Raw genomic sequence first — 57,671 nt, 5'->3', positions numbered from 1 at the left:
GCCCGCGCCCAAGCCCGCCGCCGCGCCTGCCCCCGCTCCGGCGGCGGCCAGCGCGCCCAGCGGCAATGCGTCGGCTCCCTCGGGTGGCGCGCCGCGCTCCATGCCGTCTGGCCAGCCGACTCCGCGCAACGCGCCGCCCAGCCGTCCGCAGCAGCGTGACCGCAAGGGTGACGAGCGTCGCGGCGGCAAGCTGACCGTCAACCGTGCCTTGAACGAGGACGGCGCTCGCGCCCGCTCGCTCGCCGCGCTGAAGCGTGCCCGCGAGAAGGAAAAGCGTGGCTTTGGCGGCCCGCGTGAGCCGCAGGTCAAGCAGGTCCGCGACGTGCAGGTGCCGGAGGCGATTACCGTCCAGGAACTGGCCAACCGTATGGCCGAGAAGGGCGCGGATCTGGTCAAGGCGCTGTTCAAGATGGGCATGCCCGTCACGATGACGCAGACCATCGACCAGGACACGGCCGAGTTGCTGGTGACCGAATTCGGCCACAACATCGTCCGTGTCTCCGACAGTGACATTGATCTGGCGCTCGACACCAGCGAGGATGCGGCCGAGAGCCTGCAGCCGCGCCCGCCGGTCGTGACGATCATGGGTCACGTTGACCACGGCAAGACCTCGCTGCTCGACGCGCTGCGCGGCACCGACGTGGTACGCGGCGAGGCCGGTGGCATCACCCAGCATATCGGCGCCTATCAGGTCACGCTGAAGGACAAGTCGAAGATCACCTTCCTCGACACGCCGGGCCACGAGGCCTTCACCCAGATGCGCGCCCGCGGTGCCGACGTCACGGATATCGTGGTGCTGGTGGTCGCGGCCGATGACGGGCTGATGCCGCAGACGATCGAGGCGATCAACCACACCAAGGCGGCGGGCAAGCCGATGATCGTGGCGATCAACAAGATCGACAAGCACGACGCCAACGCCCAGCGCGTCCGCGAGCGTCTGCTCGAGCATGACGTGCAGGTCGAGGAAATGGGTGGTGAAACCCAGGACGTTGAAGTGTCGGCGCTCAAGAAGATCGGTCTGGATCAGTTGATCGAGAAGATCCAGCTTCAGGCCGAACTGCTCGAACTGTCGGCCAACCCCGATCGCGCCGCCGAGGGCAGCGTGGTCGAGGCCAAGCTCGACAAGGGCCGTGGTCCGGTCGCGACCGTGCTCGTCACGCGCGGCACGCTGAAGGTCGGCGACGTGTTCGTGGTCGGCGCGGAAAGCGGCAAGGTCCGGGCGCTGGTCGACGACAAGGGCCGCCAGGTGAAGGAAGCAGGGCCTGCGATGCCAGTCGAGGTGCTCGGTCTGTCGGGCGTGCCCCAGGCGGGCGACCTGCTCCAGGTCGTCGAGAACGAGGCGCGCGCCCGCGAGGTCGCCGAATACCGCCAAAGCGTGCTGCTCCAGAAGCGCACCACCTCGGCCCCGGCCAGCCTGGAGTCGATGTTCTCGGCGCTGAAGGCGAACCAGGCCAAGGAATATCCGCTGGTCGTCAAGGCGGATACGCAAGGGACGGTCGAGGCGATCGTGGCGTCGATCAATAAGATCGCGTCCGACCTCATCAAGGCGCGCATCCTGCATTCGGGCGTCGGTGGTATCACCGAGTCTGACGTGACGCTGGCGGCCGCCAGCGGTGCGCCGATCATCGGCTTCAACGTCCGTGCCAATGCCAAGGCGCGCGAGATCGCCGAGCGGAACAAGGTGGCGTTGAAATATTACGACGTCATCTACGACCTGATCGACGAGATCCGCGCGGGCATGGCCGGCGAGCTGGGCCCCGAGGCGTTCGAAACGGTCGTTGGCCGCGCCGAAATCCGCGAGGTCTTCTCGGCGGGCAAGATCGGCAAGGCCGCTGGTCTGCTGGTCACCGAGGGTGTCATCCGCAAGGCGCTCAAGGCGCGTATCACCCGCAACGACGTCATCATCTACCAGGGCGAGATCAACTCGCTCCGCCGGTTTAAGGACGATGTCGCCGAGGTTCGCGCTGGCCTGGAGTGCGGTGTGACGTTCACGCAGAACTTCACCGACATCAAGCCGGGCGACTATCTCGAAACCTTCGAGGTCGAACTGCGCGAGCGTTCGCTCTGATGCGGGCAGGGTGGTGGGATCACTCCTGCCTCCCGCCTCTGCCGGACATGATCGCGGTCGCCCGTCGGGCGGCCGCGATTTCCGTTTGAAGAAGAACTGACATGGTCCAAGCCAAAAACCCCGCCGAACCCTCGGTCCGCCTGCTGCGCGTCGGCGAGCAGGTGCGTCATATCCTGTCCGAAATCCTTGCGCGCGGCGACGTGCATGACGAGACGCTGGCCAAGCACATGGTCAGCGTCACCGAAGTGCGCATGTCGCCCGACCTGCGCCACGCGACGGTCTTCGTGAAGCCGCTGCTGGGCAAGGACGAGGAGGTGGTGATCAAGGCGCTGCGCACCAACACCGCGTATCTCCAGCGTGAGGTCGCGCACCGGGTGAAGATGAAATACGCCGCCAAGCTGAAGTTCCTGGCGGACGAGAGTTTCGATGAGGGCAGCCATATCGACTCGCTCCTCCGCTCGCCCAAGGTGTCGCAGGACCTGGAGGAGGGAGAGTCGTCCAAGGACTGACACCCAACCTCCGTTCAGCCTGAGCGACGTCAAAGGCCACGGGATTCAGGTTCGCGCAAAGGCGCGGAGGACGCGGAGAAGAAGACCCCGCATTCAATAGGGCACTCCACCCCGGCCTCCGCCGGGGGCCAGCATCCAGGGCGTTGATGGTGCGTCTTGCCAAGGCGGGGGAGGCCAATGTCTCGCGCCATCGCGCATCCGCTGCACCGGGACCCCGGCCTTCGCCGGGGTGGAGTGGTGGGGGGATTGCGCAGAACCCCTCTGCGTCCTCCGCATCTCTGCGCGAAGCAAGACGATATGGCTTCCCTTGGCCTTCGACTTCGCTCAGGCTGAACGGGTGGCGGACACTTACCCCCCGACCGGCAGCAAATCCGCGTCGATCGCGATCGTCACCTGCCGCCCGACGATCAACGGATAGGCCGTCATCCCGAAATCCCGCCGGTCGATCCGCGTCGTGGCGGCGATATGCACTGGCTCGCGGCCGGTCATCGCGGTGAAGTCGCGCGAGAAATCCACCGCCAGCGCCGCCGGCCGAGCCACCCCGCGCGCGGTGATCGTCCCTGTCACCTGCGCGCTATGCGGTCCGGTGCGGGTCATGGTCGAACCATGGAAGGTCACGCGGGGGTAGCGCTCGACATCGAAGAAGTCGGGCCCGCGCAGCCGCGACCGGGTGAGCGAATCCCCCGCCTCCAGGGCTTGCGCATCGATCCGCACGTCCAGCGTCACCGCTTTGGCATCCCGGTCGGACAGCGCGACGCGGCCCTCCAGCCGGGGAAAGTGCGCCGTCTTGCTGCCCAGCCCGAAAAAGCCGACCTTCGCCTGCACGCGCGCCTGGGCGGGATCGATGCTATAGGCGAACGAGCCGGGGGTGGCCGTCGATCCGGCGCTGCCCATCAGCAGGGCCATCATTGCCATGGCCCTTCGCGTGCCAACCCACATGCCCGTTTCGCTCCGATGCTCGATATGGCGGCTCCCTTCCGATAAGGGCGGGATATGGCCAAGCTCTATTTTTACTATGCCAGTATGAATGCAGGGAAATCGACCATGCTGCTGCAGGCCGATTTCAACTATCGCGAGCGGGGGATGAACACGATGCTGTTCACCGCCGCGATCGACGACCGCTTCGCCTATGGCACCATCGCCTCGCGCATCGGCCTGTCGCAGCCCGCGACGCCGTTCCAGGCGACGACCGATCTGGAGGCCTGTGCGCTGGAGCGGCACGGAAAGACTCCGCTCGCCTGTATCCTGGTCGATGAGGCGCAGTTCCTGACGCCGGATCAGGTGGACCAGCTGGCGCGGCTGGCCGACCGGCATCGGATTCCGGTCCTGTGCTATGGTCTCAGGACCGACTTCAAGGGCCAGCTCTTTCCCGGCTCGGCCCGGCTGCTGGCGCTGGCCGATGCGCTCAGCGAGATTAAATCGGTGTGTGTCTGCGGGGCCAAGGCGACGATGAACCTGCGCGTCGATGCACAAGGCCACGCGATCGCCGAGGGCGCACAGACCGAGATCGGTGGCAATGACCGCTATATCGCGCTGTGCCGCCGCCATTTCGGCGAGGCGCTGGCGGGCGCGGCGGTGCTTGAGGGCGGGACCAAGCCCGACTAACGCCTGCGCGATGCATGGATGGATCATACTCGACAAGCCGCTGGGGCTCGGCTCGACCCAAGGGGTGAGCGCGGTCAAGCGCGTGCTGCGCCAGGGCGGCTATGGCAAGGGGATCAAGGTCGGCCATGGCGGCACGCTCGATCCGCTGGCGACCGGCGTACTGCCGATCGCGGTGGGCGAGGCGACCAAGCTGGCCGGGCGGATGCTCGACAGCGACAAGGTGTATGACTTCACCATCCGTTTCGGCGTGCAGACTTCGACGCTGGACGCCGAGGGAGAGGTGGTGGCGGAGAGCAATGTGCGCCCGACCCGCGAGGCGCTGGAGGCGGTGCTGCCGCGTTTCACCGGGCCGATCGACCAGGTGCCGCCCGCCTATTCCGCGCTGAAGATCGACGGCGAGCGCGCCTATGACCTGGCGCGCGCTGGCGAAGAGGTGGTTCTCGCGAGTCGCCGTGTGACGATTCATTCGCTCATCTCCTCCCCGGAACGGGGAGGGGGACCGTTCGCGTCAGCGAATGGTGGAGGGGGAGGGCCACTGGGCGAGTCCCTTGCCGAAGCCCCCCTCCACCCCCAGCCTGCGGCTGGCGGTCCCCCTCCCCGTGCCGGGGAGGAACTTCAGGACATCACCCTCACCGCCCATGTCTCGAAGGGCACCTATATCCGCTCGCTCGCCCGCGACATCGCGCTGGCGCTCGGCACCGTGGGGCACGTCACCATGCTCCGTCGCATCAAGGCGGGGCCCTTCACCCTGGCCCCGGCGATATCGCTGGACAAATTGAACGAAATGGGGCAGGCGCGCACTCTTGAACAGATACTCCTGCCGCTGAGGGCGGGGCTGGACGACATCCCGGCTCTTGCTCTCGACCCCGACCAGGCAGGGGCGCTCCGTCAGGGGCGTGTGCTGGCCGGGATTGCCGTGGACGATGGCCAATATTTCGCGATGCTGGGGGATACTCCGGTGGCGCTGGTGGAGGCGCTGGACGCACAGGTCCGGGTCGTTCGCGGTTTCAACCTCGATTAAGAAAGGACCACGATGTCGATCACCGCTGAACGCCGCCAGGAAATCATCAAGGATCACGCCCGCGCCGAAGGCGACACGGGTTCGCCCGAAGTCCAGGTCGCGATCCTGACCCAGCGTATTCAGAACCTGACCGAGCACTTCAAGACGCACGCGAAGGACAACCATTCGCGTCGCGGTCTGCTGATGCTGGTCAACAAGCGCCGCTCGCTGCTCGACTATCTGCGTCACAAGGATGGCGACCGCTATCTGGCGCTGATCGCCAAGCTCGGCCTCCGCAAGTAAGAGCGGGACGCTAAGCCACAAAAAGGGCACTCCCATCAGGGGGTGCCCTTTTTTTATCGGCTGGTGTATGAAGCACCGGGCCGACCGGATGCCGCAAGGGCGCATCCTCAAAGCCTCAATGTCATCAAACCCGGTACAAAGCCCGGGTAGAGCAATCGGAAGGGCGGCAATTCGGCCGACCTCCAGAGCCAATTTTGGCTCAACCCATAGGCCCCGGCGGGATAGGCCCGTCGGAGTGAAGGATATTCCATGTTCAATACCAAGAAAGTGGCCATCGAGTGGGGCGGCAAGACGCTGACCCTCGAAACCGGCAAGGTGGCCCGTCAGGCCGACGGCGCGGTGATCGCGACGCTGGGCGAGACGGTGGTGCTGTGCGCCGTGACGGCCGCCAAGAATGTGAAGGAAGGGCAGGATTTCTTCCCGCTCACCGTTCACTATCAGGAAAAATTCTCGTCGGCGGGCCGCATCCCCGGCGGTTTCTTCAAGCGCGAACGCGGCGCAACCGAGCGTGAGACACTGATCAGCCGCCTGATCGACCGTCCGATCCGCCCGCTGTTCCCCGAAGGTTTCTACAACGAGATCAACTGCATCGCGCAGGTTCTCTCCTATGATGGCGAGAATGAGCCCGACATCCTGGCGATGATCGCGGCCTCGGCGGCGCTGACCATCTCGGGCGTCCCCTTCATGGGCCCGATCGGCGCCGCGCGCGTCGGTTACAAGAATGGCGAGTATCAGCTCAACCCGTCGGACAGCGAAGTGCTCGAGGGCGAACTCGACCTGGTCGTCGCCGCCACGCATGACGCGGTGATGATGGTCGAATCGGAAGCCAAGGAGCTGTCCGAAGAGGTGATGCTGGGCGCGGTGATGTTCGCGCACAAGGCGAGCGGGCAGGTGATCGAGGCGATCATCGACCTCGCCGAGCAGGCCGCCAAGGATCCGTGGGAACTGAACGTCGGCGACGACCAGAAGGCCGTGAAGGCCGAGCTGAAGAAGCTGGTCGGCAAGGACATCACGGCGGCCTACAAGCTGACCGACAAGCAGGCGCGCCAGACCGCGCTGGGCGAGGCCCGCGCCAAGGCGAAGGCCGCCATGGCCGACCGCACCCCGCAGGAGCAGCTGGCCGCCGCCAAGCTCGTCAAGAAGCTGGAAGCCGAGATCGTCCGTACCGCGATCCTGAAGGACGGTCGCCGTATCGACGGCCGTTCGACCACGCAGATCCGCCCGATCGAGTCGGAAGTCCACTTCCTGCCGCGCGCGCACGGCTCGGCGCTGTTCACCCGTGGCGAGACCCAGACGATCGCGACCACGACGCTGGGCACCAAGGATGCCGAGCAGATGATCGACGGTCTGAACGGCCTGTCGTATCAACACTTCATGCTGCACTATAACTTCCCGCCCTATTCGGTCGGCGAAGTGGGCCGCTTCGGCGCGCCGGGCCGTCGCGAGATTGGCCATGGCAAGCTGGCATGGCGTGCGCTGCACCCCGTGCTGCCGTCGAAGGAGGAATTCCCCTACACCATCCGCGTGACCAGCGACATCACCGAGTCGAACGGCTCGTCGTCGATGGCCACCGTCTGCGGCGGCTCGCTGTCGCTGATGGATGCGGGCGTTCCGCTGAAGCGCCCCGTTTCGGGCATCGCCATGGGCCTGATCCTGGAGGGCAAGGATTATGCGATCCTGTCCGACATCCTGGGTGACGAGGATCATCTGGGCGACATGGACTTCAAGGTGGCGGGCACGTCCGAAGGCATCACCACGATGCAGATGGACATCAAGATCGCCGGCATCACCAAGGAGATCTTCGAAGCCGCGCTGGCGCAGGCCAAGGACGGCCGTGCGCACATCCTGGGCGAGATGAACAAGGCGCTGGGCGAGACCCGCACCGAGCTGTCGGCCCATGCCCCGCGCATCGAGACGATGACGATCGACAAGTCGAAGATTCGCGACGTGATCGGCACCGGCGGCAAGGTGATCCGCGAGATCGTCGCCACCACCGGCGCCAAGGTCGACATCGACGACGAGGGCGTGATCAAGATCAGCTCGTCCGACTCCGCGCAGATCGAAGCCGCGATGAACTGGATCAAGGGCATCGTCGAAGAGGCCGAGGTCGGCAAGATCTACAACGGCAAGGTCGTCAACCTGGTCGATTTCGGGGCGTTCGTGAACTTCATGGGCGGCAAGGACGGTCTGGTTCACGTCTCGGAGATCAAGAACGAGCGCGTCGAGAAGGTCTCGGACGTTCTGAGCGAAGGCCAGGAAGTCAAGGTCAAGGTCCTCGAGATCGATCCGCGCGGCAAGGTCCGCCTGTCGATGCGCGTCGTCGACCAGGAAACCGGTGCCGAGCTGGAGGACAATCGTCCGGCGCGCGAACCGCGTGAGCCGCGCGGTGACCGTGGCCCGCGTGGCGACCGCGAGGGCGGTCGTGGTCCGCGCCGCGATGGCGGCGATCGTGGTGGCGAAGGCCGTGGCGGTCCCCGCCGCGACCGGGGCGACCGTCCCCGTCGCGAAGGCAGCGAACAGGGCAGCGCGCCGGAGTTCGCGCCGGCCTTCCTGACCGGTGATCGCGACTGATCCCGATCGGCTAGACCGGAAAAAGGGAGGCCCGGAGCGATCCGGGCCTCTTTTTTTGCCACTGCCTCCTCAGCATCACACGGGCCGCCAAAAATTTCTGGCGCGATAAATGATTGATAACGGGGTGATTGTGCTTTGGGGCGTCCAGCCCGCTTTCGGCCCCACAACGACTCGTTAAAGCTCTCTGCCTAGCGTTCCGGTCGACCTTTGCGCCGAGTTAGGATGAGTGAATGCTGGGAGTCAGAAACAAGCTGGAATGGTTGGCGACGCTTTCCAACTATTCGGGGGTCGGCTTGTGGGACGCCGTGATCCATAACGGGGACGCGGCCCATGCGAAATCACGCTGGACCTGGTCGTCCGAATTTCGCCGTCTGTGCGGCTATAGCTCGGAGGCGGATTTTCCCAATCTGATGACCTCCTGGTCGGATCTGCTCCACCCCGATGACGTCGCGCCGACCTTCACCGCGTTCGGCAAGACGGTGGAGACGGGCATTCCCTATAATGTGATCTACCGGCTGAAGGTGAAGAGCGGCGCCTATCGCTGGTTTCAGGCGACCGGTGGCGTCGTCAAGGACCGCAGGGGCAAGGTGCGCCGCGCCAGCGGCTCGCTGGTCGACATCCATGATTCCAAGGCGCTCGAATTGGAACAGCGGCAGGCGGTGACGGTGCTGCTCGACCGGATTCGCGGCCTGGCCGCCGGGCAGTTGACCGGCCGTATCACCGAGGATTTCCCGGACCGCTTCGCCGAGCTGCGGACCGATTTCAACGCCGCGATGGACTCGCTGTGCACCACCATCGGCGGCGTCTCGCAGACCTCGGGCGTCATTCGCAGCGGCACGGACGAGATTCGCTCGGCCGCCGACGATCTGTCGCGTCGGACCGAGCAACAGGCCGCCTCGCTGGAGGAAAGCGCCGCGGCGATCACCGCCAGCTCCGAACAGGTCGGCACCGGCAGCAAGCTGGTCGTCGAAACCGGGCAGGCGTTGCAGCGGATCAGCGGCCGGATCAACGAGATCAGCGGCCTGATGACGGGCATGGCCAGCACCGCCAAGCAACAGGCCTCCTCGCTCGAACAGATCAATATCGCGATCGGCGAGATGGATGGCGGATCAGCGCGGTCGCGCGTCGGCCCCTTCATGCGCGCTATAGCCCAGCCGGGCATGGCCCTGCACGGGGCCGGCGACATCGGCGACCAGATAGAGCGGTCGCCGCTTCGCCTCGATATAGAGGCGTCCCAGATATTCGCCGATCATGCCCAGCACGAACATCTGCACCGCGCCCAAGATGACGGTGACGAGCATGGTCGAGGTCCAGCCCTGCACCGCCGATCCGGTCAGCCAGCCGATCGCGATATAGACCAGCAGCAACAGCGACGCCGCCGTCAGCGCAAGGCCGATATGGCTGGCCCAGCGCAGGGGGGCGGTCGAGAAGCCGGTCACCGCGTCGAAGGCGAGCGCGATCATCTTGCCCAGCGGATAATGGGTCTCTCCCGCATGACGCTCGGCGCGGTCATAGGGGAAGGGGACCTGGCGGAAGCCGACCCAGGCGACCATGCCCCGGATGAAGCGCGCTTGTTCGGGGAGCGATTGCAGCGCATTGAGGGCGCGGCGGCTCATCAGTCGGAAATCGCCGGTGTCGAGTGGGATCGGCGTATCGGTCAGCCGGTCGAGCATCCGGTAGAAAATGGCCGCCGTCGCCTTTTTGAACAGCGTCTCGCCGGCACGCTTGCGGCGCACGGCATAGACCACGTCCGCCTCCTGTGCCGCCATGGTCGCGCGCATCTCGGTGAGGAGTTCGGGCGGGTCCTGAAGATCGGCATCGATGATCAGGATCTGCTCGCCCGCGCACAGGTCCAGCCCGGCGGTCAATGCGAGCTGGTGCCCGTGGTTGCGCGACAGGTTGATCGCGACCAGATGCGGGTCGGCGGCGGCGAGCCGCTGCATCACCGGCCAGCTATCGTCGCGCGAGCCGTCGTTGATCAGGACGATCTCATAATCCTCACCCACCGCCGCGCGCGCCGCGCCCGAAATGCGGGCGTGGAGCACGTCCAGACAGGCGGCTTCGTTATAGCAGGGGACGACGACGGACAGGGCAGGGCGCTTCATGACGCCGCTGGTTTAGCGGCGTCAGACGCGTCCGTCACCCGCCTACGACGAGCTTCACCAGGCGGCCCGGCGTCAGCGGTTGATTGGGGTCGAGGCCGTTGAGCGTCACGAACCGCTCACGCTTGTAATCGGGATAGGCCATGCGCGCCGCCAGGCTGTCGATCGTGTCGCCCTGACGGACCGTCACGATGCTGATCTTCTTGCCCCGAATGGCGTTCGCCTCGGCGGTCGAGAGCGGCGCGACCGAAGCGAGCAGCGGCTGGAACGGCCCGATGCCGGAGCCGGCGGGCGTGACCAGGGTGAAGGTATAGATCGCCGAGGGGAAGCGATAGGCGACCACGGTGGCGTCCACCGCGCGCCGGTTGGCGGCGGCGCGTGTGGTGATATAGGCGAAGGGGATGCCGTTGGCGGTGCCGTTCTGAAGCTGGCCGGTGGGCGTGCCGGTGCCGAGTTGACCGAACCGCTGGGTGATCGCCTGTCCCAGGTCGCTGCCTTGCGCCAGCCGCATTTCGGCTTGGCCGCCCTGTCCGACGATGCTCACCGCATCGCTGGCATTGGCGATGCGATAGCCGCTGGGCGCGGTGAATTTCAGCTTGAGGCCCGGATGGCGGAAGGTCTGGCCATCGACGATGCCTTCCTTGGGATCATCGTCATAGGGCATGCCATCGAGCATCCGCAGGAAAGCGGTGTCCTGCGCCGGCGTCGTCTCCGGACGGCCGGTCGCTTGCGCCAGCGCGGCGGCGCGGCGCACACGGTCCGCGCTGTTGGGATGGGTCGAGGCCCAAGTGGGCACGGCATTGGCATCACGCCCGGCGGTCCGCGCGGCGAGGTTGCTCGACGCGGCCAGCGAGGCGAGCATGTCGGCCGAGGCGTAGGGGTCATAGCCGGCGGCGGTCATGTAGCGGATGCCCAGACCATCGGCCTGATATTCCTGATCGCGGCCATATTTCAGCGTGTAGAGTTGCGCACCGGTGCCGACCAACTGGGTCGCCAGATTGCTGCCGGTCAGCAACCCCGCGCCCGCCGCCAGGATAGAGCCGATGGTGGAGCGGGTGTTGCGGCTCTGCGAATGGCGCGCGGCGACATGGCCGACTTCATGCCCCAGCACCGAGGCAAGCTCCGCCTCCGAATTCATCAGCGCGAGCAGTTGTCGGGTGACATAGATATAGCCGCCGGGAATGGCGAAGGCGTTCTCCACCGGCGAGTTGAGCGTCGTCACGGTGAAATCGCCCTGTGCGTTGGACAGGCCCGACTGGACCGCCACGCGCTTGCCGACGCGCTCGACAAAGGCCGCCTGCGGGCCGGAATAGCGGCCGCCATATTGCGCCACGAGCTGCGGATTGGCCTGCGCGCCTTGCGCCTTGTCGGAGGCCGAGATCGACCGCGCCTGCTGCGCGATGGCCGGGGTGGCGACGGGCGCGACGAGCGCAAGCATGGCGGCGGCAGTGATGAAACGCATCGGTGACGGGCTCCCTGTTTGCGCTTTTCAAAGCGCGTGGGCCTTGCGGGTTCCAGTATTTTGTTACGCTGGCGTCATCCGGATGTCAGGATATCGCAACTGCCCTTGTGCTCCGGCGAAGGCCAGGGCCCAGTTTCTTCGCCGCTGATGGTGCGCCATGCGATGCGGGGGAGGCATCTGCAACGCGCCTCGGATTGCGTGTTACGGTTGGACCCGGCCGTCGACGGTCTCAAAGAAGAGTTTGTTCGCGTCTCCGCGCGAACTTCAGACCCGCTCGACCGAACTCACCACATCGGCGGCGCGCAAGGCCGCGATCAGGCGCATCAGGTGCTGGACGTCGTGCACCTCGACATCGATCAGGTTGGTATGGAAGCGCGTGTCGCGTGTATCCAGCCGGACGTTGATGATATTGGCCTTATGCTGGCCGATGATCGTCGCCAGGATGCCGAGCGCGCCGGGCTCGTTCTTGACCATGACCGAGATGCGCGCGGTCGCGCCCTCGCTGTCGTCGCCCCAGGAGACATCGACCCAGTCGGTCTCCTCTTCCGACCGGTCGGCAAGGTCGGTCAGCACCGGGCACTGGATCGCATGGACCTCGATCCCCGCATCCGGGCGGCGCAGACCGACGATGCGATCCCCCGGAACGGGGTGACAGCATTGCGCGAGGTCATAGGCGACGCCCGGCGTCAGCCCCTTGATCGAAATCGCGCTCGACTGCGGCGGCAGCGCGGCGACGTCGGCGCCCGCCGAACCCGGCATCAGCGCCTCCATCACGGCGGCGTCCGACACGGTTCGCCTGGCGATCGCGATCATCAGATGCGCCTCGTCGGGCATCTTCAGACGCTGCAGTGCATGAGTCAGCGCGTCGGGGCCGATCTGCGCGGGCAAGCGCCGGACGATATCGTCATAGAGCTTGGCCCCCAGCGTCACCTGCTCGGCGCGTTCGGCATGGCGCAAGTGGCGGCGAATGGCGGCCAGCGCCTTGCCGGTGATGGCGAGGTTCAGCCAATTGGCCTGCGGCGTCTGTCCGGCCGAGCGCAAAATCTGCACCTGGTCGCCGTTCGAGATGACCGTCGACAGCGGCACGACGCGACCGTTCAGCTTGGCCCCCACCGCCTGGTCGCCCAGATCGGTATGCACGGCATAGGCGAAGTCGATCGGCGTGGCGCCCTTGGGCAACTGGATCAGCTCGCCCTTCGGCGTGAAGGCGAAGATGCGATCCTGATACATCGCCATCTTCGTATGTTCGATCAGCTCTTCCGGGCTGCCCGCCGTATCGAGGATTTCGACGAGGTCACGAATCCAGCTCACCTGTGCGTCGTGGCGCGTCGCCTGCTTGTAGGTCCAGTGCGCCGCCAGGCCGAAATCGGCCTCGGCATGCATTTCGGCGGTGCGAATCTGGATCTCGATCCGCGCATTGTCGGCATGGATCACGCTGGTGTGCAGCGAGCGGTATCCGTTGCGCTTGGGCGTCGAGATATAATCCTTGAACCGCCCCGGCACCATCGGCCAGCGACGATGGATCAGGCCCAGCGCGCGGTAGCAATCCTCTTCCGTGGGCACGATCGCGCGGAAGGCCATGACGTCGGACAACTGCTCGAAGCTGATGTGCCGCTCGTTCATCTTGCGGAAGATCGAGAAGGCGGACTTCTCGCGCCCCGTGACCTGTGCCTCTACACCGCCGCGCGACATCAGGAGTTTCAAGCCCGAGGCGATCCGCGTGATCCGATCGCCGCCGCCTTCCTTCATCTGGGCGAGGCGGAGCGTGATCGATTCATACGCCTCGGGTTCGAGTTGCTGGAAGGCGAGCATCTGCATCTCCTTCATGAACTCGTACATGCCGATCCGCTCGGCGAGCGGGGCATAGATGTCCATCGTCTCCTTCGCGATGCGGCGGCGCTTTTCCGGCTTCGCGATGTGATGGAGAGTCCGCATATTGTGGAGGCGATCCGCCAGCTTCACCAGCAGGACGCGGATATCGTCCGACATGGCGAGCAGAAATTTGCGCAGATTCTCGGCGGCGCGCTCGCTTTCGGTCTGCGCCTCGATCTTGGACAGCTTGGTGACGCCATCGACCAGCCGCGCGACATTGGGACCGAACAGCCGCTCGATCTCGTCATAGGTGGCGACCGTATCCTCGATCGTGTCGTGCAGGATGGCGGTGGCGATCGTCTCGTCATCCAGATGCAGGTCGGTCAGGATGCCGGCCACCTCGATCGGATGGCTGAAATAGGGATCGCCCGAGGCACGCTTCTGGCTGCCATGCGCCTTCATCGAGAAGACATAGGCGCGGTTCAGCAGCGCCTCATCGGCCTGGGGGTCATAGTCGAGCACGCGGTCGACGAGTTCATATTGGCGGAGCACGAAATCAGATTTGCGGGGTAGGGATAGGCAATGCAACATTTTTGATGCGATCAGGGTGATTGGATGACTTGTTTGAAGGTGGGGCGGGGGTTGATGAGAGGGCGTAGCGTGGCCTCACTCTCCCATAGCCTCCGCCGCCAAGGCCTCCGCCTCGATCAACAGATCGTCGTCCGCACTCCCGGTCGCCACCTTCTCCCGCCCGATCAGCACCAGCACCGGCACGGCGAGCGGGCTAACCCGCTCCAGATCGACGTGCAGCATCGTGCCGCCCGCCCGGTCGAGCAGATTGGCCAGCCGCCCCACATCGGTCATCCGCGCCCGGGCATCGTCCCACGCCGCCTGGAGCAGCAGATGGCCCGGCTCATATTTGCGCAGCACGTCGTAGATCAGGTCGGTCGAAAAGATCACCTGCCGCCCGGTCTTGCGCTTGCCGGGATGTTGGCGGTCGACCAGCCCGCCGATCACCGCGACCTCGCGAAAGGCGCGCTTGAGGAGGTGCGATTGCTGAACCCAATCGACGAACTCGTTTTCGAGGATGTCGGGCGAGAAGAGGCTGGCCGGATCGGTGACCTTCTCCAGCCCGTAACAGGCGAGCGCATAGTCGCTGGCGACGAAGCCAAGCGGCTTCAGCCCCTGCGCCTCCATCCGCCGGGTGATCAGCATCCCCAGCGACTGGTGGGCATTCCACCCCTCGAAGCTATAGGCGACCATGTAATGCCGCCCCTCGCGCGGGAAGGTCTCGACCAAGAGCTGGCCGCGCCGAGGGAGGACCGAGCGGCGGTCCTGCATCTCCAGCCAGTCGTGCACGTCCGGGGGAAAACGATCCCATTCGCGCCGGTCCGCGAGAAATTCGCGCACCCGGTCGGCGAGGCTGGTCGATAGCGGCATCCGGCTGCCGCCATAGGTGGGGATGCGCGCGGGGCGACTGGTCGCGCGGACGATCAGATCCTCGCCGTCGATCGATTCTACCTCCAGGCTGAGACCGGCGAAGAAGAAGGTGTCGCCGGGCGCCAGCGTCGCGGCGAAGCCTTCCTCAACCCGGCCAAGCTGGCGGCCGTTGCGGAAGCGGACCTTGAGCATCGTCGCCTCGACGATGATCCCGGCGTTGAGGCGATGCTGTGCGACGAACTGCGGATGGGTGACGCGCCACAGGCCGTCCGGCTGCTGCACCAGCCGCTTGAACCGGTCATAGGCCTTGAGCGCATAGCCGCCGTCCGCGATGAAGCGCAGCACCCGCTCGAACGTTTCGTCGTCCAGCGCTGAATAGGGCATGGCCGAGCGGATCTCGTCGAGCAATGCGCCCTGCTCGAACGGCGCGGCGCACGCGCAGGCCATGACATGCTGCGCCAGCACGTCGAGCGCGCCTGGGCGGAACAGGTCGGGGTCGAGTTCGCCCGCCTCCACCGCATCGAGTGCGGCGCGCGCCTCCAGATATTCGAAGCGATTGCCGGGGACCAGGATCGCGCGGCTCGATTCGTCCAGCCGGTGATTGGCGCGGCCGATCCGTTGGAGCAGCCGCGACGACCCCTTGGGTGCGCCCATCTGAATCACGCAATCGACATCGCCCCAGTCGACGCCGAGGTCCAGGCTGGCGGTGGCGACCAGTGCGCGGAGCTGGCCGTCCGCCATCGCGGCTTCCACCTTTTGCCGCGCTTCCAGCGACAGCGAGCCGTGATGGACACCGATCGGCAGGCTCTTGTCGTTCGCTTTCCACAAATCCTGGAAGATGAGTTCGGCGAGGCTGCGGGTGTTGCAGAAGACGATGGTGGTCCGGTTCGCCTCGATCACCCGCATCACCTGCGCGGCGGCGTAGCGGCCCGAATGGCCCGCCCAGGGGATACGATCCTTCGGCAGCAGGATCGAGATGTCCGACGGTGCGCCGGGTTCGCCGTTGACCAGGCCGACCGCATCGATGTCGCCGTCGGGCGCGAGCCAGGCGCGATAGCCATCCGGGTCCGCCACCGTTGCCGACAGCGCGACCCGGCGAAGATCGGGGGACAGGTGCTGCAACCGCGCCATGCACAAGGACAGCAGGTCGCCGCGCTTGCCGGTGGCGAAGGCGTGGACTTCATCGACCACGATCGTCTTCAACCCCGCGAACATGGTCGCGGCATCGGGATAGCTGAGCAGCAGCGACAGCGATTCCGGCGTGGTCAGCAGGATGTGCGGCGGCTTCACCCGCTGCCGCGCCTTCTTGTCCGACGACGTGTCGCCGGTCCGCGTCTCGACCCTTATGTCGAGGCCCATTTCTTCGATCGGCGTGACGAGGTTGCGGCGGATATCGACCGCCAATGCTTTCAACGGCGAGACGTACAGGGTGTGCAGCCCTTCGCTCGGCTCTTCGATCAATTCGGTCAGCGTCGGCAGGAACCCCGCCAGCGTCTTGCCCGCGCCGGTGGTGGCGACCAGCAGCGCGTGACGCCCGGCGCGCGCTTCCTCCAGCATCGCCAACTGGTGCGTGCGCGGTTGCCAGCCCTTGGCGGCGAACCAGTCGGTCAGGGCGGAGGGAAGGGAACCGGGGAGCATCCCGAAGGATATAGGTATCATGGTCAAGCTCGGCGACTGGATACAGCCCCATAAACGCGGGATTTACGTGGCTCCCGCCGATGTGTGGGTCGATCCGTCCGAACCGGAAGCCAAGGCGCTGGTGACCCACGGCCATGCCGACCATGCGCGCGGCGGGCACGGTACGGTGTGGGCGACGCCGGAAACGCTGGCGATCATGGAAGCCCGCTACGGCCCGCAGACCGGGGTTTCGGTCGGCTATGGCGAGACGATCCGGCTGGGCGAGGTGGATGTCAGCTTCGTGCCCGCCGGACATGTGCTGGGATCGGCGCAGATCGTGCTCGATTATCGGGATGAGCGGGTGGTCGTGTCGGGCGATTACAAGCGCCGCGCGGACCCGACCTGTGCGCCGTTCGAGCCGGTGAAGTGCGACGTGTTCGTCACCGAGGCGACCTTCGCGCTGCCCGTCTTTCGCCATCCCGAGACGGGGGACGAGATCGACAAGCTGATCGCGCGGCTCCACGCCAATCCGACCCGCTGCGTGCTGGTCGGGGCCTATGCGCTGGGCAAGGCGCAGCGGGTGATCGCCGAGCTGCGCGTGCGCGGGCATGAGGCACCCATCTATCTCCATGGCGCATTGGCGCGGCTATGCACGCTGTATCAGGAGCATGGCGTCGATCTGGGCGAACTGCGCATGGTCGCCGATACGCCCAAGGCAGAGATGGCGGGGCATGTCGTGATGTGCCCACCGGGTGCGCTCAACGATCGCTGGTCGCGGCGGCTGCCCGATCCGATCACCGCGATGGCCAGCGGCTGGATGCGGGTGCGTCAGCGCGCGCGGCAGAAGAATGTCGAGCTGCCGCTGATCCTGTCCGACCATGCCGATTGGGATGAACTGACCCAGACGCTGACCGAGATCGCACCGCGTGAGGTGTGGGTGACGCATGGGCGCGAGGAGGCGTTGGTCCACTGGTGCGAGACGCGGCAGATGAAGGCGCGGGCGCTGGCGTTGGTGGGGTTTGAGGATGAGGATGATTGAGGGGGTGTAGCGTGGGCTTCGACTTCGCTCAGACTGAACGGGGGTTGGTGTCCAGATGGGAGTGTCAGGAATTTCGTGTGCGGGCGGGCATAATGGGAAAGAAGGAGCCCCGAAATGTCCCGACGCAAAGAGCCTGCGATACCGAACGATCTGCTGGATCAGCTGCTGGCTGGCGCTGATGCTGGTACCGCGCTGGCGCAGGGCGGCCTGCTGGATGCGCTGAAGAAGGCGCTGACGGAGCGCGCTTTGAACGCGGAGATGGATTATCATCTGGCCGGAGACGACGGCACCGGCAACTCGCGCAACGGCTACGGCCGGAAGACGATCACGACCGATACCGGCAAGCTGGCGATCGACGTACCACGTGACCGGCAGAGCAGTTTCGACCCGCAGCTGATCGCCAAATACCAGCGGCGCTTTCCGGGCTTCGACGAGAAGATCGTGTCGATGTACGCGCGCGGCATGAGTACCCGCGAGATCACAGGACACCTGCACGATCTGTACGGCATCGACGTATCGCCGGACCTGATCTCGAGCGTGACCGACGCGGTGCTCGACGAGGTGGCGATCTGGCAGCAGCGGCCGCTCGACCCGGTCTACCCGCTCGTATTTTTCGACGCCTTGCGGGTGAAGATCCGTGACGAAGGCATGGTGCGCAACAAGGCGATCCACATCGCGCTCGGCGTCCGCGCCGACGGCGCCAAGGAGGTGCTGGGCCTGTGGCTGGAGCAGAACGAAGGGGCCAAATTCTGGCTCAGGGTCATGAACGAGCTGAGGAACCGCGGCACCGAGGACATCCTGCTCGCCGTGGTCGATGGCCTGAAGGGCTTTCCGGAAGCGATCACGGCCGTGTTCCCCGACGCCGTGGTTCAGACATGCATCGTCCATCTGCTGCGCAATTCCATGGACTTTGTGTCCTGGAAGGACCGCAAGGGCCTGGCGACTGCGTTGAAGGAGATCTACCGCGCGCCCAGTGCCGAGGCGGCCGAGCAGGCCCTGACTGCGTTCGAGGCGGGTCCTTGGGGAACCCGCTATCCCGCCATTGCCCAGAGCTGGCGGCGCGCCTGGGCCGAGGTCATCCCGTTCTTCGCCTTTCCCGACGAGGTTCGGCGGATCATCTACACCACCAACGCCATCGAGGCGCTGAACTCGAAACTGCGCCGGGCCGTCCGTGCACGCGGCCATTTCCCCAGCGACGAGGCCGCCACCAAGCTGCTCTACCTGATCTTGAACCGGTCGGAAAAAGAGTGGAGGATGCCACCACGTGAGTGGACCATGGCCAAGGCACAGTTCGCCGTCATCTTCGGCGAACGCTTCATCAGGGCCATGGCGGCGTAATGTTCAGCCGCCCGCCCGCACACGAAATTCCTGACACTCCCTGTCCAGATCCATTCCCTCGCTCCCTTCAGGCTGAGCGAAGTCGAAGCCCACGCCCGTCCCTCACGCCAACGCCAAGGGTCGAACCGGCTCCGCCACCCTAGACCCCGGCACCGCGAACACGCCCTTCTTCGCCAATCGCTCGCCCGGCCGAACCTTGGCGGTCTCCATCGCCAGCCATGGCGCCAGCAGCAATCCCAGCGTCACCGGCGACAGCCACGCCCCCAGCATCGGGTTCAGGAACGACACGACCACCAACGCGGCCCCCACCCCCAGATGCCAGTAATAACGCGGCATCGCGTCCGCCGCCGCCAAGCCATTGCGCACCCGGCTCTGCGGGCTCCAGCCCGACGGCTTGCCGCGCACGATGTTGATCAGATCGATCGTCTGGGTCAGCGCGATCACCGGCGCGGTCAGGATCGACAGCGGTACGTCGAGCGCGACCGAGGCCAGGATTGCTCTCGCCCCGCCATAGCTCGCCCGTCGCTCACGGTCCGCCATCGCCCAGATGATGCTGAGGATCTTCGGACCGAACAGCAGGACCAAAGTCACCACCAGCACCTGGGTCGAGGTCACCTCCCGCACCGTGGCGGCATCGTCGGACAGGCTCTGCGCGATCGAGGTGGCGATCAGGATCAGCCAGGCGGGCGACATCAGATAGGCCGAGGCGCCGATCAATAGCTGCAACCGGCTGATCCAGTGGAAACCGCTCGCGCCGAGCAGTTTCAGATGCTGGATATTGCCCTGCGCCCAGCGCCGGTCGCGCACCGCCTGGTCGATCAGGGTGGGTGGGAATTCCTCAAAACTGTCCTCGACCATCAGCATGTGCAGCCGCCAGCCGCGCCGCCGGAGCAGCGCCGCCTCGACCATGTCATGGCTCATGATCGTGCCGCCGAAGGGCGGGCGTCCGGGCAGGTCGGGCAGGCCGCAGCTTTCCGCAAAGGCGCGGATGCGGATCAGCGCATTATGGCCCCAGAAGGTAGACTCGGACCCCGACCACCAGACGAGGCCAGCGGTCGAGATCGGCCCGTAGAAGCGGCTCGCGAACTGCATCCAGCGCTGGAAGAAGGTCGTCGCGCCGATGATCATGGGCACGGTCTGAAGGAGGGCAATGGAGGGGCGCTGCTCCATGATCTGCGCCATGCCGATGATGGTGTCGCCGCCCATCAGGCTGTCGGCGTCGAGCATCAGCATGAAGTCGTACGCGCCGCCATGGTGGCGCACCCAGTCGGCGACGTTGCCGGGCTTGCGCCCGACATTCTCGGTCCGGCGGCGATAATGGAGCGGCACGCGCAGGAGCGGCGCGAGGCGTTCCCAGGCGGCGACTTCCTCGGCTTCCGCCGCTTCGCCCGAATCGGACAAGACGAAGAAGGCGAAACGGTCGGCGGAGCCGGCGCGCTCGATCATCGTCGCCATGCGCGCGATCCGGTCGAACACCGCATCGACATCCTCATTATGCACGGGCACCAGCACGGCCGTCCGCGCGGTCGGCGGCGCGGCCTCTCGCGGGGCCGAGGTGATGCCCGGATGCGCGCGCGAGATGAGCAGGATGAAGCCGATCGCCGCCGTCACGAAGCCGAACGAAATCCAGGCAAAGAGCGGGAAGAAGAGCAGCAGCAACAGACCGTCGAGCAGGCTGAATCCGTCGCTGAGCAACGCCTCCTTCACCGAGGCCGAGGCGGCGGTGGCGAGCAGGCCGGTCAGCAGCACCAGCAACAGGCGGCGCGTCAATATGTCGTCGGGGGATAGGTTGATGCCGGGCCGGGGCTCGGGCGCATTGTGCGGCGGCGGCGGGCCATCGAACCGCTGGACCGGCATTTCCAGCGGCGCCGGCTCGGGCATCATGGCATGGGGTCGGCTCATGGCAGGAAGACCGGCGCCAGCACCGTCTCGGTCAGCGCCTTGGTCCCGCGCTTCAGGAACAGTCGCACATCGGCGGGGCCCTGACCCTCGGGCGCGATATCGGCGGTGACACGCCAGCGATTGCTCTGCCCGACCACCGGATAGGCAGCCTGGGTCAGCAGCTTGCCGCGCGTGACGGAGATATCGGCGGTGACGCCGCTCTGCCGATCGAGCCCGGCCAGCGCCGGACCGACGAAATCCACGACCAGCTTGCGCGCGCCGGGCGTTGGCTCGGCACCGGGGCGTCCGGCGGCTCCGGTCCACTGGTCGACCGCGTGCGCGACCGCTGGCACCACGGTCGGGTCGGTCGAGCCCCAGCTCAACCGGTAGTCGAACTGGCGCTTCTGCCCGGCCTTGGGCGCGTCGGCGGGGTTCCAGAAGGCGACGATATTGTCGACCGTCTCCGACGCGGTGGGAAAGGCATAGAGCATCACCTGGCCCCGGCCCCAATTTCCTTCCGGCTGGACCCACAGATTGGCGCGGCGGTCGTAAAATGCGCCGTCATCCTGATAATGGTCGAACGCTCGGTCGCGCTGGAGCAGCCCGAAGCCGCGCGGATTGGTGTCGGCGAAGCTGTCGAGCGTCGGGCGCGGCGGATTGACCAAGGGCCGCCACAACCGCTCGCCAGCCCCGGTCAGCAGCGCGAGGCCGTCCGAATCGTGAATCTCGGGCCGCCAGTCGCTGCCCGCCGCGCGATTGCCCTCGCCATACCAGAACATGCTGGTCGCGGGCGCGATGCCCAGGCGTTCGACATCGCGGCGGAAGAAGAGGATGGCGGATACGCGCTGTTCGACGCCGTTCGCGCCCTTGGCCGACTCGATCCGATAGGCCCCGGTGACGCTCGGCCCGTCGAGCAGCGCATAGACGGTATAGGCCTGCGCCCCCGTCCGCTCGATCCAGAAGTCGGTGAAGGCGGGGAACTCCTCGCGCCCGTCGATGCCGGTGTCGATCGCGATCCCCCGCGCCGACAGGCCGTACTGGTCCTGCGCGCCCGCGGTGCGGAAATAGGAGGCGCCCTGAAAGGCCAGCCAGTCGCTTTTGCCGTCCGCCGTCATCGCGCGGAAGCCGGCGATGCCGAGCGGCGGCGCATGCCCCGCCTCGGCGGTGAACAGCGAGGGTGAGAAGGGGACGCTGCGCGCCTCGCCGTTCTCGACGATGTGGATGCCGACCGGGTTGGGCGCAGAGCGGCCCAGCGGGAACAGGCGGATGCCGCCGGCCAGCGTCTGGTCATCGCGATAGCGGATGGTGCCAACCGCATCATAGTCGATTGCGGCCGCCGCCTCGACCTTGGCCTGGGGTTTATAAGGCTGGCGCGCCAGTTGCTCGGCGCGGGTCTGGAGTGCCGTCCAGGAAAAGGGCTGTGCCGAGCCCAGGGCGGCCCGGGTCTGCGCGGCAAGCCGGGTGGCCATGGCCGGGGACAGTCCCAGAATGGTGAAGGCGGCGATCAGTTCGCGGCGATTGGCCTGCATCATCGGCTCCCTGAAGCTCCATCTGCGTCACGCTCGATAGTTCGCTGGGCGCAACGATCCTTTGGTGCAACGCAACATGCGATGATCGGTTGCCTGGCGCTGACCGCCCGATCATCCTCCCCAAAATGGCATTCTAAATACGGTATAATATATTTGACATGAGCGTATTCTTAGGCCAGCCTTCCAATGAATAAGACCAAAGAGGGGGTCATTCGTGACTAAAAATTACAAGAAACTGGCCTGCTCGGCCGGTGCGATTGCGATTGCGCTGCTTTCCGTGTCGGCGGCACACGCTCAGGAACAGATAGCTACGTCGGACGCTGCGAAGGCCTCAAACGATGCTTCGGCACCCCAGGATGGCGAGGCGATCGTCGTCACCGGCACCCGCCTGCAACGCCCCAACCTGACCAGCAACAGCCCGCTGACTGTCGTCGATGCGACCGAAATCCGCTATCAGGGCGCGGTTCAGGTCGAGAATGTGCTCAACCGCCTGCCGCAGGTGACGCCGGACGCGAACGAGAACAGCTCCAACGGGTCGGACGGCACCGCGCGCGTCAACCTGCGCAACTTGGGCAGCAACCGCAACCTAGTGCTGATCAACGGCCAGCGCATGCTGCCGGTGCAGGCCAACGACCTGAACTTCGTGCCGACCGCGCTGATCAAGCGCGTCGACGTGGTGACCGGCGGCGCCTCGGCAGTTTATGGTTCGGACGCGATTTCGGGCGTGGTCAATTTCATCTTGCGCGACGATCTGAACGGCGTGCGCGCCGATGTGCAATATGGCTTTGCCCAGCACCAGAACGACAACAGCTTCGCACGCGGCATCCAGCGCGAGGCCAATTACCGCCTCGCTCAGCCTATGATCCTCGATGGGCAGAAGCTGGACGTCAACCTCACCTTCGGCACCAACTTCCCCGATGGCCGCGGCAATGTGACCGCCTATTTCGGCTATCGTGACACCAAGCCGGTGCTGCAGGCCGACCGCGACGTCTCGTCCTGCGCCTTCGATCCGGCGGGCGCGGGCAATTCCACCCTGACCTGCGGCGGGTCGAGCAACAACCAATATGGCCTGTTCGATCCTATCACCGGCCCCAGCGCCGATCTGGGCCGGTTCAACAACACGCGTGACGGCAACCGGACCTGGGTCCCCTATGATGCCAGCTTCCGCTACAATTATGCGCCGCTCAACTATTTCCAGCGCAACGACACGCGCTACACCGCCGGTGCCTTCGCCAAGTACGAGATCACGCCCGCGATCGAGGCCTATGGCAGCGTCATGTTCATGGACGATCACACCAATTCGCAGGTCGCCCCCTCCGCACTGTTCCAGGGCTTCACCTACACGGTCAATTGCGACAATCCGTTCCTGAGCGCGCAGCAGGGACAGATCCTGTGCGGCAACGCCTATGGCACCAACGCCTCGCAACAGGCCTATATCGGCTATCGCCCGGTCGCGGGGAATGCACGGCCGCGTCGCGACGATCTGCGCCATACCGATTACCGCTTCTCGGGCGGCGTGCGCGGCCAGATCGCCGAGGGCATCCGCTATGACGCCAACGCGCTGTTCTCGACGGTGTTGTTCAACGAGACCTATTCGAACGATATCGACCCGAGCCGCGCCAACCGTGCGATCCAGGTCGTCAACCGCAACGGCACGCCGACCTGCAAGTCGGTGATCGACGGCACCGATCCGAATTGCGTGCCGCTCGACATCTTCCGCTACAACGGCATTTCGGACGCGGCGTTCAGCTATATCTACGCGCCGACCTCGACCCGCGGTGTCGATAAGGAAACCGTGCTCAGCGGCAATATCAGCGCGGACCTGGGAACCTATGGCGTGAAGTCGCCCTGGTCGGACGATGGCATTGGCGTCGTCCTGGGCGTCGAGCATCGTTACGAAAGCCTGGAGTTCAAGGCCGACGCGCTCGCCCTGCAAAAGGGGACCAAGGAGACCGAGGGCCGGTTCGACGTGAACGAGGTCTTCGCCGAAATCGAAGTGCCGCTGATCCAGAACAAGCCGTTCTTCAAGGACCTGTCGCTCAACGCCGGCTATCGCGGATCGGATTACAGCAACCTGTCCAAGATCGTCTCGACCTACAAGGCCGAGTTGTCTTGGGCGCCGAGCAGCGACATCCGCCTGCGCGGCAGCTACAACCGCGCGATCCGCGCCGCCAACGTGTCCGAACTGTTCGGGCCGCAGTTCAACGGCAATGTCAGCGCGCAGGATCCCTGCGCCACCGCGACGCCGACCGCGACCTTCGCCCAGTGCGCGCGTACCGGTGTGACCCAGGCGCAATATGGCCGCATCACCGACTGCCCTGCGGAAACTTGCACCGCGCAGTTCGGCGGCAACCCGGCACTGAAGCCCGAAACCGCCGACACCTATACGGCGGGCATCGTCTTCACGCCCAGCTTCCTGCGCCGCCTGACCTTCTCGGTCGACTATTACGACATCCGGGTGCGCGACTATATCGGCTCGATTTCGGTCAACCAGACGATCAGCCAGTGCATCCAGACGGGCAATCCGTTCTTCTGCAAGCTGTTCAACCGCGATCCGCGCGGCGGCATCATCTTCGGCGACCAGGGCTATATCGTCTCGACGACGCAGAATACGGGCTCGCTGCACACCTCGGGCATCGATTTCGGCCTCAACTATCTCCAGCCGCTGGGCGGCGCCGGATCGCTGGGCGTCGATTTCCAGGGCAACTGGAACCGCAAGTTCGTCAACGAGCCGGTGCCGGGGCTCGGTTCCTATGACTGCGTCGGCTTCTTCGGTCCCGTCTGCGGCCAGCCGACGCCCGAATGGCGGCACCAGGCGCGCTTCACCTGGACCGATGCGGCCAAGGTCGGCACGCTGTCGCTCAACTGGCGCTATATCGGGGCGACGAACCTGACCAGCAACTCGTCCGACCCGAACCTGGCCGGCACGCCGTCCGCGTTCAACAGCCGGATCAAGGCGTACAACTATTTCGACCTCGCCGGCACCGCCAAGGTGCAGGACGGCATCGTCTTCCGCGCCGGCGTGAACAACGTCTTCGACAAGGACCCGCCGATCATCGCCCAGGGCCTGCTGACCTCGTTCGGCAACGGCAACACCTATCCGGGCCTGTACGATGCGGTCGGCCGGACCGTGTTCATCGGCCTGACCGCTGAATTCTGATGTCGGGTCGGGGCGGCGATCCGTCGCCCCCATCGACCAGCGGGCTTGCGCATCTTACCCCAGACTACCCCGTCCGGCGTCATGCCGGGCGGGGTTCTTTTTTATCCGGATGCATCTCCACCTCGCCCCATTCCTCCGTCCGCGCTGAGCGAAGTCGAAGGGTACGGGAAGCACTTGGCGATTGCGGCGTGGGCTTCGACTTCGGCGCTATGCGCCGAAGTTTATCCTGAGCGGCTGGCTTGCCAGCCAGCCGAAGGGCTCAGCCTGAACGGGGGAGGGGGCTTAAACCATAGGTCAAGGCAGCGGCCTGTCCCCTAAACCTCGGCTAGCAGCTTTTGCGCCTCGGCGCCGGCCCAGTCGAAGCCGCCGGTCACGCGCCAGATTTCCTTGCCGGTCGCGTCATAGAGAATCGTGGTCGGCAGATTGGCACGGTAATGGGTGCTCAGCCCCAGCTTGGGGTCGAGATAGACGGGCAATGCGTCGAGCTTGCGGCCGGCCAGGAACGGCGTGACCTTGGCCGCACCGTCCAGGTCCTGGCTGACCGCGATCACCGCGACCTTGCCCTTCAGCCGCTCGGCGGTGGTGGCCAGCGTCGGCATTTCCGCCACGCATGGTCCGCACCAGGTCGCCCAGAGATTGACCAGCACCGGCTTGCCACGGAAATCGGCCAGCGTCGTCGGCTTGCCGTCGAGGGTGGTGAAGCCCAGCGCGGGCGCCGCCTCGCCCTTGTGGGCACGGTCGACCGCGCCGGCGGGCTTGGGTGCTTCGGGTGCGGGGGCGGCGGTCACTTCGCCGCTCGAAACTTCTCCGCTGGAGGTGTTGCCGGCTTGCTCCGGGGCGGGGCTTTGCTTATCGCACCCGGCGACCATCAGCCCCAGGAGACAGGCGATCACGGTACGCGACGACATGGGCGGCTCCAACGCAATGTGGGGCGGGCGCTTCGCAGAAGGTCCCGCCGCGGTGATGCGCGAGATAAACGCGTCCATCCCCTTCGACAAGCGATTGTGGAAACAGGACATCGCCGGGTCGAAAGCGCATGTCGCCATGCTGGGCAAACAGGGCATCGTCTCGGCCGAGGACGCCGCGACGATCGCCGCCGGGCTGGATAAGGTCGCCGAGGATTATGCCGCCAATGGCGTGGCCGAGGACCTGACCCTCGAAGACATCCATATGCAGACCGAGGCGAAGCTGGCCCAGTTGATCGGGCCGGTGGCGGGACGCCTGCACACCGCGCGGTCGCGCAACGACCAGGTGGCGACCGACTTCCGTCTGTGGGTGCGCGATGCGATCGACGAGACGCTGACGGCGCTGGGGGCTTTGCGGGAAGCGCTGCTGATCCGTGCCGAGGAACATGCCGACAGCGTGATGCCGGGCTTCACCCATCTGCAATCCGCGCAGCCGGTGACGCTGGGTCATCACCTGATGGCCTATCACGAGATGATCGTGCGCGACGCCAGCCGCTTTGCGGACGCGCGCGCGCGGATGAACCAGTGCCCGCTGGGCTCGGCGGCGCTGGCGGGGACGGGTTTCCCGATCGACCGCCACATGACGGCTGAGGCGCTGGGGTTCGACGCGCCGACGCGCAACTCGCTGGACGCGGTCAGCGACCGCGACTTCGCGATCGACTATCTGCAGGCTGCGACCAACTGCTCGCTCCACCTGTCGCGCCTGGCCGAGGAGTTCGTGCTCTGGGCGTCGCAGCCCTTCGGCTTCGTGGCGCTGTCCGACCAATGGTCGACCGGCAGCTCGATCATGCCGCAGAAGCGCAACCCCGACGCGGCCGAATTGGTGCGCGGCCATGCCGGGCGCATCATGGGCTGCATGACCAGCCTGATGGTCACGATGAAGGGCCTGCCGCTCGCCTATTCCAAGGACATGCAGGACGACAAGCCGCCGGTGTTCGAGGCGCACGACCTGCTGGCGCTGTCGATCGCGGCGATGACCGGCATGGTCGAGAGCGCGACCTTCCGGACGCCGCGGATGCGCGCCGTGGCGGAAGCGGGCTTCTCGACCGCGACCGATCTGGCCGACTGGCTGGTCCGCGTTGGCGGCATTCCCTTCCGCGAGGCGCATCATATCACCGGCCGCGCCGTGAAGCTTGCCGAGGAGAAGGGCGTGATGCTGCACGAGCTGTCGATCGACGATCTGACCGCGATTGACGCGCGGATCAATGACGGCATCTATGACGTGCTGTCGGTCGATGCTTCGGTTGCCAGCCGGGTCAGCTTCGGCGGTACCGCGCCCGCCAATGTGCGCGCCGCCATCGCCACCGCGCGGGGGGTGCGGCCTTGAAGCGGGCGCTCGTCCTGCTGATCGCGTTCGGCCTTTCGGCCTGTGGCGCGGCCAACCGGCTGCAACCGCCCAAGGGCGAGCCGCTGCCGGTCGCGCCGCGCGGTGCGACCACCCGTCCCACGGCGCAGCAATTGCTGACGCCGACCCCCCAACAACGCCCGCAGCGGTCCGACGAACTGATGACTCAGTCGCAGGAACGCCGCTCGGACGAATTTGATTTGCCCCCCCGCTGATGGACCATTTTCACTTTTCGAACGGCGAACTCCATGTCGAGGACGTCCCCGTCGCCCGGATCGCGGCCGAAGTCGGCACGCCGGTCTATATCTATTCCGCCTCGACCTTCCGCCGCCATGCGCAGGTGTTCCGCGAAGGCCTGAGCGCGTTGCCGCGCGTGCATCTGGCCTATGCGATCAAGGCGAACCCGAACCTCGCCGTGCTGCGCGTGCTGGCCGATGAAGGATACGGCGCGGACGTCGTGTCGGTCGGCGAGATGCGCCGCGCGCTGGCAGCGGGGATGAAGGCGGAGGACATCGTGTTCTCCGGCGTCGGCAAGACGCGCGCCGAACTGATCGCCGCGCTGGAAGCCGGAATCGGCCAGTTCAACCTGGAGCTGGAGGAAGAAGGCGCGGTGCTTGCCGAGCTGGCGCATGAGCGCGGCCTCGTCGCGCCCGCCACGCTGCGCGTGAACCCGGACGTCGATGCCGGCACCCACGCCAAGATCTCGACCGGCCGCAAGGAAAACAAGTTCGGTGTGCCGATTGATCAGGCACTCGGCATGTTCGACCGTTTGGCCGGGCTGCCGGGCATCGACCTGAAGGGTGTTGCCTGTCACATTGGCAGCCAGTTGGGCGATCTTGCCCCGCTCGAGGCCGCCTATAAGCGCGTCGGCGAACTCGTTGCCGAACTGCGCGGCGCGGGGCATCGCGTCACCCGCGTCGATCTGGGCGGTGGTCTGGGTGTTCCTTACAAGCCCGGCGATGTGATGCCCGCGCCAGCCGCTTATGGCGAGATGGTGGCACGCGTGACCAAGGACTGGGACGTCGAGCTGATGTTCGAGCCCGGTCGGGTGATCGCGGGCAATGCCGGTGTGCTGGCGACCGAAGTCGTCTGGGTGAAGCCCGGCGTCGCCAACCCCTATGTCATCGTTGATGCGGCGATGAACGACCTCGCGCGACCGGCGCTCTATGACGCCTATCACGACTTCGTCGCGGTGAAGCCGACCGGCGAGACGATGATGGCCAACATCGCCGGGCCGGTGTGCGAGACCGGCGACACCTTCGCGATGAACCGCGAGATCGATGTGGTGAAGTCGGGCGACCTCGCCGTGTTCCGCACCGCAGGCGCTTACGGCGCGACCATGGCGTCGACCTATAACAGCCGCCCGCTGGTCCCCGAGGTGATGGTCGAGGGCGATCGCTTCGCCGTCGTCGCCGATCGCATCGCCGCCGAGACGATCATCGCCGCCGAGCGCGTGCCGGAGTGGCTGAAGAAGTGACGGCGCGACCTGCGGCCTTCCTCCCCTGGAAGGGGAGGTGGCAGGCCGCAGGCCTGACGGAGGGGGGGCACCGGTCGCGAGGAATCGCTTCCTCTCCAGCGGTGACACCCCTCTACCAGCTTCGCTGGTTCCCCTCCCTTTACAGGGGAGGAATGGCGAAGTGAGTCTCGCCAGTCTGCCTTTGTTCGTCCGGCTGGGGGGCCGCCCGGTGATCCTGCTCGGCGAGGGCGAGCCGGCCGAAGCTAAGCGCCGCCTGCTCGACCGTGCCGGGGCACTCGTCGTGGGGGAGGACGCCCCCGCCACCCTCGCCATCGTCGCGATCGAGGATGAAGACGCGGCGCAAGCCGCCATCGCCCGGCTGAAGGCGCGCGGCATACTGGTCAACGCGGTGGACCGGCCAGCCGTCTGCGACTTCACCCTGCCCGCCATCGTCGAGCGCGGGCCGGTGATCATCGCGATCGGGACGGGCGGCGTGTCGGCGGGCCTGGCGGCGGCGCTTCGCCAGCGGCTGGAGACATTGCTGCCCGCCGGCCTCGGTGCGCTGGCCGAGGGGCTGTATGCCGCCCGCACCGCTTTGCGTGCGCGCTTCCCCGATGGGGCGGAGCGGCGGCGGGCGATCGGGGCGGCACTGTCGCCGGGCGGTGCGCTCGATCCGTTGGCGGAGGAGCATGACGTCGATGCCTGGCTGGCGAGCGCCGATCGCCCGGGCGCGCGCGTCGAGGCTTTCGTGCTGACCTCGACCGATCCTGACGATCTCACCCTGCGCCAGGCACGAGCACTGGCCGCCGCCGACCGCGTCTATCACCGCGGCGATGTGCCGTCCGCCATTCTCGACCGTGCACGCGCCGACGCGGTGCGCATCGCCAGCGACAGCCTTCCCGCCGAGGTCGGCGAGGGGCAGGTGGTCGATCTGTCGATGGCGGGCCCGGCATGACCGGCTTTGCCTATCGCCTGGACAAGGGCCAGGCCGAGGCGATCGGGGTGCGCGAGGCGGTGTCGGTCGACGCGCGGCTCGTCTGGGTGCATCTGGAGACCAACGACGCGGTCGCCCAGCGCTGGTTGCACGATTCCGCGCATCTGCCCGACTATGTCGTGGATGCGCTGACCGCGACCGAGACTCGCCCACGGTGCGAGGCGGTAGGCGAGGGGGCGTTCCTGAACCTGCGCGGGCGCAGCAGCGAACCGCTCGACGGGTCGGACATGCTCGCCTCAGTGCGCATCTGGGCGGTCAAGGGCCGGGTCTATTCGGTGACGCGCCGCCCGCTGCTCGCGGTGGATGAGGTGCGCCAATGCGTCGAGCGTGGTGAAGTGGTCGACCCGGGCGACCTCATCACCGCCTTCGCGACCGCCATCACCAGCGACCTCGACCCCGATGTGGCGAGCCTGGGCGACGATCTGGATGATTGCGAGGAGCAGTTGGACGAGCACCGCGTCTTTCAGTTGCGCCGCACGGTCAGCCGGGCGCGCGTTGCCGCGATCGGCTATCGCCGCTTCCTCAATCCGCAGCGCGCGGCGCTCGAAAAGCTGGCGGCCTTGCCCGGCGACTGGCTGGCCGATGACGATCGGCTCCATCTGTCCGCCGCCGCCGATCGTGCGGCGCGCATGGCCGAGGAACTGGAATCGATCCGCGAGCGTGCCGCGCTGATCCACGAAACGCTGACCGATTTGCGGGCGGAGCAGATCGACAATCGCGCGCTGCTCATTTCGATCGTGGCGATGGTGTTCCTGCCGCTGACCTTCATCACCGGACTCTACGGAATGAACGTCAAGAACCTGCCCTATGCCGAGCAGCCCTGGGCGTTCGACGCGATCCTGGGCGCCTGCGCGCTGATCGCGGCGGGGATCGTCATCTATTTCGTCCAGCGCCACTGGTTCCGGCGGTGAGCCTTACCTCCCGCCGTTCACGCTGAGCACTGTCGAAGCGCATGGTCCGCGTTCGATGGCGAAGGAATTCCCATGGCCTTCGACTTCGCTCAGGCTGAACGGGGCCTGGGGTTCAGTTCTTGGTGTTGCCCGCATTCATCTTGCGCACCGTTTCCCAGGCCTCGGCGATCTCGACCATATTGGCGGCGACCGCGCGGAAGACATTGGCGTCCTGGCCCAGCGAGCCATCGACGATCTGCTTGCGTGCACCCGCATAGAGCTTGGCGAAGGTGATCGACATTTCGCCGCCATTGTCGAAGTCGAGCCCCGCTTCCAGCGCGAACAGGATGGCGGTGGCGCGCGTCACCCGCTCGCTCTTGCGTGCGAGCTGGCCATGCTCGGTCGCCCAGGCGGCGGAGCGCAACGCGGCGATCAGTTCCTCGTAGAGCAGCTGCACCAGCGCGGGGCCGTCGGCCATCGCGGTGCGGCCGACCACGTCGATTTGGCGATAGACGGCGGCGGGATCGGTCAGGAAAGCGGACGCATAGGTCATGTCAGTTGCTCTTGGTCCACATCTTGACCTGTTGATCCATGAAGTTCTGCACCGATTTATAGGCGGAGACGCGGCTGTTCATCGACGCGAAGCGTGCGGTCATCGTGTCGGTGGCGGTTTTGCGACTGTCTTCCAGCTTGGCCTGGGCGTCGGAATTGTCCGACTGCTGCTGCGTCAGGTTGTTGTACGACGCGGTCAGGCCATAGACGCTGCTGGTCGTCGACATCTGGACGGTATTCATCCGCGCCGACAAGCCGATGATATTATCGCCACTGGCCTGGAACATCTTTTCGACGGCGTCGGGATATTTGCTCAGCGCCTGCGACAGGACCGTCGAGTCGACCGTCAGCGTGCCGTCCTTTTCGGTCCGCACGCCCAGATCGGCCAGCGTCTGGGGGCCGGCGTCACTGCCCGGAACGAGCTTGGTGGTCGTCAGCCCGCGCAGGCTCTGAGCCAGCGACCGCGCGGCGGGGTCGCTGCGCAGATCGCCGGTGATCGGATCGATCGCCTTGTTCAGCGCGGTCATGTTGTCGTTGAAGGTCGACACGAAGTTCGACACCACGGTGCTGAGCGCCGAGGTCGGCGTCGATCCGGTCAATGAGACCGCCTTGCTCGTCACCGCCGACAGGGTCATCGTCACCCCGTCGACCAGATCGTTCACCGTGTTCGACGCGCGCTCCACGGTCACGCCGTCCATCGTGATGCTGGCATTGGCGGCGGTCGAGCTGGTGGTCGTGCCGGTCGCGTCGTTGCCGACGTTCAGCCGCGACAGACCGGCGGTATCACCTTCGGTCGCGGTGATGGTGAAGCTGTTGTCCTTGCCGCTGGCACCCGTGAAGGAGAGATAGGCATTGCCGCTGGAGTCGGTGATGACCGAGGCTTTGACGCCGGCATTGGCGGCGTTGATCTTGGCGGCGAGCGCGGCGGGCGTCGAATCGCCGCTGGCAATATCGATCGACACGGCATCCTTGGAGCCGACCTTGATCGACAGGCTGCCGGTGCCGAGCGAGTCGGTGCTGGAATAGGCCGATTTGGTCGACGACACCTGGGCACTGGCCAGCGCATTGATGCTGATCGACTTGGACAGGCCCGACAGCTTGGCCCCTGCAGAGGTGGTGACGCCCAGGCTGGCGGTGTCCGAACTCACCGCCTGGGTTGCCAGCGTTCCGCCCTTGGCCAGCGACGCCAGCGCCGAGGCGAAATCGGTGATCGAGCTCTTGATCGACGACACGTCCGAAATCTGCGCGGTCAGCGTGTCGGCCTTGGCCTTCAGCGCGGCGGTCTTGGCGGAGAATTGCGCCTCGATCAGCGAGGGCACCAGCGTCGACAGATCGATGCCCGAGCCTGTCTGCAACGAGTTGAACAGTGCCTGCGCGGCATTCTTGGTCGCGGCCTGAGAAGTACTGCTCGACGAGGTCGACGACGTGCTGGTCGTCGAGGCGGTGGAGGACGATGTGCTCGAGGAAACAGTGGTCATCGACGATACTCCGGCGCGCGCTTGCCATGCTTAACGGCCGCGATCCGCCGGGCTTTAGGGCGATGCGACGAACCGACGGCGATCATCGTCGCGAATATCACGGTTGCGCCACGCCGTTTTCGTCAAAGCGCGCGGTCGTCGGGACCTCGACCGGCGGCTGCGCGGTGCCGCCCGCGCCTGCATTGATGCCGAAGACGAAAGCGAGGACGACGGCGATCGCCTGATACAGGTCGGCGCGCACTTCCTGGCCTTCGCGGCTGGTATAATAGACCGCGCGGGCGAGCTGCGGATATTCCAGCACCGGCGTAGCCAGTTCGGCGGCCAGTTCGCGAATGGCGAGCGCGGTCGCCCCGCGGCCCTTGGCGACGACCACCGGCACCTCGTCCTTGCCGCGTTCGTAGCGCAGCGCGACCGCGAAATGGGTCGGGTTGGTCAGGATGACATGCGCTTCCTGCACCGCCGCGCGGACCGCGCGGTGCGACATCTCGCGCTGCTTGGCGCGGATATGCGCCTTGGCTTCCGGATTGCCTTCGCTCTCCTTATGCTCGTCCTTGATCTCCTGCTTGGTCATCTTGAGCTTGGACAGCAGCTGGAAGATCTGGATCGGCACGTCGAAACCGGCGATCAACACCAAACCGAAGCCCATGACCAGCAGGATGGTGATGAAGGTGCCGCCCAGCGACCCGATCGCGCTGTTCAGGTCCGACTGCGCCAGCCCCAGCGTCGCGCGCGACGACGTCCACAGCATATAGCCGCCGAGCGCGCCGAGCAGCACGATCTTGAGCAGCGATTTGCCCAGCTCGGTCCAGCCCTGCATGCCGAAGATGCGCTTCAGGCCCGAGGCGGGGTTGAGCTTGGACGGCTTGGGCGTCAGCGCCTTGGGATTGAATTGTAGCGAACCCAGTCCCGCCTGCGAGGCGATCGTCGCGACGATGGTGACCGCGAACAGCGAGGCGAGCGAGGGAAGGAGCTTCCAACCCGCCTCCATCAGCGGGCGGAAGGGCTCGAAATCCTCGACATCGGCATGGCTGAACTGAAAGCTCGCCGCCATCACCGCCTTGCACGCGCCGAGCAGTGTGGGGCCCGCGAACATCAGCCAGGCGATACCCGCCATCATCACCAAGGCGGCCGCCAGGTCGCGGCTGCGCAGGATCTGCCCATCCTCGCGCGCCTTTTGGCGGCGCTTTTGGGTTGGGGCTTCTGTTTTCTCGCCGCCCTCCGACATCAGCCCATCACCAGATTTTCGGTGGCGGACAGCGCCTCGCGGATGATCACGAGCATGTAATCGCCCATGGCGGGAAAGGCGACGGCGATGGCGATGACGCCGACGCCGAGCGCGGCGGGCAGGCCCACCGAGAAGAGGTTGAGCGAGGGCGCGGCACGGCTCATCATCCCGACCACCAGGTTGAGGCAGAGCAGCAGGAACCCGACCGGCAGCGCGAGCAGCAGGCCGGCGAGAAAGGCATAGCCCCCGAACAGCGCGATCGCGCGGAACTGCGCCGGGGCCATCCAGGCGCGGCCGGGGGGCAGCGCGTCATAGCTTTTGACGATCATGTCGACCAGGACAAGGTGCCCATCGACCGACAGGAACAGCAAGGTCAGCATGACGGTGAAGAACTGGCCCAGCGCCTGGGTCGAGCGGCCATTGAGCGGATCGATGGTCGCGGCGAAGTTGATCCCCATCGACCCGCCGATCAGTTCGCTGGCGACGAGCGGTGCGGTGAAGGCGACCTGCAGGATCAGGCCCAGCGCCAGGCCGACGATCGCCTCGGCCGCGACCGACATGATGGTGGGCAGCGAGAAGATGACCGGCGGCGGCACGACCGGATGGACCGAGTTGACGAGGAAGGCGATGGCCCCGGCCAGGCTGACCCGCACGGGCAGGGGGATCGACACCGCGCCGAACACGGGCGCGGTGATGAACGCCGCCCCGATCCGGATCATGAGGAACAGGATCGCCCAAGCCTGCGGCTCGATCGAGAGGCCGAAGCCGAGCATGTTATTCTACCCGGACCTTCACTTTACCAGGTCCGGGATGCGCTCGAACATGCTGACGGTGAAGTCGCTGAGCAGCCCCATGATCATGCTACCGAAGATCAGGATGGAGATGGCGACGACGATCAGCTTGGGGACGAAGGACAGGGTCTGTTCGTTGATCGAGGTCGCCGCCTGGATCATGCCGATCACCAGGCCCGAGACGAGCACGGGCAGCAGGATCGGCGCGGCGGCGAGCGCCAGCACCCACATGGTCTGGTTGGCCAGCGTCAGGAAATATTGGGCGTCCATGATGCTCGTGTGCTTCCCGGGGAGAGGGTTTCCCTTGGCCTTCGACTTCGCTCAGGCTGAACGGGGTTATGGTCAATATTGGTTAATGAAGGCCTGCCCCTACAGCCGTTCAGGCTGAGCCCTTCGGCTGGCTGGCAAGTCAGCCGCCCAGGATAAACTTCGGTGCATAGCGCCGAAGTCGAAGCCCAAGGGACTCAGGTGGCGAAACTGTTCGCCAGACTGCCCATGGTCAGCGCCCATCCGTCGACCAGTACGAACAGCAGCAGCTTGAACGGTAGCGAGATGATCGAGGGCGAGAGCATCATCATGCCCAACGCCATCAGCACTGTGGCGACGACCAGATCGATGACGATGAAGGGCAGGAAGATCAGGAAGCCGATCTGGAACGCGGTCTTCAATTCCGAGGTGACGAAGGCCGGCAGCAGCACCGCATAGGGAATGTCGTTGGGGCTGGCATAGGGGCCCGACTTCGCCATCTGCGCGAACATCGTCACGTCCTTCACCCGCGTCTGCTTGGCCATGAAGGCGTGGAGCGGCGCGCCAGCGGCCTTGATCATCTCGGTGCCGGGCAGGCGACCCTCGGCATAGGGCTGGATCGCGTTGGCGTTCATCTGGCTGATCGTCGGCGCCATGATGAACAGCGACAGGAACATGGCCAGTCCGATCAGCACCTGATTGGGCGGCGTCTGTTGCAGGCCCAGCGCCTGACGCAGGATGGCGAGCACGATGACGATCCGGGTAAAGCTGGTCATCATCAGGATGATGCCCGGCAGGATCGTCAGGAGGCCCATGATGATCAGGACCTGGAGCGACAGGCTCAGCGAGCCGGTGCTGCCATTGCCGCCACCGCCTAGCTGGCCGATCGCGCGGTCGACCGCGTCGCCGACGCCCGGGGCGGGCGCGGCTGCCGGTGCGGCGGCGGGAGCGGCCTGCGCAAAGGCCGGCATCGCGATGATGAAGGCGAGCAGCAGGGCGAGGAGGATCCAGAGCGGCTTCAGGCTGCGCTTCGGCGCGGCGTCCTGACGCGGGCGGATCAGCGCGGGGCCGGTGCCCCGGCGGGTGACGGAGATGCTCACAGGTCGGTCTGCGTCGGCTTGGGCGCGAAGCGCGAGACGAAATCGGTACGACGCGGCGGCACCGGGGGGGGCGGCGCGGCGGGGGCGGGCGTGCCGCCCTTGCCCTCGACCTTGTCGACCAGCTGCACGCCGCCACGCCCGACCGAGACGAGCAGGTTGCGCCCCTCGAACTCGATGACCGCCAGGCGCAGGCCGGGCGAGATCATCATCGTCTCGCGCACATGGATCAGCCGGGTGGCGGGGCGGCCCGGCATCCGGGTTTCCAGCCGCCGCCAGAGATACAGGCAGCCGATCATCAGGCCGCAGATCAGCGGCAGCAGGATGACGAGCTTGAGGACATAGGACCAGAGCATGGCGTGGATCAGCCGCGCTTGTCGGGATTGACCAGCTCGGTCATGCGCACGCCGAAGCGGTCGCCGACCGTCACCACCTCGCCGCGCCCGATCAGCGTGCCGTTGACCAGCACGTCGAGCAGCTCGTTGGCCTGACGGTCCAGTTCGATCACGCTCGATTCGGACAGCGCCAGCAGCTCGCGCAGCGACAGCTGGGTCGAACCGATCTCGACGGTCAGCTTGACGTCGACATCCTGGAGCAGCCGGAAATTGGCCGCGACCGAAGTGTCGACCGGGAATCCGCCGGCCATGTCGTTCATTCTGCGTGTCCTTCGTGGAAATTCTGCGCCAGACCTTCGGCGGACCGGGCAAGCGAGGTGAGCTGGACGGCGGCGCGGCCATTGGCGGTGCCGACCGTGCCCATGCCGAGCAGATCGCCACCGACCATCACCGGCACTTCGGGGCCGAAGCTGATCGGAATCACGTCGCCGGTCTTCAACTCCATCAGGCGGCTGAGCGAGACGACGGGTTCGGCCAGCACCGAGCGGACCGGAAAGCGCACCGTCATCACCGCGCGGGTCAGGTCGCCGCGCCAGGTGGGATCGGCCTCGGCCTGCTTGTCGACGACCTTGCCGGTCAGCGCCGAGCCATGTGGCTTCAAGGCGGCGACCGGATAGAGGATGTCGAGCATGGTCGGCCGGCGATCCTGCCCGGCGATGCCGAAGCGGGTGACGATCATCGCGTCCTCGCCATCCATCTTGGCAAGCATCGCGGGCGAGCTTTCGGGCGCGCCGGGGTGGAACTCGATCCGCGCCAGCGATTCCCAGGCCTGGCGCATCGGCGTGGCCATCATGTCGCCCAGATGGGCGATCATGGCATCGACGGCGGGCGAGAATTCGGTGGGCAAAGTATCGGGCGCGCGGCCGGCGCCGCCGAAGAACAGGTCGATCAGCGACAGCATGAAGCCGCCCTCGACGACGCACAGCGCCTTGGCATCGGCCTGGATCGCCGGGCCGCCGATCGACGTCATCGTCATCGGCAGCCACGCGCTCAGGCCATCGCCGCGCTCGGCCCGGTAATCGGCAAAGCGCTGGACCACCAAAGGTTCGGCCCAGCAGCGCAGTTCCTCACGAAGAAGCGATTCGAACAGCCCCCGCAACGACCGCGCGAGACGCGCGGACAGATGCTGCATCGTGTGCAGATCGCCGAACGGATTGAGCTTGGTCGTCCCCAATACGCCGTGATCGGCGCTTTGGGGACGAAGACGCTCGCGTTCGTCTATCTGGGCGGTGGCGTTAACCATGCCTCACTGAACAACGAAATTGGTAAAGTAGACGTTAGCGATACCCCCGAATCCTTCTTTTTGCCGCAGAATCTCGTTGATCGAATTCACCAGCTTGCGCTGCAGATCGCGCTTGCCCTCGCTGCTGAACACCTGCTCCTCATTGGCGTCGCCCAGAGTCATCAGGATCGCCGAGCGCACCGCCAGGTCGTTGGTCTTCAGATTGTTGATGACCGTGTCGTCATAGGGGGTCGAAATCGCGAGCCCGACCTGGATGACATGCACCGAGTCGCGCAGGTTCGAGGTGAAGTCCTTGGGCATCTCATAATAGTTGGAGGCATAGCGTTCGCCGCCATCGCCGATGGGGGTGGGCATGCCGACATTCTTCTTGGCCTCGCCGCCCTCTTCGCCGTGACCGCCGCCTTCGCCGCCGCCGCCATGGCCGCCTTCACCCTCACCGCCCTCGCCGGCGCGCTTCTGCTCCGACTTGGGGACCAGCTTGGGGCCGGGATGATTGGCGTCGGCTTCGGCCTCGGCGTCATGCCCCTTGCCATGGCCGCCGCCGATCAACCCCGAATTGGCGGCATAGAGTCCCGCGCCGACGCCCCCGCCCAGCAGGACGAGCACGCCGACCACCATCACCAGGATCTTGCCCAGCTTGCCCTTTTTCTTGGGCGCCTTTTCTTCCTTCTCGTCGCTCATCTCTCAATCCTCACGCAATTCGGGTGGTGGCCATGTCCGGCGAGTCGCCGGCATCGCCGATAGGCACCGCGCCGGCGAAGGCGGGGCGGGCCGGAATGACGGGTTCGGGCTGGCGCTGCGGCGCCTGGCGCTCGCCGCCGCCCGAATGGCCGAGATCGACCGCGGTCTGGCCCAGGCGCATCCCCTTGTCCTCGGCCAGGCGCACGAGGGTCGGCTGCGCATCGGCGAGAAGGGTGGCGGTCTGGGCCTGTTCGGCGGTGAAGTGGATATGCGTCGCCCCGTCCTCACGCCGGATCGCGACCGCGATGCCGCCCAGCGCGTCGGGCGAGAGCTGAATGCGCGAATCGGCGGTGGCGGCGTCTTCACGCATCCGGTCGATGCGATCGATCATGGCCTGGGGCCAATGATGCTGGGTCATGTCGAGCGGCGCCTGATCGGCGCCGGTCGTGGCGGCGACGGGGGTCAGCAAGGGGGTAGCGCCCAGACTCGCGGGATCGATCATCGCGGGACCGGTGGGCTTCGCGCGCTCGCGCAAGGGATCGGCCTCGTCCTGCGGCACGGCGCGCATGACTCTCGCGAACATCTGCATCGCAGGGGCGGTCTGGCCCGGCTGGATGGCGAGGGCGGGGGCCTCGACAGGGAGTGGGGTGGCCGTCTGCGCCGTGGTCGCGGCAAAACGAGCCGGCATTTCGGGACGGGCTGCCATGTTTCCTGCGGATCGCCATAGCGGCGTGCCGGTAAAACGAGCCGGCATTTCAAGACTGGTGGCCATGGGTAGCGGAGGGAGGTCGGCCTGGCGGGGCTGGCCGTTGGCCTCGACCATGTCGGTGAGCGGCGCGATCGTCGGTGCCGAGGCAAAACGTACGCTTGGATCCATGGCACGCGCCTGCGGTGTCGTTCCGATGGGGGCCGGTTGATCGCTAGCGCTTTCGGCCGGGGCCTCGCCATGGCGAGCGGCCAGGACGTTCGCCGCCAGCCTCGATTGGTCGGTGGTCGGGCTGGCCGGCGCGATCGGGTCCGGGCTGACCTGGGCCGACATCTCGCTCCGCGACCGGACAGGTACCTCGCTCTGCGACTGGACGGGCACCTCGACCAGCGGTTGAGCGGTGGTCGGTTGAACGGGGACGGGTGCCGTCCGCATGGTGACGACCTGGCCTTCGTCCATCGGCGGCGCGGCAAGATCGGACACGGGAAGGGCGTCCGGCGCCTCGACCGGTTCCATGCCGGCTGGAAGGCGGATGGCGGCGACCGGTGAGGCCTTGGCCGCCACCGGTGTCGGAGCCTCGGTCGCGGGGGCCGGGCCGGCTAAGCTTGCTGTCGGCGTATCGCCAGTGGCGACCGGGGACAGGGTAGGCATCGCGGCGAGCAGGCTGGCGATCGGGGCGGCGGAAGCGGTGCTGGCGCGAACGGGTGTCGCGGCCTCGGCCGGGGCATCGGCGACCGGCGGCAGTGCGAACGGAAGCGTTGGCGCGATCGGCAAGAGAATGGCGTCGGGCGGCAAGTCCTTGCCGTCCTTCTCGGCCTTGCTGCCGTCCTGCGGGGCGGCGCTGTCGTCCTTGGCCTTGCCATCGCCGACGACGGGCGGTGCGTCCTCGGCCATGCCGGGCATCAGCGCGAAGAGCATCGCAAAGGCCGATGTCATCGCATTGCCGCCGCCGGCCAGGGCCGGCGAACCGGGGGCCGCGGCGGTGCCGGGTGCGATGATCGAAGAGAGCGAAGTGATCATGACAGGTCTGTCAGCAAGGATCGTGCCGATTACGGCGACCGCCGCTGGCCGGCATATCCTCCAGCGCGCGCATCTCGGCACGGATCGCGGCGACGCGCGCGCGGTCGATCAGCTTTTCAACGGCGGTCTGGTCGCGCTTGGCGGCCTTGGTCTGTTCGCCGGCATGGGCGGCGCGCTGTTCGGCGACTTCGACACGGCGCGTGGCGGCATCGGCCGACTCGATCAGCCGGTGGCGGAAATGCGCGCTCGCCATCAGCGACGCGGCCGAGGCCGACGGCGTCGGGGTGGGGGACACCGCCTGGATCAACTGGCCGATGCGGTGGGACAATTGCTGTTCGGTCGCGACGCGCTCTTGCGCGCGCGCCTCCTCCGCCATCGTCAGGTTGAGTTGCAGGGTGCGGACCCGGTGGAGCCGGGTCAGCATCGTCTGTTGCCGGGATGCCATGAATGTCCCCCCCTTTGAGATGAATTAGCCGGCGGGCTGGCCGAACACGCCCACCAGTTCCTCGACCGCATGGTCGAGCGGCACGACCTCGTCGGCGTCCTGCCGGATATACTCCATCACCGCCGGGTGGCAGGCGATGGCGGCGTCGATCGCCGGGTCGGCGCCGGAGCGGTACGCGCCCATCAGCACCAGGTCGCGATTCTCCTCGTACGTCGCCAGATGCCGGCGCAGCGTCCGCGCGGCCTGGGCATGGGGCTTGGCGACGATGTCGGTCATCACGCGGCTGACCGAAGGGCCGATATCGATCGCCGGATAGACGCCGCGCTCGGCCAGATGGCGATTGAGGACGATATGCCCGTCGAGGATCGAACGTGCCGAGTCGACCACAGGGTCGTTGCCGTCGTCGCCATCCGCCAGCACGGTGTAGATGGCGGTGATCGAGCCGGTCCCGTGCGCATCCGCACCCGCCCGCTCGATCAGATTGGGCAGCATCGCGATGGCGGATGGCGGATAGCCGCGTGCCGAGGCCGGCTCACCCAGCGCCAACCCGATCTCGCGACCGGCATGGGCGACGCGGGTCAGCGAATCCATGATCAGTAGGACCTTCTTGCCCTCGGCGCGGAACGCCTCGGCAATGGCGGTGGCACGCAGGGCGCCGCGAATACGCAGCACCGGCGAATGATTGGCGGGCACCGCGACCACGACCGAGCGCGCGCGTGCCTCGCCTGCGACCTTGGTTTCGAGGAAGTCGGCGACTTCGCGGCTGCGCTCGCCGATCAGGCCGATGACGATGACGTCGGCCTTGGCCGCGCGGACCATCATGCCGAGCAGCACCGACTTGCCGACGCCCGATCCCGCCATGATGCCGACACGCTGGCCCTGACCGATGGTCAGCAGGCCATTGATCGCGCGCACCCCCACATCGAGCGGCTCCAGAACACGACCGCGATCGAGCGGCGACTGCATCTTGCCCGCCAGTGGCCAGCGACCGGCACCGCGAATGGGGCCCAGGCCGTCGATCGGCTTGCCCGATCCGTCGACCACGCGGCCGAGCATCGCCGCGCCGACTTCCGCCTCGCCCGGAGGACCGAGCGGGCGCACCGGTGCGCGCGGGAGCAGGGGGGCGGGGCCGCCCAGATTCATCATCAGCGTGCGGCCGTTGCGGAACCCGATCACCTCGGCCTCGACGCGTTCCTCGGCCTTGTCGCCGATCGCACAGACGGTACCGACCGGCAGCGAGAGGCCGACCGCCTCCATCAGCAACCCGTCATAGGAGGCCAGCCGCCCCGCCACGGTGGCGCGCGGCGCGAAATCCGCCTGGGCCAGCGTTTCCAGATAATCGGCCGTGAAACGGTTCAACATTGCGGAACGGGTACCTTGTCGATCGCGGCCGCCAGTTGGTCCAGCCACATGGACGGGCCGTCCTCGACGACGGTCGAGGCGCTTTCCAGGACGAAGCTGCCGCGTTCCAAGGCGGCGTCGCCGACGGGGAAGATGCTCTGCGGCAGACGACCTTCGAGCAATGCGACATCGTCCGGATGAACACGCAGCAGCGCGGCTTCCTGCGCGTCCGCCATCAGGTCGATCGCCGCCTCGATCCGGCCGGCCAGCCGCTCGCCATCGACACCGATTTCGCCGACCAGCTTGGTGACCAGGACCAGCACGGTCTGGCGCAACTGCTCGGCCACGGCCTGGCGGTCGACACGCGAGGAAATGGCCTGGGCGATCGCGTCGATCAACTGGCCGTCGCGGGCCTCGGCTTCGGCGCGGGCCTGGAATTGCTGCGCGGCGACGGCCATCCCCTCGGCATAGCCTTCGGCATGGCCGGCCGCGTGCGCCGCGCCGATCGGATCGTGCATCGTCTCGCCGGGCGCGTCGTTGCACGCGCCGAACGGGTCCCAGCCCTCGGTCGGGTCATGATCGCGATTGGCGGGATGGAAATGGCGCGGCTGACCGGCACCATGTGCGTCCGACGCCGATGCGCCATCGCCCATCGGCGCGCGGGCGCGGAAGGACACGGGACCGCCATCGCCGCTGAGGCCGATGCCCGGCATGCCCGAGGGCGCGAAACCACCCGGCGGCATGAAGGCGCGTTGCAGCGCGGCCGCCGCATCGTGACGCGCGGAGAAACCAGCGACGAAATCAGACATAATCGTCCTCGCCTCCGCCCATCATGATCGTGCCTTCCTTGGCCAAGTTGCGCGCGACGGTGATCATCGCCTTCTGCGCCTCCAGCACCTCGGACAGCTTCATCGGCCCGCGCGACTCGATCTCGTCGCGGATACCGGCCGCCGCACGTGCCGACATGCAGCCCAGGAAGCGTTCGCGCGCCGCCTCGTCCGCGCCCTTGAGCGCGCGGGTGAGGATCTCGCCATCGACGTTGCGGATGAGCGTGCCCAAATTCTTGTCGTCCATGTCGAGCAGATTCTCGAAGATGAACAGCGCTTCCTCGATCTGCTTGGCGACGTCGCGGTCGATCTTGAACAGCTTGGGCATGACCCGCTGTTCGGTCGCCTTGCGCGCGCTCGACAGGATCTTGGCCGCCTCGCGCGAACCGCCCAGCGCCAGACCCTGGCCGCCGCTACCGCCCTCGCTCCAGCGCTGGAGCACCGCGTTCAGCGTCTCGATCGCCTGCGGCGTCACCGGACCCAGCCGGGCGACACGGTGAAGGATATCGGGCTGCATGGCATCGGGCAGCAGTTCCAGGACCTTGCCGGCGACCACGGGGTCGCAATTGGCGATCAGGACCGCGCCGATCTGGGGATGCTCCTTCTCGACGATCTTGGCGATGTCGACCGGATCGAGCCAGCCGAGCATCTCGATCTCGCACTGCGCCTTGGGCGGCATGATACGCGACAGCACACTGCCGGCACGTTCGGGACCGAGCGCGCGGTTCATCAGGCTTTCGACCATCGGCTTGGGCTGGAAGGCGATCGAGGCGCGGGCCCGGGCACAGCCGACGAAATCGTCGAGCACGAAGCCGACATCCTGCTCGCTGACATCGGCGATCGAATACATCGCCTTGCCCAGTTCGCGGACCTCGTCGGGCTCCAGCTTCTGCAGGATGGCCGAGGCTTCCTCCTCGCCGACCAGCATCATCAGCACCGCAGCGCGTTCGACGCCCGAATAGACGCGGCCTCCTTCGGATGCGGTCACCGTCACGACTGCGCCTCCGATCGGATCATGTCACGTATGGCGAGCGCGGCGCGCGCCGGATTGTCGCGGGTGAAGCCACGCACCTTGACGATGCGATCGTCGAAATTGTTCGTCTCTTCGATCTCGTCGAGCGTGACGGCGGGCTGGATCGCGATCTGCTCGGGCAGCGGCTGGCCATCGGCGTCGACGCGAGGAGCCCCACCTTGAGCCGCTGTGGCCGTGCCATCGGCGGCACCCATGGGCAGCGCCTTGGCGGCCTCGGCCTCATCCTTCTTCTTCGTCATCGCCTTGACCAGCGGGCGCACGCCCAGCAGCAGGACGAGGAGCGCGATGACCAGCGCGGTGGCGTTGCGCGCCACGATCGGCAGCCAGCTATTGTCGTACCAGGCGCGCTTGTCCTCGACGCCTGCGTCGGCGAACTTGCGGCTGATCACGGTGACATTGTCGTTGCGCTGCTGATCGAAGCCGACCGCCGACTTCACCAGATCGGAAATCTGGGTGATCTCCATCTGGCTGCGCTTGCCCGTGGCGGGGTCGCGCAGCAGGACGGCAACGGTCAGCCGCTTGATCGAACCCGGCGCGGCGCGGGTCACCGAAACCTGCTTGTTCAGGTCATAGGCACGCTGGAAGGCATCGGACTGCTTTTCCGGGTTCAGGCCCGGACCACCCGCGACCGGCTTGCCATCGGCGGGCGGTGCCCCATTCGCGCCATTGGCGGCCTGCGGTTGTTGCAGGGTGCTGGCGGGCGGCGGCGTGTTGGACAGGGCGCCCGGAATGCCACCCGGCGGGGTCGGATCCTTCTGATTGCCGGTCCAGTTGCCGGTTTCGGCGCGCAGCGCACCGTCCTTGTCATAGCGTTCGCTGGTCGCGCTGGTTTCGTCGAGATTGACATCCGCCTGCACCTCGGCGGTGAAATTGCCCGCGCCGACCAGCGGGGTCAGCAGCTGGATCAGCTGGGTACGGTATTTCTCTTCCAGGCGGCGCTGGAAATCGATGCGGCGATCGTCACCGCTCGCGCCGTCCGCGCCCTTCTTGGAGAGAAGGCCGCCCATCTGGTCGACGACGGTGACGTCCTCGGGCTTCATCCCTGGCACCGACGAGGCGACGAGATTGATGATCGACTGGACCTGCGCCTCGGACAGCGCGCGCCCGGCATTGAGCTTGAGCACCACCGACGCCGACGGCGACGCCTTGTCGCGGACGAAGACCGACGCCTCGGGCATGGCGAGATGCACGCGCGCCTCGGCGACCGCATCGATCTCCTCGATCGAGCGGGCCAGTTCGCTCTCGCGCGCCTGGCGAAGGCGTTCGCCCTCGACCGCGCGGCTGACGCCCATCGGCAACTGGTCGAGGATCGCATAGCCACCGGGCGCCTGTTTCGGCAGGCCCTGACCCGCCAGCAGCATCCGCGCCTTCGAGTAATCCTCCTCGTTCACGGTCAGCGCGCCGGTGCCGTCGTTGATCTTGCTCTTGATGTTCGCGGCCGACAGCGCGGTGGTCACCGCCTGCTTGTCCGCGTCCGAGAGATTTTCGAACAGCGTCTTCTGCGGCGGGCTCGACAGCGCCATCCAGGCGAGTGCGGCGGCGGCGACCAGACCGATCAGCAGCGCCATCGGCGCCGAGCGGCGGACGGCGGGCTGCGCCATCACCGATTTGATCTGGCGAAGCGGGTTGGCGAATTTTTCCGGCAAAGGCGGCAGCGCGGTTGCGGAATTGGTCGATGCGGGGGTGAGGGCAGTGCTCATCTTACACCGGCATGCTCATGATGTCCTTATAGGCGGACAGGAGTTTGTTACGGACTTGCAGCGTCGCCTCGAACCCGACCGAGGCCTGCTGGCGGGCCATCATCACCTTGGCGATGTCGACGGTTTCGCCGCGTTCGTAGGATTCGGACAGGCGGGCGGCCTGCTGCTGGCCTTCGTTCACGCCCTTCAGCGCGGATTCCAGCGTATCGGCAAAGCTGGTCGGCGGGGCGACCGGCTGAGTCTGGGCGGCCTGTGCCGCTTGGTTGGCACCGGCCTGGCTTGCCGCCTTGAGCGCTTGATTGCGTTCCAGGATCTGCGCCCGAAGCGCCATCACCCGGTCGACGCTCATCGCGCCGCCGACACCGCCGACGCTCATGCCATCATGGCCCGGCTAGACGGGCGGATGATCTCCTCGCCCTGCTCGCGCGCCTTGGCGAGGCGGTAGCGCAGCGTGCGCTCCGAGATGCCGAGGCGCTTGGCCGTTTCCAAACGATTGCCGCCGCAGGCAGCCAGCATCTCGCGGATTGCGGCGAACTCGCTCATCTGCACGACCTTGCCCAGCGTGGCTTCCGCGGTCGTCACGGTCAGCGGGGTCTCGTCGGTGTCGTTGGCAACCATCGGGCGGTCGAACACGATATGCTCGGGCTCGATCGTCGCCCCGCCGGCGAACAGGAGGGCGCGCTGGATGACGTTTTCCAGCTCGCGGACATTGCCGGGCCAGTTGTGCATCGCCAGCTTCTCGATCGCGGCGACGCTGGGCCAGGGCATGACGGCGCGGCTGGCGGCGTGGCGCAAGATCATCGTCGCGGCGAGCGCGGGAATGTCCATGCGACGCTCGTTCAGCGACTTGGTCGTCAGCGGGAAGACCGACAGGCGATAGTACAAGTCGGCGCGGAACCGGCCGGCGGCCACTTCGGCCTGCAGGTCACGGTTGGCGCAGGCGATGACGCGGACGTCGACGGACTGCGGCATCGACGCGCCGAGCGGGATCACCTCGCGCTCCTGCAGCACGCGCAGCAGCTTGGCCTGGAGCTGGAGCGGCATCTCGGCGATCTCGTCGAGCAGCAGCGTGCCGCCATCGGCCGCACGGAAGAAACCTTCGCCCGCCTGTGCCGCGCCGGTGAACGCACCCTTCTGGTGACCGAAGAGCAGCGCTTCGAGCATCGATTCCGGCAAAGCGGCACAGTTGATCGCGACGAAGGGCTTGCCGGCACGGGGCGACTGGGCATGGATGGCGCGGGCCACCACTTCCTTGCCGGTGCCGGTGGGGCCGTTGATCAGGACGGTGATGTCGGCCTGCGCCACCCGCTCGGCCAAGGTGAAGAGGGCCAGGCTCTCCGGGTCGGCGGCGGTCGGCATCTCCGGCCCGGCGACGAGCGCGCGGACGAAGCTGTTGCCGACGCCGGCTTCGCTCGCCGGATAGGTCACCATGGCGGGGCGGCCGCCCTGTGCCGGGGTGAGGGCGGGGACGGGGCCGTCATTGACGATGACGGTGCGTGCCGGATGCGCGATCGCATCGCCCTCGGTCACCAGGGCGGTATCGCCCGGCAAGAAAGCGGCACCGGGTTCGGCAATCGCCAGGCCCTGCGCACGCAGCGCGGAGATCAGCGCGTATTTCTGCTTAACCAGCGCAGCGGAGGGGTGAATCGACGACATCAGGCATCAGTCCTTTCGTGACTCGCTAATGCCCTCTCCTTGGTAAAGCCGTGGTTAATCCCCGCCGCTTGCCGGCAAGTTTTTTCCGGGCGCGACGCGCGCCCGTATGTGTGCTCGCGACGCGCCACCGCGCGCGCGACGGGGCCGGCAAAACCGGCAAGGCGACCGGCAAAAATTTGCATGGGACCGGCTAAAGCCTGCCGGAAAGCGGCCGTTACTCCACTTGGCGGCTCGGTGGTCCAGAGGGGACACAGACGGATCGCCGAGCAGATATGGAGACAAGACATGACCGTTATTGCCAGCAATGTCAGTGCTTTGCGTGCAACTTCCGCATCGACCTCGGCGCAGAATGCGCTCAGCGTCTCGATGCAGCGCCTGTCGACCGGCAGCCGCATCAACTCGGCGAAGGACGATGCCGCCGGTCTGGCGATCAGCAACTCGATGACCGCGCAGATCAAGGGCATGGCGCAGGGCATCCGCAACTCGAACGACGGCATTTCGATGGCGCAGACGGCGGAAGGCGCGCTGAACGAAGTGAGCAACATGCTGCAGCGCATGCGTGAGCTGAAGGTTCAGTCCTCGAACGGCACCTATTCGAACGACGACAAGGCGAACATCACCAACGAGCAGACCTCGCTGGCCGCGCAGATCAAGTCGGTGGTTCAGAACACCAAGTTCAACGGCAAGACGTTGTTCGACGCGACGGCCGCCACCGCAGCGGTGAAGATCCAGACCGGCGCGACCACCGCCGACTCGGTCGACATCAACCTGCGCGACCTGACCGCGACCTATGCCGCCGGCACGGGTGGCGCGGCCGACACCGGCTCGCAGCTGAGCGCTGTCGTCGACTTCGACGCCGCCGCCACGACCCCGCTGAAGTCGGACACGCTGGCGAACTATGACAACGCCATCGCCGACGTGTCGAAGATCCGGGCTGGCCTGGGCGCGGTGCAGAACCGGCTCCAGTCGGCGGTCAACAGCGCGACCTCGAACATGATCAACCTGACCGAAGCGCGCAGCCGCATCCAGGACACCGACTTCTCGGAAGAAACCACCGCGCTCGCCAAGGCGCAGATCCTGAGCCAGGCGTCGACCGCGATGCTGAGCCAGGCCAACCAGTCGCAGCAGGGCGTGCTGAAGCTCCTCGGCTAATCGCCCTGGGCGAATGCCGACCGCGGTTATCCCCTCGGTCGCGGAAGGTGGACCCCCCGGTACCTTATAATAGGGTGCCGGGGGGCTCCGCCCGAAAAAATGCGCCCATTTCACTTTTTCTCTAAAGCACGGTTCCAAGCGGTCGTTACCCGTCTTGGCAGCTCGACCTTCGCCTTGGGGGCGGCGGAGAGCTCCGGCTTTGGAGAACGACCATGACGGTTATCGCCAGTAATATTTCGGCGTTACGCGCATCGAGCGCCAACGGCGCCGCGACGGAAGCGCTGAACGTGTCGATGCAGCGCCTGTCCACCGGCAAGCGAATCAATTCCGCAAAGGACGATGCCGCCGGCCTCGCCATCGCCGCCTCGATGACCTCGCAGGTGCGCGGCATGAACCAGGCCATCCGCAATTCGAACGACGGCATCTCGATGGCGCAGACCGCCGAAGGCGCGCTGGACGAGGTGAGCAACATGCTCCAGCGGATGCGCGAACTGGCGGTGCAGAAGGCCAACGGCATCTATTCCACCAATGACAAGGCGAACATCACCGCCGAGCAGAATGCGCTGGCGTCGCAGGTGTCGAATATTCTGTTCAATACCCAGTTCAATGGCCAGAAGCTGCTCGACGGTTCGGCAGGTGCGTCCGGGGTCGTGGCCATCCAGGCTGGCGCGAACACCAGCGATGCCATCAACATGACCTTCAGCAACCTCACCATCGACGCTGACATCACTGGGGCCATCGATGTCGTCGATCCGGCCACCGGACCCAGCACCATCGCCGCCGCTGCGACGCTGGAGAAGTTCGACTCCGCCATCGGTAAGGTCGCCAACATCCGCGCAGGGCTAGGCGCCACGCAGAACCGGCTTCAGTCGGCGGTCAACAACCTGACTTCGAACGTCACCAACCTGACCGACGCGCGCAGCCGCATCGAGGACACCGATTTCTCGGCCGAAACCACCGCGCTCGCCAAGGCTCAGATTCTGAGCCAGGCGTCGACCGCGATGCTGAGCCAGGCCAACCAGTCGCAGCAGGGCGTGCTCAAGCTGCTCGGTCAGTAACAACCGGTTCCTGAGCGCCCCGGCACCGCGCCCCCACTCGGGTGGCGGGGCCGACCGGCCACGAGTCTCTCGCAGGTCGGTTCGCAGGACAAACCCCGGCGGCAGTCATGCCGCCGGGGTTTACTTGCAATTGGGAAAGCCGCACCTCAATCGGCGCGCAGCACGATCGCCGGCGATGTCCGCCCCGCTCGCCAGGCGGGATAAAGGCTGGCCAAGATGGCGCCGGCCATCACGCTGAAGGCGATGACGGCCAGCTCGCGCGCCGAAATGCCGATCGGCAAAGACAGAAACACGTCCCATTCCGCCTGCCGCGCCGGCGACAGATGACGCACGCCCGCGACGATCGCGCCGCGCTGCGTCAGCAGGGCGGCGGCAAGCGTCAGGCCGATCCCTGCCCCGATCAGCGCGATGATGCTGCCTACGGTGGCAAAGATCCGCATGATGCTGGCGGCCGATACCCCCATGGTGCGCAGGATGGCGATCTCGCGCCGCTTGGCCCGCGCGAGCAAGGTCATCGACGACAGGATGTTGAACAGCGCGACCAGTGTCACCAGCCCGACCGCGATCGTCATCCCGATCTTTTCGGTGACGAGCGCCGCCAGCAGCGCCCGATTCGCCTGCCGCCAACTGGTGATCGGATAGCCGGGGCCAAGTCGCCGCTGGATGGCTGCCCTCACCGCCGCTTCCCGGTCGGCGCCGGTCAGCACCACGGCGACGCGGCGGGTCACCACCGCATCGTCCTTCAGGACAGGCAGCGAGTCGAGCGGAGCGAACAGCGTCACCTGCTCGCCGCCCTGATCGTCATCGGGATAGAAGGCCGCGATCCGCGCCGGGGTCAGATCGAGCGACAGGGTGCGCTCGGGGCCGACATTCACCCGGCCGATCGCGACCGGATCGCCCGGGAACAGCCCTAGTTGCAGCGCGGCATTCTGACCGATTGCCACGGCACCCGCCGGGTCGGGGCTATGCGCTAGCGCCGAGCGCATCGTCGGCACGAGTCTATAGAGTGTGCGCGGGTCGCGGCCCTGTACTTTCACAGGCGTGATACGGCCGTCGATCGACAGCCCGGCGGTGACCTCGCGAATCGGCTCGGTACGCGCGACGCCGGGCAGGCGGGCGATCATCGCGGCGACCTGCCCCATGGTTCGCCTGGCGTCGGGTGGCACCCCAATGCTGAGATGCCCGTCGACGGGCGCGACGCTGTCGGCCAATTTGGTCTGCGCGCCGTTCATGACCGCGATGACCAGAACCAGCGCGGCGACACCGATCATCACACCGGTACAGCCGATCGCGGCAACGAGCAGGACGAGCCGCCCGCCGGCCCCTGGCCAGAGATAGCGCGCGATCAGATGGCGTTCATGGCGCGCAAGCACCGTCTTCCCCCAAACATGGGGGAAGTGCTTAGGCGCAGAGGCGCGGCTCGCCTAACCAATTTATGGGGGCGGCCCTTGCCGCCCCCGAAAAGCCGGATCTTAACGCTGTGCGGACAGCGCCTTTTTCAACCGGGCATGCGCCGCGCTCTTGATCTGGCAGACGCGCGCCGCGCCGACGCCCAGCACCTGGCCGATTTCCTCCAGATTGAGTTCCTCGACATAATAAAGCTGGATCACCATCGCCTCGCGCTCGGGCAGCGACGCGATCGCGGCGATCAGCGCGTCGCGCAGGTCGCTTTCGGCGAGTTGCTCGAAGGCGTCGGGGGTGTCGTCGGCGAACCAGGGGAGGTCGTCGGCATAGACGTCGTCGATCGGCTCCATCCGCACGGCCTCGGCCGTCTTATAGTCGGTGCGCAGCTTTTCGGTCGTGACGCCCAGCTTCTCGGCCACCGCCTCGTCGGTCGGGACCTGGCCCGCGACCTGCGACAGCGCGGTCACCGCCTCGTGATACTGGCGGCGGCGGCGCATCGCGCCGCGCGTCGTCGTCGCCTGGCGGCGCAGTTCGTCGATCATCGCGCCGCGCAGACGCGCCTTCAGATAATGGCCGAACTCGACCCCGCGCTCCTCGAACGAGGCGGCGGCCTCGACCAGCGCGACCAGGCCGACCTGGACCAGATCCTCGACCTCGATCAGGCTCGACATCGATCCATGCACATGCCACGCGATCCGGCGGACCAGCGGCAGGTGTTGACGGATGATCGCATCCGCCTCGATCCCGCCACGCCGACGCGGTGCCGGGCGATAGGTGATCGGCTGGTCGGCGACCGTGGGGTTGGCGAGTGCCGGGTCGAAATTGACCGGGTTGATCGCCTGGGCGTTCAGGAACGCGCCGCTCAAGGGGTGCGCGCTCATGCCGCCAGCGCCTGCGGTGCGCCGATCACGGCGACGACCTCGACCGCCTTCTCCTCGGGCACCTCGAAGAAGGACAGGACCGGCGTGTCGGGCAGGCAGGTGCGCAGCAGCTTGCGCATCGCGATCCGCACGCCCGGCTGGACGACCAGCGCGAAGGGCTTGGCCTCGGCGAGCAGCGGCTGCGCGGCATGGGTCAGTGCCTCGGTGATGCGGCGGCCCAGATCGGGCTCGATCACGTGGCGGCGACCGGTATCGGCGCGCATCGCCTGGGCGAGCAGCCCTTCGAGCTGACCGTCCAGCGTCATGACGCGCAGCGGCTCGCGCATGCCACACAGCTTCTGGATGATGAGCGCGCCCAACTGCGGCCGGATCAGCTCGACAATCTCTTCGGCGTCGAGCGTCTTCTGGGCCGCCACGGCGATCGCGCTGGCGATGCGGCGGAACTCCTTCAAGGTGATATTCTCCGAAAGAAGGCCCTTGAGAACCTGGGTCAGGGTGGTGAGCGGCAAAGGATTGGGGCTGAGCGAGGCGGCGAGTTGCGCGGCGCGCTCCTTCAGCCCGTCGAGCAGCGACTGGACCTCGTCGGGGCCGAGCAGCTCGGCGGCGTTCGAGGACAGGATGTGGTTCAGGTGCGTCGCCATGACGGTGCCCGGATCGACGACGAGGTAGCCCATGCCGGTGGCGGCATCGGCGTCGCCCTTCAGGATCCAAGTGGCGGGCAGGCCGAAGGTGGGGTCCTTGACCGGCTTGCCGTTGAGCGTGCCAAAGGCCTGGCCGGTGTCGAGCGCCAGCATTTCGTCGGGCGACACCTGATCCTCGGCGGCGACGACGCCGTTGATGATGATCCGGTAGTTATACGGCCCGAGATTGATGTCGTCGCGGACCCGCGCCTGCGGCACGACGAAGCCGAGATCCTTGGACAACTGTCGGCGGACACCGGTGATGCGGGCCATCAGCGGCGCACCGCGACGCTCGTCGACCAGCGGCACCAGGCCGTAACCGATGTCGATATGCACCTGCATCCCGTCGATCACCTCGTCCCAACCGATGCGCGAGGGATCGACCGGCTCGGCGGCGGGGGGCGGGGGGACGGGGACCGGCCGCTTCTCGATCTGGCGCAGTTTCCACGCGGTGAACCCGGCAATGGCGGCGGCGGGCAGCAGGATCATGTGCGGCATGCCCGGCAGCATGCCCAGCAGGCCCAGGATGACCGCGACCGGCAGCCAGGTCTTGGACGCGCCGAACTGTGAGCCGATCTGGCCGGCCAGGTCCTTGTCGGACGAGACGCGGGTGACGATGGCGGCGGCAGCGATCGACAGCATCAGCGAAGGAAGCTGCGCGACCAGCGCGTCACCGATCGCGAGCAGGATATAGGTCTTGGCCGCGTCGGCCACGCCCATGCCATGGCTGACCGGACCCAGGATCAGGCCGCCGATGATATTGGCCGCCAGGATCAGCATCGCGGCGACCGCGTCGCCCTTCACGAACTTGGACGAGCCGTCCATCGAGCCGTAGAAATCGGCCTCGGTGGACACCTCGACGCGGCGCGCCTTGGCCTGGTCGGGGGTGATCAGGCCGGCGTTCAGATCGGCGTCGATCGCCATCTGCTTGCCGGGCAAGGCGTCCAGGGTGAAGCGCGCCGACACTTCGGACACGCGCCCTGCGCCCTTGGTCACGACGATCAGGTTGATGATCATCAGGATCGCGAAGACGAAGAGGCCGACGACATAGTCGCCGCCGATCAGGAAGGTGCCGAACGCCTCGATGACGTGGCCCGCCGCGCTCTCGCCCTCATGGCCATGGACCAGCACGATGCGGGTCGAGGCGACGTTGAGGCCTAGGCGGAACAGGGTCGCGAACAGGAGGACGGTCGGGAAGGCCGAGAAGTCGAGCGGCTTTTCGGCGTTCAGTGCGACCATCAGCACCGCGAGGCTGATCGCGATATTGGCGACGAAGAAGATGTCGAGCAGCGCCGGCGGGATCGGCACGACCATGACGAGCACCAGCAGCAGGATCGCGGCGGGCAGGGCCATGGTGCGGCCATTGGCGAAAAGCTTGCCCATCGCTTAGCCCCCCATGCTCGCCAGCATCATGTACGCCAGCCGGGCGTGGTCGGGCTTGGGCCGCAACAGGCTGTCGCCCGTGGCATTGGCGGTCGCAGCCCCGCGCAGGCCCAACTGGTTCATCGTGCTGGTCGCCCAGGCGAGCGCGTCGCTGGCGCTTTCATTATTGCCGGTGACGACGGTCGCGTCGCCCTGACCCTGCAGCGCCAGCGCCTGGGCAGCGAACTGCATGTTGGCGGCGCGGGTCGCGTCGCTGTCCGCCGAGCTGCCGGCCAGCTTGTTGGCGAACCGGTCATAGATGTCGGCGACGGTGCGCGGCTGGCCGTTCGCGGCATAGAAGACCGAGCGGTTGGCGCGCGCGGCGGCGGGGAACAGCGCGGCACCCGTCGTCTGCGGGCTGGAGGCCAGCTTGGACAGGAACTTGGTCGCGCCGCCCAGGCCCAGGAAATGCGCCATATACAGGTCGGTGCCGTTCGTTTCGCGGCCCAGCGTCGATTCCAGCGCGGCCTTGTTGTCGGAGGCATGTTCGGCGGCCATTAGCGAGGCGGCGGTGGGGTCGTTGCGCAGCCCCATCACCGCGGCCCGCGCGCCGCCGCTGACATAATAGCGCCCGCCCGACTGGCCGATCGCATCGGCGGCCCAGCCCATCCCATGTTCGGCGCCATGCTTCTTGAGCACGGCGAGCCAGCTCTGCTCGACGAACTGATAGAGCCCCGAGGCGGAGGAGGTGCCGGCGCGCGCATTGGCGTTCAGCCCGGACTCGAGCTTGGCCTGGCCCAGCAGATAGCCGAAATCGACCCCCGTGCGGCTGGAGGCCAGCGCGATCGCCGACTGGATCCGGGATTGAGAGACGGGTTGGACGGTCATGCTGTTTGGTAAATGCCCTTGTTCGGGCTTCACTCAGCAAAGGCCGTGCCAGTTTTTGCGTCGGTCCAGGGGCGGAATCAAAAAGGCCCGGAAAACCGTGGGTTTACGGTGTTCGGGGCCTTGGTCGGCAAGGGTAGAGGGGCAGAGAGATCGTGGGTTTCGGCAAAACGGCAAGCGCTTGCCGGCCGGCAACGGCAAATAGGACGATCAGGCGTAGGCGCGCATCATCGGGCGATAGCCGCCCCCGGCATCGCCGGTCAGCGTCTGCAGCTTGCGCCGCACATTGGCCGCCATCAGGTTCACATAGATGCGGCAGGTCTCGTTCAGGCGATTGGCCTCGTCGGCGAGCTCGCGCAGGTCGGGACCGGCCGGACCGGTGCCGAGCGAGGCGACATCCTCGATCGCGGCCAGCTTTTCGGTGGTAGCGCGTTCCAGCGCGACGACGTCGTTCGACTTCAGGGCCGCGATTTCACGATGAAGGGCCTCGATGACCCGGATCAGAGCGTCACGCCGCGTCATTTACCATTCCAGTCGAGCTTCAACGCGATCATCTGGTCGGCGATGGTCGCCGGCAGGATCGGGAAATTGCCGTTGGCGATCGCCTTCTTAATCTCGGCGATCCGGTCCATATCGACCGGCGGTTCGGCGGCCAGCGTGCGGGCTAGATTGCCCACCCCGCTCGTCTCGCCCATCGCCTTGGCGGGCGTTGCGGCGGTCTGCGCTTCCGCGGCGAGCGCGCCGGGACGCGACACGCCGGCGATCCGCGCGACCCTCGTTTCCCCGGCACTGAGCCTTGTTACATCGACCATGTCCGCACCCGTTGGTTTCGCTGACATGGGGTATAACGGCCCCGGGCCGGGAATCTTTAGCGGGAATTTACGGACCCCCGCGCATTTCTGCCAATCATTCCGACCAGCCGGGCAGGGTGGCGCGGCCGCTGGCCAGCGCGACCGCCTGGATCGGTTGGCGCGCGGCGTCGATGCGCACCGGGAAATGGCCGCCGGGCGCGGCATCGGCCATCGCAACCCCTTCGCGGGTAATGGAAAATCCGTCCGAGCCGGCCTCGATCACGACGGGGTCTCCGCGCCGGATGACGGGTTCGGCCTTCACCGCGATGGCGGGCATGGCGCGCGGCGCGGCGGCGGGGCGGGGCGCGCTGAGCACCGGCACGAAGATCCGCCATTGGGGGCCTGCGCAATTAACCACGACGGCATCATGCGCCTCGGTCCGCCAGGACAGCGATACGGTGGCGCACTGCGCGAGCTTCAGCCGGGTGTCGACCGGCGCCCGCGCCCCGCCCTCTACCCCGATCGGTCGGCCGGTAAAGGTGGCGACGGCGGCGTCGAGCGCGCCGATATCCTGGAAATTGGCGGCACCCGCCAGCAACAGGGAGAGGATCATTGGTGTCTCCGTGATGGTTCGCCGGCAAAGACCAAGGTGACCATCGCGATGCGCTGGCCGGGCTTTGCGGCGGTGGAAAGGATCAGGCGGTCGACGGCGGCCGGACCGATCAGCGCGGCGGCGGCGCGCGCACGATCGGCGGCGAGGACCACCGCGCTATGGGTGACGGGATCGACATCGGCGGCACTGCCATCGGTGGCGCCGACGACCGACAGCCGGACGCGCGGATCGGCCAGCGCCTCATGCGCCCAGGGGACGAAGAGCACGTCGGGGTCGACCGGTGTCGCCGAGCCGGGCGCGAAGCGCAGCGCGGCGGCCGCCACCGGCATGGCGGGTGGTGGTTCGGGCGGCAGGCGCATCGCCTGGTCGACCAAGGACTTGCTCGACCCGAATTGCGCGCGCAAGCCGTTGAGCAGCGCCGGCCGGCGCTCCGTCCCCGTCGCCTGAACGAGAACCAGGAAGCCGACCAGCAGCAAGGCGAGGTCGGCCAGGGTGACGAGCCAGATGGGCCGCGCGGGCGCGGCTTCGGGAAAGACGGGATCGGTCATGCCACGCTCACCAGATTGGGGCCGCCGCCGGGCTTGCCGGGGGTGAGGGGCGTGCGCCCCGGACGCGGTGCCTCGCGCGCGGCGAGCAAGGCCAGCGGGGCGACGAGGCGGGTGCGCTCGAACGCCTCGATCCGGGCGGCACGGCGCAGACGGATGGCGATGGGCTGTGCGACCAGATTGGCGAACAGCGCGCCATAGAGCGTGGCGAGCAGCGCGATCGCCATCGCGCCGCCGATCCGCTGAGGGTCGTTCATCGTCGCGAACATGGCCGCCAGACCGATCAGCGTGCCGACCATGCCCATGGCGGGGGCGGCTTCGGCCGCACCGGCCCAGATATCGGCGATCGCGACATGTCGTTCGACCCGACCCTGACGCGCCATGGCGAGCCGGTTCGTGACGGATTCGGCACCTTCGCCATCGACGATCGCGGCGATCGCCTCGGCCAGGTCGGGATCGGTAATGACCGATCGGTCGAGCGTCAGCACGCCGTGGCGTTTGGCGACGCGCGACAGATGCGCGATCTGCTCGACCAGCGGATCGGCCGAGAAGGGCCGGCGGATCAGCACCGTCAAAGCCCGTACCGCTCGCCGCGCATCCCCCCAGGGCGTGCGCAGCAAGGTGGCGATCAAGGTCCCGCCCAGCACGATGGCAAGCGCGGCCGGATCAAGGAACTGGTGAAGCGGTGGCAAAGCGATCATGCGCGTCTCCCTGCAAGGGGCGGGCCAAATGATCTTAGGCGGCCAAGCCGACGGTCGGCTCAGATGGATTCCTCCCC

The 57,671-nt window shown here is 66.7% G+C and carries 51 protein-coding genes and 1 pseudogene (1 of these 52 running past the window's edge); 17 read left to right on the top strand and 35 right to left on the bottom strand.

The window, feature by feature from the left end; translation table 11 throughout:
* A protein-coding gene (infB, locus tag SP6_RS08650) for a translation initiation factor IF-2 (RefSeq protein ID WP_233419820.1) crosses the window boundary here: on the top strand, window positions 1-2,068 show its 3' portion. Its footprint begins 479 nt before the window's first position; only the last 2,068 of its 2,547 coding nucleotides appear in the window; its start codon lies off the left edge, out of view; its stop codon occupies window positions 2,066-2,068.
* A gap of 101 nt (window positions 2,069-2,169) precedes the next feature.
* Window positions 2,170-2,577 (top strand): 30S ribosome-binding factor RbfA, encoded by a 408-nt coding sequence (gene rbfA, locus SP6_RS08645; protein ID WP_007406547.1) that lies wholly within the window; start codon window positions 2,170-2,172, stop codon window positions 2,575-2,577.
* A 348-nt stretch (window positions 2,578-2,925) separates the two neighbouring features.
* Here rbfA and SP6_RS08640 read toward each other — a convergent pair whose 3' ends face one another.
* A complete protein-coding gene (locus SP6_RS08640) occupies window positions 2,926-3,492 on the bottom strand; it encodes a YceI family protein (RefSeq protein WP_158005336.1) in 567 nt (188 codons plus the stop codon).
* Window positions 3,493-3,570: 78 nt separating this feature from the next.
* Between SP6_RS08640 and SP6_RS08635 the strand changes: the two genes are divergently transcribed.
* The 5 genes and pseudogenes from SP6_RS08635 to SP6_RS21695 all read left to right on the top strand — a co-directional run.
* Entirely contained in the window at window positions 3,571-4,182 is a 612-nt protein-coding gene (locus SP6_RS08635) for a thymidine kinase (RefSeq protein ID WP_007406567.1), read from the top strand.
* A 10-nt stretch (window positions 4,183-4,192) separates the two neighbouring features.
* On the top strand, window positions 4,193-5,203 hold the full coding sequence (truB, locus tag SP6_RS08630) for a tRNA pseudouridine(55) synthase TruB (protein WP_042468864.1): 1,011 nt from the start codon (window positions 4,193-4,195) through the stop codon (window positions 5,201-5,203).
* Window positions 5,204-5,215: 12 nt separating this feature from the next.
* Window positions 5,216-5,485, top strand: coding sequence for a 30S ribosomal protein S15 (gene rpsO, locus SP6_RS08625; RefSeq protein WP_007406197.1), 270 nt, complete (start codon window positions 5,216-5,218; stop codon window positions 5,483-5,485).
* A gap of 249 nt (window positions 5,486-5,734) precedes the next feature.
* On the top strand, window positions 5,735-8,056 hold the full coding sequence (gene pnp, locus SP6_RS08620) for a polyribonucleotide nucleotidyltransferase (RefSeq protein WP_007406196.1): 2,322 nt from the start codon (window positions 5,735-5,737) through the stop codon (window positions 8,054-8,056).
* A gap of 230 nt (window positions 8,057-8,286) precedes the next feature.
* Window positions 8,287-9,099: pseudogene (locus SP6_RS21695) on the top strand (PAS domain-containing protein); the annotation flags it as partial.
* Window positions 9,100-9,165: 66 nt separating this feature from the next.
* On the opposite strand, the gene SP6_RS08610 reads toward SP6_RS21695, so the two are convergent.
* From SP6_RS08610 to SP6_RS08595, 4 genes are all read right to left on the bottom strand, one after another.
* Window positions 9,166-10,161 carry a glycosyltransferase family 2 protein gene (locus tag SP6_RS08610; RefSeq protein ID WP_007406201.1) on the bottom strand — a complete coding sequence of 332 codons (996 nt, stop codon included), beginning with the start codon at window positions 10,159-10,161 and terminating at the stop codon, window positions 9,166-9,168.
* A 34-nt stretch (window positions 10,162-10,195) separates the two neighbouring features.
* Window positions 10,196-11,620 carry a M48 family metalloprotease gene (locus tag SP6_RS08605; RefSeq protein ID WP_007406150.1) on the bottom strand — a complete coding sequence of 475 codons (1,425 nt, stop codon included), beginning with the start codon at window positions 11,618-11,620 and terminating at the stop codon, window positions 10,196-10,198.
* Window positions 11,621-11,884: 264 nt separating this feature from the next.
* On the bottom strand, window positions 11,885-13,984 hold the full coding sequence (locus SP6_RS08600) for a RelA/SpoT family protein (protein ID WP_007406200.1): 2,100 nt from the start codon (window positions 13,982-13,984) through the stop codon (window positions 11,885-11,887).
* Window positions 13,985-14,098: 114 nt separating this feature from the next.
* Entirely contained in the window at window positions 14,099-16,531 is a 2,433-nt protein-coding gene (locus SP6_RS08595) for a ligase-associated DNA damage response DEXH box helicase (protein ID WP_227876555.1), read from the bottom strand.
* On the opposite strand from SP6_RS08595, the gene SP6_RS08590 reads away from it, so the two are divergent.
* Entirely contained in the window at window positions 16,530-17,528 is a 999-nt protein-coding gene (locus SP6_RS08590; protein WP_037569449.1) for a ligase-associated DNA damage response exonuclease, read from the top strand. The genes SP6_RS08595 and SP6_RS08590 overlap by 2 nt on opposite strands.
* A gap of 114 nt (window positions 17,529-17,642) precedes the next feature.
* Entirely contained in the window at window positions 17,643-18,866 is a 1,224-nt protein-coding gene (locus tag SP6_RS08585; RefSeq protein WP_042468862.1) for an IS256 family transposase, read from the top strand.
* A gap of 102 nt (window positions 18,867-18,968) precedes the next feature.
* Here SP6_RS08585 and mdoH read toward each other — a convergent pair whose 3' ends face one another.
* Both mdoH and SP6_RS08575 read right to left on the bottom strand, forming a co-directional pair.
* On the bottom strand, window positions 18,969-20,768 hold the full coding sequence (gene mdoH / locus SP6_RS08580) for a glucans biosynthesis glucosyltransferase MdoH (protein WP_042468860.1): 1,800 nt from the start codon (window positions 20,766-20,768) through the stop codon (window positions 18,969-18,971).
* Window positions 20,765-22,276: an OpgD/OpgG family glucan biosynthesis protein gene (locus SP6_RS08575; RefSeq protein WP_369397420.1), complete on the bottom strand. Its 1,512-nt coding sequence runs from the start codon at window positions 22,274-22,276 to the stop codon at window positions 20,765-20,767. Before SP6_RS08575 ends, mdoH begins: the two co-directional genes overlap by 4 nt.
* 214 nt (window positions 22,277-22,490) lie before the next feature.
* Between SP6_RS08575 and SP6_RS08570 the strand changes: the two genes are divergently transcribed.
* Window positions 22,491-25,436 carry a TonB-dependent receptor domain-containing protein gene (locus SP6_RS08570; RefSeq protein WP_007406186.1) on the top strand — a complete coding sequence of 982 codons (2,946 nt, stop codon included), beginning with the start codon at window positions 22,491-22,493 and terminating at the stop codon, window positions 25,434-25,436.
* A 314-nt stretch (window positions 25,437-25,750) separates the two neighbouring features.
* On the opposite strand, the gene SP6_RS08565 is transcribed toward SP6_RS08570, so the two are convergent.
* Window positions 25,751-26,344 carry a TlpA family protein disulfide reductase gene (locus SP6_RS08565; RefSeq protein WP_007406221.1) on the bottom strand — a complete coding sequence of 198 codons (594 nt, stop codon included), beginning with the start codon at window positions 26,342-26,344 and terminating at the stop codon, window positions 25,751-25,753.
* A gap of 16 nt (window positions 26,345-26,360) precedes the next feature.
* On the opposite strand from SP6_RS08565, the gene argH reads away from it, so the two are divergent.
* The 5 genes from argH to SP6_RS08540 all read left to right on the top strand — a co-directional run bounded on the left by argH (window position 26,361) and on the right by SP6_RS08540 (window position 31,107).
* Complete coding sequence (gene argH / locus SP6_RS08560) at window positions 26,361-27,728, top strand: argininosuccinate lyase (RefSeq protein ID WP_082052461.1); 1,368 nt, start codon at window positions 26,361-26,363, stop codon at window positions 27,726-27,728.
* Window positions 27,725-27,961, top strand: coding sequence for a hypothetical protein (locus SP6_RS08555; protein WP_007406212.1), 237 nt, complete (start codon window positions 27,725-27,727; stop codon window positions 27,959-27,961). The genes argH and SP6_RS08555 overlap by 4 nt, the downstream gene beginning before the upstream one ends.
* The gene (gene lysA / locus SP6_RS08550; protein ID WP_007406225.1) at window positions 27,961-29,223 is read left to right on the top strand and encodes a diaminopimelate decarboxylase; all 1,263 of its coding nucleotides are present in this window, start codon (window positions 27,961-27,963) and stop codon (window positions 29,221-29,223) included. Before SP6_RS08555 ends, lysA begins: the two co-directional genes overlap by 1 nt.
* 160 nt (window positions 29,224-29,383) lie before the next feature.
* On the top strand, window positions 29,384-30,157 hold the full coding sequence (locus SP6_RS08545; RefSeq protein WP_007406188.1) for a precorrin-2 dehydrogenase/sirohydrochlorin ferrochelatase family protein: 774 nt from the start codon (window positions 29,384-29,386) through the stop codon (window positions 30,155-30,157).
* A complete protein-coding gene (locus SP6_RS08540) occupies window positions 30,154-31,107 on the top strand; it encodes a zinc transporter ZntB (RefSeq protein ID WP_007406213.1) in 954 nt (317 codons plus the stop codon). Before SP6_RS08545 ends, SP6_RS08540 begins: the two co-directional genes overlap by 4 nt.
* 112 nt (window positions 31,108-31,219) lie before the next feature.
* On the opposite strand, the gene SP6_RS08535 is transcribed toward SP6_RS08540, so the two are convergent.
* The 18 genes from SP6_RS08535 to SP6_RS08450 all read right to left on the bottom strand — a co-directional run bounded on the left by SP6_RS08535 (window position 31,220) and on the right by SP6_RS08450 (window position 47,522).
* Window positions 31,220-31,639 (bottom strand): flagellar export chaperone FliS, encoded by a 420-nt coding sequence (locus SP6_RS08535; RefSeq protein ID WP_007406182.1) that lies wholly within the window; start codon window positions 31,637-31,639, stop codon window positions 31,220-31,222.
* 1 nt (window position 31,640) lies between these two features.
* A complete protein-coding gene (gene fliD / locus SP6_RS08530) occupies window positions 31,641-33,116 on the bottom strand; it encodes a flagellar filament capping protein FliD (RefSeq protein ID WP_007406199.1) in 1,476 nt (491 codons plus the stop codon).
* 97 nt (window positions 33,117-33,213) lie between these two features.
* Window positions 33,214-34,341: an EscU/YscU/HrcU family type III secretion system export apparatus switch protein gene (locus SP6_RS08525; protein ID WP_007406151.1), complete on the bottom strand. Its 1,128-nt coding sequence runs from the start codon at window positions 34,339-34,341 to the stop codon at window positions 33,214-33,216.
* The gene (gene fliR, locus SP6_RS08520) at window positions 34,341-35,114 is read right to left on the bottom strand and encodes a flagellar biosynthetic protein FliR (protein ID WP_007406175.1); all 774 of its coding nucleotides are present in this window, start codon (window positions 35,112-35,114) and stop codon (window positions 34,341-34,343) included. The genes SP6_RS08525 and fliR overlap by 1 nt, the downstream gene beginning before the upstream one ends.
* Before the next feature lie 18 nt (window positions 35,115-35,132).
* Window positions 35,133-35,402, bottom strand: coding sequence for a flagellar biosynthesis protein FliQ (gene fliQ / locus SP6_RS08515; protein WP_007406163.1), 270 nt, complete (start codon window positions 35,400-35,402; stop codon window positions 35,133-35,135).
* Window positions 35,403-35,596: 194 nt separating this feature from the next.
* Complete coding sequence (gene fliP / locus SP6_RS08510) at window positions 35,597-36,478, bottom strand: flagellar type III secretion system pore protein FliP (protein WP_007406160.1); 882 nt, start codon at window positions 36,476-36,478, stop codon at window positions 35,597-35,599.
* Window positions 36,475-36,831, bottom strand: coding sequence for a flagellar biosynthetic protein FliO (locus SP6_RS08505; protein WP_007406193.1), 357 nt, complete (start codon window positions 36,829-36,831; stop codon window positions 36,475-36,477). The genes fliP and SP6_RS08505 overlap by 4 nt, the downstream gene beginning before the upstream one ends.
* Window positions 36,832-36,839: 8 nt before the next feature.
* Window positions 36,840-37,130, bottom strand: coding sequence for a flagellar motor switch protein FliN (gene fliN / locus SP6_RS08500; protein ID WP_007406148.1), 291 nt, complete (start codon window positions 37,128-37,130; stop codon window positions 36,840-36,842).
* On the bottom strand, window positions 37,127-38,113 hold the full coding sequence (locus tag SP6_RS08495; protein ID WP_007406206.1) for a flagellar motor switch protein FliM: 987 nt from the start codon (window positions 38,111-38,113) through the stop codon (window positions 37,127-37,129). Before SP6_RS08495 ends, fliN begins: the two co-directional genes overlap by 4 nt.
* 3 nt (window positions 38,114-38,116) lie before the next feature.
* The gene (locus SP6_RS08490) at window positions 38,117-38,794 is read right to left on the bottom strand and encodes a flagellar basal body-associated FliL family protein (protein ID WP_007406214.1); all 678 of its coding nucleotides are present in this window, start codon (window positions 38,792-38,794) and stop codon (window positions 38,117-38,119) included.
* 10 nt (window positions 38,795-38,804) lie between these two features.
* Window positions 38,805-40,520 (bottom strand): flagellar hook-length control protein FliK, encoded by a 1,716-nt coding sequence (locus SP6_RS08485; protein ID WP_007406174.1) that lies wholly within the window; start codon window positions 40,518-40,520, stop codon window positions 38,805-38,807.
* Between the two features lie 10 nt (window positions 40,521-40,530).
* Window positions 40,531-40,965: a hypothetical protein gene (locus tag SP6_RS08480; protein ID WP_037569446.1), complete on the bottom strand. Its 435-nt coding sequence runs from the start codon at window positions 40,963-40,965 to the stop codon at window positions 40,531-40,533.
* A 24-nt stretch (window positions 40,966-40,989) separates the two neighbouring features.
* Window positions 40,990-42,327, bottom strand: a complete 1,338-nt coding sequence (locus SP6_RS08475) for a FliI/YscN family ATPase (RefSeq protein ID WP_007406198.1) — start codon at window positions 42,325-42,327, stop codon at window positions 40,990-40,992.
* Complete coding sequence (locus SP6_RS08470; protein ID WP_007406204.1) at window positions 42,321-43,115, bottom strand: FliH/SctL family protein; 795 nt, start codon at window positions 43,113-43,115, stop codon at window positions 42,321-42,323. Before SP6_RS08470 ends, SP6_RS08475 begins: the two co-directional genes overlap by 7 nt.
* Window positions 43,108-44,127, bottom strand: a complete 1,020-nt coding sequence (gene fliG, locus SP6_RS08465) for a flagellar motor switch protein FliG (RefSeq protein ID WP_007406190.1) — start codon at window positions 44,125-44,127, stop codon at window positions 43,108-43,110. Before fliG ends, SP6_RS08470 begins: the two co-directional genes overlap by 8 nt.
* Window positions 44,124-45,866, bottom strand: a complete 1,743-nt coding sequence (fliF, locus tag SP6_RS08460; RefSeq protein WP_007406220.1) for a flagellar basal-body MS-ring/collar protein FliF — start codon at window positions 45,864-45,866, stop codon at window positions 44,124-44,126. The genes fliG and fliF overlap by 4 nt, the downstream gene beginning before the upstream one ends.
* A gap of 1 nt (window position 45,867) precedes the next feature.
* A complete protein-coding gene (fliE, locus tag SP6_RS08455) occupies window positions 45,868-46,242 on the bottom strand; it encodes a flagellar hook-basal body complex protein FliE (protein WP_007406156.1) in 375 nt (124 codons plus the stop codon).
* Window positions 46,239-47,522, bottom strand: coding sequence for a sigma-54 interaction domain-containing protein (locus SP6_RS08450; RefSeq protein ID WP_007406165.1), 1,284 nt, complete (start codon window positions 47,520-47,522; stop codon window positions 46,239-46,241). The genes fliE and SP6_RS08450 overlap by 4 nt, the downstream gene beginning before the upstream one ends.
* Window positions 47,523-47,807: 285 nt before the next feature.
* Here SP6_RS08450 and SP6_RS08445 point away from each other — a divergent pair, with 285 nt between their 5' ends.
* Both SP6_RS08445 and SP6_RS08440 read left to right on the top strand, forming a co-directional pair.
* Complete coding sequence (locus SP6_RS08445; protein ID WP_007406176.1) at window positions 47,808-48,674, top strand: flagellin N-terminal helical domain-containing protein; 867 nt, start codon at window positions 47,808-47,810, stop codon at window positions 48,672-48,674.
* Between the two features lie 212 nt (window positions 48,675-48,886).
* On the top strand, window positions 48,887-49,732 hold the full coding sequence (locus tag SP6_RS08440; protein WP_007406184.1) for a flagellin N-terminal helical domain-containing protein: 846 nt from the start codon (window positions 48,887-48,889) through the stop codon (window positions 49,730-49,732).
* 146 nt (window positions 49,733-49,878) lie between these two features.
* Here SP6_RS08440 and SP6_RS08435 read toward each other — a convergent pair whose 3' ends face one another.
* The 9 genes from SP6_RS08435 to SP6_RS08395 all read right to left on the bottom strand — a co-directional run bounded on the left by SP6_RS08435 (window position 49,879) and on the right by SP6_RS08395 (window position 57,594).
* Window positions 49,879-51,105 carry an ABC transporter permease gene (locus SP6_RS08435; protein WP_007406183.1) on the bottom strand — a complete coding sequence of 409 codons (1,227 nt, stop codon included), beginning with the start codon at window positions 51,103-51,105 and terminating at the stop codon, window positions 49,879-49,881.
* 99 nt (window positions 51,106-51,204) lie between these two features.
* Window positions 51,205-52,017: a sigma-70 family RNA polymerase sigma factor gene (locus SP6_RS08430; protein ID WP_037569443.1), complete on the bottom strand. Its 813-nt coding sequence runs from the start codon at window positions 52,015-52,017 to the stop codon at window positions 51,205-51,207.
* The gene (gene flhA, locus SP6_RS08425; RefSeq protein WP_007406215.1) at window positions 52,014-54,080 is read right to left on the bottom strand and encodes a flagellar biosynthesis protein FlhA; all 2,067 of its coding nucleotides are present in this window, start codon (window positions 54,078-54,080) and stop codon (window positions 52,014-52,016) included. Before flhA ends, SP6_RS08430 begins: the two co-directional genes overlap by 4 nt.
* Before the next feature lie 3 nt (window positions 54,081-54,083).
* The gene (locus SP6_RS08420) at window positions 54,084-54,947 is read right to left on the bottom strand and encodes a hypothetical protein (protein WP_007406202.1); all 864 of its coding nucleotides are present in this window, start codon (window positions 54,945-54,947) and stop codon (window positions 54,084-54,086) included.
* Between the two features lie 207 nt (window positions 54,948-55,154).
* Window positions 55,155-55,466, bottom strand: coding sequence for a flagellar protein FlgN (locus SP6_RS08415; RefSeq protein ID WP_007406219.1), 312 nt, complete (start codon window positions 55,464-55,466; stop codon window positions 55,155-55,157).
* Entirely contained in the window at window positions 55,463-55,756 is a 294-nt protein-coding gene (gene flgM / locus SP6_RS20890; protein WP_050794210.1) for a flagellar biosynthesis anti-sigma factor FlgM, read from the bottom strand. Before flgM ends, SP6_RS08415 begins: the two co-directional genes overlap by 4 nt.
* Window positions 55,757-55,850: 94 nt before the next feature.
* Window positions 55,851-56,348, bottom strand: coding sequence for a flagella basal body P-ring formation protein FlgA (locus SP6_RS08405; protein WP_007406195.1), 498 nt, complete (start codon window positions 56,346-56,348; stop codon window positions 55,851-55,853).
* The gene (locus SP6_RS08400) at window positions 56,345-56,896 is read right to left on the bottom strand and encodes a hypothetical protein (RefSeq protein WP_007406191.1); all 552 of its coding nucleotides are present in this window, start codon (window positions 56,894-56,896) and stop codon (window positions 56,345-56,347) included. The genes SP6_RS08405 and SP6_RS08400 overlap by 4 nt, the downstream gene beginning before the upstream one ends.
* Entirely contained in the window at window positions 56,893-57,594 is a 702-nt protein-coding gene (locus SP6_RS08395) for a motility protein A (protein WP_007406173.1), read from the bottom strand. The genes SP6_RS08400 and SP6_RS08395 overlap by 4 nt, the downstream gene beginning before the upstream one ends.
* Window positions 57,595-57,671 lie beyond the last annotated feature (77 nt).

It is taken from the genome of Sphingomonas paucimobilis NBRC 13935 (assembly GCF_000739895.2).
GTDB classification, from domain to species: domain Bacteria; phylum Pseudomonadota; class Alphaproteobacteria; order Sphingomonadales; family Sphingomonadaceae; genus Sphingomonas; species Sphingomonas paucimobilis.
This window is presented reverse-complemented; position numbering and strand designations above follow the sequence as displayed.

Coding starts and splice junctions, on each gene's coding strand:
- rbfA (WP_007406547.1), top strand. CDS start 2,170: ATGGTCCAAGCCAAAAACCCCGCCGAACCCTCGGTCCGCCTGCTGCGC.
- SP6_RS08640 (WP_158005336.1), bottom strand. CDS start 3,492: ATGGCAATGATGGCCCTGCTGATGGGCAGCGCCGGATCGACGGCCACC.
- SP6_RS08635 (WP_007406567.1), top strand. CDS start 3,571: ATGGCCAAGCTCTATTTTTACTATGCCAGTATGAATGCAGGGAAATCG.
- truB (WP_042468864.1), top strand. CDS start 4,193: ATGCATGGATGGATCATACTCGACAAGCCGCTGGGGCTCGGCTCGACC.
- rpsO (WP_007406197.1), top strand. CDS start 5,216: ATGTCGATCACCGCTGAACGCCGCCAGGAAATCATCAAGGATCACGCC.
- pnp (WP_007406196.1), top strand. CDS start 5,735: ATGTTCAATACCAAGAAAGTGGCCATCGAGTGGGGCGGCAAGACGCTG.
- SP6_RS08610 (WP_007406201.1), bottom strand. CDS start 10,161: ATGAAGCGCCCTGCCCTGTCCGTCGTCGTCCCCTGCTATAACGAAGCC.
- SP6_RS08605 (WP_007406150.1), bottom strand. CDS start 11,620: ATGCGTTTCATCACTGCCGCCGCCATGCTTGCGCTCGTCGCGCCCGTC.
- SP6_RS08590 (WP_037569449.1), top strand. CDS start 16,530: ATGGTCAAGCTCGGCGACTGGATACAGCCCCATAAACGCGGGATTTAC.
- SP6_RS08595 (WP_227876555.1), bottom strand. CDS start 16,531: ATGATACCTATATCCTTCGGGATGCTCCCCGGTTCCCTTCCCTCCGCC.
- SP6_RS08585 (WP_042468862.1), top strand. CDS start 17,643: ATGTCCCGACGCAAAGAGCCTGCGATACCGAACGATCTGCTGGATCAG.
- mdoH (WP_042468860.1), bottom strand. CDS start 20,768: ATGAGCCGACCCCATGCCATGATGCCCGAGCCGGCGCCGCTGGAAATG.
- SP6_RS08575 (WP_369397420.1), bottom strand. CDS start 22,276: ATGCAGGCCAATCGCCGCGAACTGATCGCCGCCTTCACCATTCTGGGA.
- SP6_RS08565 (WP_007406221.1), bottom strand. CDS start 26,344: ATGTCGTCGCGTACCGTGATCGCCTGTCTCCTGGGGCTGATGGTCGCC.
- argH (WP_082052461.1), top strand. CDS start 26,361: ATGTGGGGCGGGCGCTTCGCAGAAGGTCCCGCCGCGGTGATGCGCGAG.
- lysA (WP_007406225.1), top strand. CDS start 27,961: ATGGACCATTTTCACTTTTCGAACGGCGAACTCCATGTCGAGGACGTC.
- SP6_RS08540 (WP_007406213.1), top strand. CDS start 30,154: ATGACCGGCTTTGCCTATCGCCTGGACAAGGGCCAGGCCGAGGCGATC.
- SP6_RS08535 (WP_007406182.1), bottom strand. CDS start 31,639: ATGACCTATGCGTCCGCTTTCCTGACCGATCCCGCCGCCGTCTATCGC.
- fliD (WP_007406199.1), bottom strand. CDS start 33,116: ATGACCACTGTTTCCTCGAGCACATCGTCCTCCACCGCCTCGACGACC.
- SP6_RS08525 (WP_007406151.1), bottom strand. CDS start 34,341: ATGTCGGAGGGCGGCGAGAAAACAGAAGCCCCAACCCAAAAGCGCCGC.
- fliR (WP_007406175.1), bottom strand. CDS start 35,114: ATGCTCGGCTTCGGCCTCTCGATCGAGCCGCAGGCTTGGGCGATCCTG.
- fliQ (WP_007406163.1), bottom strand. CDS start 35,402: ATGGACGCCCAATATTTCCTGACGCTGGCCAACCAGACCATGTGGGTG.
- SP6_RS08505 (WP_007406193.1), bottom strand. CDS start 36,831: ATGCTCTGGTCCTATGTCCTCAAGCTCGTCATCCTGCTGCCGCTGATC.
- fliN (WP_007406148.1), bottom strand. CDS start 37,130: ATGAACGACATGGCCGGCGGATTCCCGGTCGACACTTCGGTCGCGGCC.
- SP6_RS08495 (WP_007406206.1), bottom strand. CDS start 38,113: ATGGTTAACGCCACCGCCCAGATAGACGAACGCGAGCGTCTTCGTCCC.
- SP6_RS08490 (WP_007406214.1), bottom strand. CDS start 38,794: ATGAGCGACGAGAAGGAAGAAAAGGCGCCCAAGAAAAAGGGCAAGCTG.
- SP6_RS08485 (WP_007406174.1), bottom strand. CDS start 40,520: ATGATCACTTCGCTCTCTTCGATCATCGCACCCGGCACCGCCGCGGCC.
- SP6_RS08480 (WP_037569446.1), bottom strand. CDS start 40,965: ATGGCATCCCGGCAACAGACGATGCTGACCCGGCTCCACCGGGTCCGC.
- SP6_RS08475 (WP_007406198.1), bottom strand. CDS start 42,327: ATGTTGAACCGTTTCACGGCCGATTATCTGGAAACGCTGGCCCAGGCG.
- SP6_RS08470 (WP_007406204.1), bottom strand. CDS start 43,115: ATGTCTGATTTCGTCGCTGGTTTCTCCGCGCGTCACGATGCGGCGGCC.
- fliF (WP_007406220.1), bottom strand. CDS start 45,866: ATGAGCACTGCCCTCACCCCCGCATCGACCAATTCCGCAACCGCGCTG.
- fliE (WP_007406156.1), bottom strand. CDS start 46,242: ATGAGCGTCGGCGGTGTCGGCGGCGCGATGAGCGTCGACCGGGTGATG.
- SP6_RS08450 (WP_007406165.1), bottom strand. CDS start 47,522: ATGTCGTCGATTCACCCCTCCGCTGCGCTGGTTAAGCAGAAATACGCG.
- SP6_RS08445 (WP_007406176.1), top strand. CDS start 47,808: ATGACCGTTATTGCCAGCAATGTCAGTGCTTTGCGTGCAACTTCCGCA.
- SP6_RS08440 (WP_007406184.1), top strand. CDS start 48,887: ATGACGGTTATCGCCAGTAATATTTCGGCGTTACGCGCATCGAGCGCC.
- SP6_RS08430 (WP_037569443.1), bottom strand. CDS start 52,017: ATGAGCGCGCACCCCTTGAGCGGCGCGTTCCTGAACGCCCAGGCGATC.
- flhA (WP_007406215.1), bottom strand. CDS start 54,080: ATGGGCAAGCTTTTCGCCAATGGCCGCACCATGGCCCTGCCCGCCGCG.
- SP6_RS08420 (WP_007406202.1), bottom strand. CDS start 54,947: ATGACCGTCCAACCCGTCTCTCAATCCCGGATCCAGTCGGCGATCGCG.
- SP6_RS08415 (WP_007406219.1), bottom strand. CDS start 55,466: ATGACGCGGCGTGACGCTCTGATCCGGGTCATCGAGGCCCTTCATCGT.
- flgM (WP_050794210.1), bottom strand. CDS start 55,756: ATGGTCGATGTAACAAGGCTCAGTGCCGGGGAAACGAGGGTCGCGCGG.
- SP6_RS08405 (WP_007406195.1), bottom strand. CDS start 56,348: ATGATCCTCTCCCTGTTGCTGGCGGGTGCCGCCAATTTCCAGGATATC.
- SP6_RS08400 (WP_007406191.1), bottom strand. CDS start 56,896: ATGACCGATCCCGTCTTTCCCGAAGCCGCGCCCGCGCGGCCCATCTGG.
- SP6_RS08395 (WP_007406173.1), bottom strand. CDS start 57,594: ATGATCGCTTTGCCACCGCTTCACCAGTTCCTTGATCCGGCCGCGCTT.